This is a genomic window from Stomatohabitans albus (assembly GCF_036336025.1).
GTDB classification, from domain to species: Bacteria; Actinomycetota; Nitriliruptoria; order Euzebyales; family Euzebyaceae; genus Stomatohabitans; species Stomatohabitans albus.
The window spans coordinates 901,710-958,565 of record NZ_JAYKKE010000001.1; the positions used below are offsets into that span (position 1 = coordinate 901,710).

Sequence of the window (56,856 nt, forward strand, 5' to 3'; positions counted from 1 at the left end):
GCTTGATTTATGGGCGACTGATACGAAGGGTGTTGAGGGTCCGCATGTGAAGCCGACGTTTGTGATTGTGGCTGGTAATACCCCAGCCCCGACGCCTACCCCGACGCCGACCCCAACCCCAACTACAAACCCACAGCCAAATCGTGGACCGATTATTGAAGCGGTGAGTGATATCACCATCAATAACCGCCAAGAGAATACGATTCCATTTGAAACGGATGATCCAGAGGATGATGGCATTCGTCGAGTGATCTACACACAGATCGCGGGATTCTCGGTTCGTCACGTTCGTGATGACAACTGGCAGGTTGTCGTTGCTCGTGGTACAGCAGCTGGCACCTACAAATTTGCCATCAGTGCTGTAGACGTAAACGGTAACGAAGGCCCGAAGCACACGATTACTGTTCGAGTGGTCAGTGATTCTGAACCCCAACCGCCAGTGGAACCAGGAGTAAACCATGCTCCTCGCGTCAACATTAAGGGTGGGACCTACGATAACCGTCGGACCAACAAGATTAACTTCACAGTTAATGACCCTGACGGTGATAACTATCGCGTCTGGTGGTACCCAATTGAAGGCTTCCACCTTCGGTTTGTAACTGGTTCCACCTGGGAAATTACCATTGATCCAGGCGTGCGCCCTGGTCGATACAACCTCCGCATCTGGGCCGTTGACGAGCACAACCTCAAGGGTGCTGAAACGAACGCAGAGGTCAACATCGTTGGCAACCCGGTCAATGCCGCACCGTCTATTCGTGGTGCCTATATCACGATGTACCGCGGGTACCCCTACACCTACCGCTTAGAAGCGAGCGACCCTGACAATGACAACCTGACCTTCCGCATTATTCGCGGTGGTGAGCGTTGGATGCGTATGGATGGCCAGAACCTAGTCCTGAGCCCCTCACGCCAAGTGCGTCGCGGGACCTATCGTCTCACGATTGAAGTCAGTGACGGCAACTTGAGGTCGCAAGCGGACTTCGAGGTACGTATCCGCTAACCAAGGGTGGTGGCCAATCAAGGATGATTATGGCCATACATCAACAAACCGCCTCTTCGGGGGCGGTTTGTTTCGTTTTGCTATCGAATAAATGGTCGGCAGTTGGTTTGGAAGGCAGGCCAACGTATAGTCACGTAGAGAAATAAAAATGAGATGAATCTCTAACTCTGGTGAACGATAGGTCACGTACCTCATTATTGGGGCTACGCCAGAAAGGGCTTTGATGGAATATCCGCCTAAAGCTGCGTTGGCGGCATTCGGTGCTGTTGCACTCGGTCTTGTCGCCCATTTCTTATTCCCTGACCCACAGGAACTACCTAATCAGCCACCCGAAGGAGCAACGCCGTCGCTTGGAGCGTACGACCAGATACCAGCTGACTCAAACCAAACGATCACCAATGAATCGATGGCCTCTCCTGAGTCTGCCCGAACGTCACCCCATCCAACGAAGGCAACGCCCACTGCGAGTGCTGAGGAAGAAGATCAGTCACCACGATGCTTGGCACCTGAGATTGAATTTGAGCGGGTTTCTGGAAAAGATCGCTTTGCCACGGCTATTTCCGTTAGTAAAACCCTGTACAAAGCCAGATCTGAGGATCATGTTGTCTTAGTTTCGGCAATGAACTACCCCGATGCCATTGCCGCGCTGAATACATCAAAACCAGGTGATGCAACACCAATTCTGCTGACCCCTAGTGAGGGGCTAACCCCTGAGATTGAGGCTGAACTGCGACGCATCGCCACCAATGACGCAACCGTAACGGTCATAGGTGGCCCCACAGTGATATCAGATTCCCTCATCGCTCAAGTCCAAGGGTTTGGCTACACGGTTGAGCGGATAGCCGGACCAGACCGTGTCACCACATCGATGAGTCTGGCAGACCACTACTCCAAGAATGCCCGAAACCGAACCTACATCATCTCACCGGCAGATGATTATGCCGTCAGCCTTGTAGCTGGTGCACTCGCAGTATCACGTAATGCTACGCATGTGATGAGTCCTACCGGAAGTGGGAGTAACCCTGTCTACGGATGGCTCCATGAACGTAACCCTTACGAATTATGGGTAATTGGGGATGGTTTGAGTACGGCACTTGCTAACCGCTCAAGCCACTTTGTGCATGCTGATATCGCTCCCGCAATCGAACAACAGGTCAGCTATCCAGAAAGTACCTGCGCACCAAGCGCAGACCTGTTGCAACCTGGACCAGGCCAGCAGACGATTGCCGAACGGGTGTTGACAACGGCGTTTAGAGATGCGACAGACATTGTGGTTGTCGATGCGGATAGCCCTGTTGATGGTATTGCCGCAGGACAGATGGCCGCCCAATACAATGCACCAATTCTGCCCTTATATCGAGATATGCATCTGGTTGATCGGTACGTGGGCTTAATTAAAACACTTGGGGCAAAAGAACGGATGATCCATTTTGTTGGTGGTAAGCGTTCGATAAGTGATGGTGTCAAGAACCATTTTGTGGAATACCTATCTCAGTAGTTTCACCAGCTAGGAATGAATGTGCTTGCCTGTAGGTGGGCAGAGTTTGGCAAGTACCTCAATAGAATGCTCCGCCTGCATACGTGAAAAAATCATTCCGGCCGCTAACGCATCCTCGCCGGCATGGTGATGGGTGAACGCCCGGTCAGGATAGTAATAGTTGAATACCTGAGCAAGGTTTTTACGCATGGCATGATCAAGGAGTTTGCGAGCAAGGCGTAGGGTGCAATAGCGCCGGTTCATGATTGGATCGTGGTCATAGAGTGCGGCTAAATCGGAGAGGATATACCCATCAAAAGCCATATTGTGTGCCACAACGGGGATATCGCCGATGAAATCTGCAACCGCAGGAAAGATGTCTTCCCACGTTGGGGCATGTTCAACCTGTTCGGGCAAAATACCATGCACCTGCATATTCCCATACTCAAAGACAGCGTAATCAGGATGGGGTTTAAGCAAGGTGTACAACGAATCTTCTACTTCACCGTTGTGGTCAAACCGTACGAGCCCTATCGCACAAGCAGATGCGCGGACACGGTTAGCCGTTTCGAAATCAAGGGCAACGAATGATTCCATCTTTACCTCCTGCACTACGGACTAGCTTATGCCGTGGTGCAGCGGAGAAATGTTGGGCGTACCTGAGCGAGAGGAGAAGAAAGGTACGCCCAACATCGGTATTGACGACTATGTAGAGAGAACTCCACAAAGAACGATGTCGTCAAACTCTCTCCAAATCACATCGGCTTCGCTGCACCCAGCGGCGCGCATTGCTTCGAGGTGAAATGTTCTTGTGACATAGGCTGCGGCATGGCGTTCAGCCCAACGCTCACGGTGAAGCTCGGCTTCCACGGCCATCTCTGGAACAGCTAAGGCTTCATCCCACCAGGCTTCCCATGTTTGGGCGCCTTCTGATATGGCAATGTCCATGTACCGATCACGCAAGCGTTCGGCAATGCTTCCCAATACCGGCTTCTGTTCGGTACTGTAATACAAGTGATCAGCGTTGAGGAGTACCCCTCCGGGACGGATAAGCTTTGCCGCTTCGGCATATACCGACACGAGTGCGGCGGGAGATAGCCAGTGCAACGCAGTGGCAGACACCATCGCATCAAATTCATCAAAGGGGAGTTTGTCGAGCCAACCGGCTTCACTCAGGTTGGCATCAACGATATGGAATCGTGACGGATCGGGATTTGTTTCGGCTGCGATGCGCAACAGCACGGGGTCTCTATCAACACCAACAATCTGGCAATTGGGGACCTGTTCGAGAATGGTGTGCGAGACGGAGCCTGGCCCACAGCCCAAGTCAAGCACCCTGATAGGGCGACCGTCTACAGGGTCAAGCTCATTAATCACGCTAGCCATGACGTGGACACGATGTTCACGATGCTCCATGAAAATGCGTTGTTGGATATTCCATCGTTCCAACAGTTCATGGAAAATGCTCATTCCGTACCTTTCTTTGGTGAATACACCAAGTGAAAATTGTCCTCGTGCACAATGCGCTCAACGTCAACCTTGTAAATCGATGAAATAATCTCTGGTGACAAGACATCAAATGCTGGGCCTGAAGCGACAACCGCCCCTTGATCCAACAGCACAATGGAATCGCAATAGCGTGCAGCCAGATTCAAGTCGTGAAGGACGACAACAGAAACACATTCCAGTTGCGTTACAAGATCCATCAATGCATAACTGTGGTGAATATCAAGGTGGTTGGTGGGTTCGTCCAACAGCATGTGATCAGCCTGTTGCACGATGGCTCGGGCGATCATCACTCGCTGTTGTTCACCGCCGGATAACTCACTGGTGAGCCGGTCAGCCAAGTGGTCAAGTTCAACCATCTCGAGCGCCTGTTGGGTCAAGACCTTGTCCTCGGCATTGCCATAGGACAACATCGAACGATGCGCGAGACGCCCTAACTGCACACTGTCACGTACCGTCAAGGCCAACGGATCTCGAGGCCGCTGTGATACAACCGCCATCCGCCGTGCAATCTCTTTATGTGAAAGCTCACGCAGTTCACGTTCGTCAACCACAATCTTGCCACTATCACGTTTAAGCACGCCGTAGAGTGCTGCAAGGAGGGATGACTTCCCGGCACCGTTCGGGCCGACAACCCCGATCATGGTTGAACCTTCAGTCGTGAAGTCCACGTGGTCAACGACCACACGGCCACCACGTGAAATGATGAGGTTGTCAGCAGTAATCATTGTGTTATTGACCTAACGTTTCGGCTAATTTCTCAACACCGCGAATGGAGTTTGGTGAAGGAGGATCAGTGAAGCGGAAGGGCATGGTGAACAATTTGTTGTTCTTCACCGCATCCAAGTTGGACGCCCCATTGATACCCATAAAGGTGTTTTTGGCGCCTTCAGCGGTACCAGAGCCATAGAGCAACACGATGGTTTCAGGGTTCTGGTCAAGAACCGATTCCATGGACATGCCTTCAATCAGGCGTTCCTTACGGTCGGCGTAGACATTCTTAAGCCCAACGGCCTCAAACTGTGGTTGAACCATGCTGGCTTTGCCATAGGCCCAGAACTGTTCGTCACCCTCGTCAATGTAGATGGCCATACCTGTGCCACGGTCTTGTGGAGAAGCCTTCTTGACCTCTTCAATTTTGCCGTCCAACTGGGCGATGATTTCTTCGGCCTTATCTTCCATCATGAAGAGCTTGCCGTATTTGCGAGCCTCGGTTTTCACCAGGTCAAAGTTGGCGGTAGGTAACTCAACCGCATCTGATCCTGTTTCATCAGGGCACCAGGCATCAGGGGAGTAGAACAGCACACCGGCTTTGGTAAGGGCTTCACGGTCCGCACCGGTGTCGTAGCCGATAACCAAATCAGGGTTTAAGGCCAAAATCGATTCGGTTGACAATGTGGACCCACCGCCGGGGTTCTTCTGACCTTCAATGATGGGCACATCCTTTAAGGCCTCGAGAACCTCAGGTTCATACACCTCGGTGGCCAGCGCTTTACCCATACCAACCACACGGTCATGGATACCCATTTCCCACAGGAAGGCCATTGCGTCATCACCCATGGTGATCACTCGCTGTGGCGACTTTTCTACCGTCAATTCTTGAGTGCAACTCATGACCTTGCGTGGTTCATTATTCGCAACCGTAGCTTCGCCATGTTCGGATGATTCACTGCCGTTTGCTGCGCTGCTAGCTTCGGCAGTGGTACTTGCACTCGCTGAGGCATCGTCCACAGGTGTGGGCGCAGGGGCAGAACAGGCCGCAAGGCCAGCCGTACCGACGACAGCAGCGAGGATTGATACTAATTTATAAGACACAATGTCCTTTCAGTGTTGGTTAAAGATCTGTCCTGTGGTTATTGCCCAAACAACTCATTGAGTCGTTCAAGGCCATTAACCGTATTCGGTGAAGGTGGATCAACAAACCGGAATGGCATTGCGTATAGCTTGTTGTTTTTCACCGCATCAAGGTTGGATGCGCCCACAATGCTCTTAAAGGTTTCTTTAGACCCTTCACCAGTTCCTGAATTAAACAGCAACACAATATTGTCTGGGTTGCGTTTCAGGATTTCTTCCATGGACATCCCATCGATCCGCCGTTCCTTGCGATCGCCGTAGACGTTCGTCAACCCAACAGCTTCAAAGAGGGGCTGAACCATGCTGGTTTTACCGTAGGCAAAGAACTTGTCTGAACCTTCGTTAATGTAGACGGCCATCGCAGTTCCTCGGCTATCCGGTGATTGCGACTTAATGGCTTCAATCTGATTGTCCAGGTTCTTTACCAATTCTGTGGCTTTATCTTCGATGTGGAAGATTTTGCCGTAGCTGAGTACCTCACGTTCAACTAAATCAAAACTGGCTGGCTCAACATCATCTGGAATATTGGAGCCTTTGGTGATGCACCATGCTTCTGGTGAATAAAAGGGCACACCAGCTTTGTTAAGCCCTTCGCGGTCTGCACCACTGTCATACCCAATCACAAGGTCGGGGTCAAGGGCGAGAATGGACTCGGTAGAGAGCACTGCTCCTCCACCTTCCGTCTTACTACCTTCAATGATGGGTACTTGATTAAGTGCTTCTAACACATCGGGCTTATATACCTCAGGGTTGGGTGCTTTGCCCATACCGACAACCTTGTCGTGTAACCCCAATTCCCACAAGAATGAAATAGAGTCATCAGCCAAGGTAACGATGCGTTCGGGAGCTTTTTCAAAGGTAAGCTCCTGATCGCAACTCATAACCTTCGTTGGTTCATCCTTTGCGACCTTGGCTGGTTCTGAGGTTGCTTGGGTAGCGGTCGTTTCTGACGGCGTATTGCTAACAGCTGCCTCGGATGACCCTCCTACCTCAGTCGGGGCAGGAGCGGTGCATGCACTCAATGCGAGTGCACACATCGTGGCGGCTGCGAATGAGACTAACTTTCCAGACATATCTGTCCCTTCAACACGCAATCAGTAATACGTGTTTATTGGTTAATAAATTCGCTGATCTTCTCGACCCCGCGAATGGAGTTCGGAGAAGGTGGATCTGCAAAACGGTTTTGCAAGGTGAGGATCCTGTTGTTCTTTACCGCGTCAAGTTGGTCGGCACCTGCAATCCCTTTAAAGGTGTTGATAATGCCTTCGGGGGTGCCATGTTGATAGAAAATGACAATCGTTTGGGGATTGTGCTTCAGCACTTCTTCCATCGACATGCCTTCAATTAAGCGGTCCTTGACATCGGCATACACATTCTTGAGGCCTACCGCGTCAAACTGGGGTTGGATCATACTGCCAGCGCCATAACCAAAGAACTTGTCGTTACCTTCATCAAGGTACAGCGCCATGGCGGTGCCTTTGTCTTCGGTTGCGGCCTTCTTCACTGCTTCAATTTGGCCGTCTAGTTTCTTAACGAGTGCCTCGGCCTTGTCTTCCTGATGGAAGATTTCTCCGTATTTACGAGCCTCGGATTTCACGAGATCAAAGCTGGCAGGAATGGCGTCTGTGGTGGTTTCGTCAGAGCCAATTTTGACTTTGCGTTCAGGGCACCAGGCATCGGGGGAGTAGAACCAAACACCCGCCTTCGTGAGGGCTTCACGATCAGCACCGCTATCGAAACCAATCACAATGTCCGGGGTGAGCGCAAGGAGCGACTCTGTAGACAAAAGTGCCCCACCACCTTCGGTTTTGCTGCCCTCAATGATGGGTACATCCTTCAAGGCTTCTAACACCTCTGGGCCGTACACATCCTTGGGTAATGGTTTACCCATCCCTACAACGGTGTCTTGAAGGCCCATCTCCCAGAGGAATGACATCGCATCATCACCCATCGTGATAACCCGTGCTGGCGCCTTATCAATATTCAATTCTTGTGTGCAACTCAAGACAATATTCGTGCCGTCCGCTGCACTGGTGCTCTCGGTATCAGAGGCAGCATCAGTGGATTCACTTGCCGCTGGTTCGCTTGTAGGCGCTGTTGTGGCAGACGGAGTGTCGCTGCCATTTGGAGTTGGTGCAGTACATGCCGCCAAGGTGCCTAAACACAACGCAGCAGTAAGGGCTTTGATAAGAATGGAATGTTTCATACGTTTCTCGCTCTTAATCAAGGGTTAGAACTCAAGAACCGAGCAGTTCGCTGAGTTTTTCAACACCGCGCACCGATACTGGTGAAGGCGGGTCAGTCAAGCGGAACGGCATCGCGAAGACGCGATCGTTTTTCACCGCATCAAGTTGATCTGCCCCAGGCAAGCTAGCAAAAGTCTGCTTCACTGTTTCAGGGGTACCGAGGATGAAGAACAGCACGATGGTGTTCGGGTTCTTTTCCAACACCGTTTCCATCGACATACCTTCAATGAGGCGCTCGGGATTATCGCCGTACACATTGTCGAATCCGACGGCATCAAAGATGGGTTGCACCATTGATGCGTTGCCATAGCCCCAGAACTCTTCGGTGCCTTCATCGATATAGATACCTGCGGCACTAACGCGTTCATCGGGAGCTTTTTCGCGCACAGCTTTAATTTTCTGATCCAGTCGGTCAACAAGCTGCTTGCCAGCCTCAGGATCATTCATAATTTTGGCGAATTTAAGCGATTCCTTCTTCGCATCCTCAAAGGAAGCAGGCTTTCGTTCAAGTTCACTGCAGTACTGGTCGGGCACATACATATTGATGCCTGACTTCTTTAATGCCTCACTATCAGCGGCATTCGTGGTTCCAATAACCAGGTCGGGGTGCACTTCTAAAATCTTTTCCAGTGAGACATTGACCCCACCGCCCTCAGTTTTCGTGCCTTCGAGGAGCGGAATGCGCTCAAGCTGGGCATACACCTCATCGTCATAGATACCTGGTGTGGCTGCTTGGCTCATCGCCACGACGCGATCCATCTTTCCTAGTTCGGAAAGGAACGGAACCCCAATGTCATAGAGCAGCACAATGCGCTCAGGTGCCTTTTCAAAGGTCAACTCCTCCGTACAGCTCATCACGGTGTATGGGCCCGTTTCAGGAGTGAGTCCCGCGTCCCCACCTCCTGCTGCAGAGGTTGATGATTCCGTTGCCGCCGGTGTTGTCGTTTCGGCAGAGGACTCAGCCGTAGGGGCGCTGGACTGAACCGGTTGTGGTGCCGGTGCCGTGCATGCGGCAAGCGCCCCCGCACACAATGCGGCCATGAGGCTATTTTTTACAAAAGTTACGTTCATCACACTCGACCTTCGGTTACGAACCAAGCAGTTCATTCAGTTTTTCGACACCCTCAATCGTGTTCGGTGTGGGTGGGTCGGTGTACACAAAAGGCAGGGCGTACACCTTGTTGTTCTTCACTGCATCTAAATCTTGAGCTCCCGGTAAGGCGACAAACGCTTGTTTCAGTGCTTCCGGGTCATCACGTTGGTAGAGCAACACCACCGTGCCTGGGTTTTCAGTCAAAATGGCTTCAATGGCCGTATCACGGATAATCCGTTCATCGCGATTGGCATACACATTTTCAAGGCCAACCGCTTCAAACATCGGCTGAACCATAGAGCCGTTGCCATAGGCCGTATACGTCGTTTTGCCTTGTGAGGCATATAACGCCATCCCGGTTCCGCGAGGTGTTGCATTCATTGACTTGATCTCAGCTACACGCGCATTCATTCGCTTGATCAATGCTTCGCCCTCATCAGCGACATCAAATATTGCGGCGTACTTGCGCACCTCATCGTTAATATCATGGAAAATCGCGTGGCTGGTCTTAACGTCCGGGCACCAGGCATCGGGTGAGTAGAACGGCACACCAGCTTGAGTTAATGCCGCTCGGTCAGCCCCTGAGTCGTATCCAACAACTAAATCTGGATTGGCCGCCAGTAAGGTTTCGGTGGATACCTGGCTGCCACCCGTAGCGTTCTCTACATGATCAAGCAGAGGAATAGACGAGAGCTTGGCCATGAGCTCATCGCTGTAGATCCCTTCGGGAATCGGTTCCCCTAAGGCAACAACCTTGTCAAGCAAGCCCATCTCATTCATAAACGGGATTGAGTCGTCACCGAGCAATACAACACGTTCAGGTGCACGGTCAAAGGTCAACGTCTGTGTACAACTCATCACCTTGATGGCCGGTTCATTGGCTACTGCTGGTGAACCGGAGGTCCCTGGAGCGGGTGTAGCGGTTGAAGAGGAAACAGAAGCCGGTTGCGTCGTGCTACACGCGGAGAGGCTGACGCACCCAATGAGGGTGAATGCTACAAGTGAATAGCGAGCCAACACGTTCCTTTCCTCCGTCTCTAAAACTTGGCTGTACTGGTTGTTTGGCTTACAACGGGGTCTTACTTTTATGCAACAGCATCAGTAGGAATGGGGCACCTACGGAGCCTGTGATTACGCCGATTGGAAGTTCAACTGGTGATAAGGCAACCCGGGCAATGGAGTCAGCCGCCACAAGGAAGGCAGAGCCCAATAGGACACACCCGAGGGTGACCATGCGTTGGGCGCGGCCAAGGAGACCGCGCACCAAGTGGGGGACAACCAGGCCAACAAACCCGATCCCACCTGAGGCGCTAACCACAATCCCAACGCCGATCGAAACCACAATGAGGAGCCCAATGCGGACAGCATTAGGGTTAATGCCCACCGCCTGGGCTGCCTCATCACCGCCACCAAGCGCGTCAAGCGCTGGCCCGAAATACGCAACTACCAGACACACAAAGAGTGCCGCTAGTGCGCAAATCATGGCATCTTGCCAACTGGCTCGAGCGAGAGAGCCAAGCATCCAAAACAACACAGAACGTGCAGTTTCAGGGTTGTCGGCACTGAATACCAGCATGTTTGTTATCGCGGTAAACCCATACCCCACGGCCAACCCTGAGAGGATGAGCTTGGCGGGTGAGGGTCGGCGCCCCGCGAATAACAAGGTGGCAAGGGTTGCCACCAATGCGCCGAAAAAGGCAAAGACCGGGAGCGTCATGACGCCCAACCATGTTGTGCCCAACACCAACACAACAAAGGCGGCCCCTGTTGACGCCCCCGAGCTAAGCCCCAATGTGTAGGGGTCTGCAAGCGGGTTGCGTACGACGACTTGCAAAACAGCACCACTCACGGCTAACACTGCTCCGGTGAAGAGGCCGGTTATGACTCGCGGCACCCTGGTTTCCCAGATAATTGCTGCAGTCAAATTCGGCCAGTCATACACCTGCTCAGTGCCAATGGTGTGGTTGCTGATAATGTCAAGCACCACCAAGGGGTGAACGGCTGCTGGCCCTACCCCGAATGCTGAGACAAGACTGATGATCAGCACCACCACAAGGGCGATGATGTACCAGAATTTGCTAATCGACGGTACGCGCACGACTCGCTACTTCTTTATTTGCTCGCTGAGCTTTTCAACACCAATCACCGAGGTTGGTGATGGTGGATCGGTAAAGACAAATGGCAAGGGATAAACCTTGTTTTCCTTCACCGCTTTAAGATCAGAAGCTCCTGGGCTCTTTAAGAAGGTGTCAAGTACGGCCTGCTCATCATTATCGTCATGCAACAAAATGATGTGGTCAGGGTTTTCCTCAAGAATCTTCTCAACGGCGATTTCCCCAATCAGACGATTCGGGTCGTTCGCATAGACGTTCTGCAACCCAACCGTTTCCATGATCGGGTGAATCATCGAGCCATTTCCGTAGGTGTAAAACACCGGGTCACCCGCAGTGACGTATAAGGCCATCGCTGACCCTAAATCAGCCGGGGCTGCGGCCTTAATGGCATCCACCTTTGACTGGAACTCATCAATCTTCTGTTTGGCTTCATCTTCTTTCCCGAAGATCTTCCCATACTTTTCATATTCCTTAGCCACAAGGTCAAAGGATGCAGGTACGGGTTTATAATCCGGGCAGAACTGATCGGAGGTGTACATAGGCACACCGGCACTGCGTAAAGCAGCCCGGTCAGCACCCGTGTCATAGGAGATAACCAGATCGGGGTTCTGATCTAGCAGTACTTCCGTTGAAACGGTTGCGCCGCCACCTTCAGGTACCGTGTGTTCAAGCTGAGGGATGGCGTTCAACGCCTTTTCGTCCTCGGCGTTGTACACACCTGGTGGAATATCCTCACCTCGCCCAATGACAGAATCCACAACGCCGAGACCCAGGAGATAGGCCGCCGGATCGTCGCCGACCATCACCACCCGCTTGGGCGGGGTGTCAAAGGTCAGTTCATCAGTGCAACTCATCACCTTGCCAGTCGCACTTGCGGTGGTTGCGTCACTTGAGGCTTCACTTGTTGAAGCTGATGCACTTGTTGGCTCCCCTGTGCTTGATGGCGATGCACTCTGATCCACAGGGGATGGGGTTGTGCACGCAGACAATGCAAGGGCAGCAAACAATGACAAAAGAACAGCAGAACGGTTCATGTATAAGAAAATCCTTATCTTCTTCACGAGAGCCGTTACGCGAGGCTCGAAGTTGTTTCCCGGTAGGTCTTCGGACTTCACATCAACCGGAACCGACGCCTTCCCATCAGATGACAGTGGCTTGTGTCGTTCCGTCCGTGTTACCGCTGCGCGTCAGTTCAGGATTTTCACCTGATTCCCTTGCATTGGAATGCGACCGGATAGACGTACGATACCCGATACCCCTGCGGTTCTGCAAATGCCTTTGGCCTGCATTTGCCCAGGTCTTAAGCAGATAGAGGGCTTGAATCGTAGGTATTTCCTGCAATTCCTTAATTCGAGATGCACAATGGTCGGTCCGCCTCAAACGAGGTGGATTCGTGGTGGGCTGGTATGTCCAGTTCGCCCCCAGCCACTTGGCTGGTCGTCACACGATTCATTAGAGGAGTACCCCGTGGCCAAAAAAGTAAATGGCTATATCAAACTCCAGATTCCCGCCGGTCAGGCAACCCCTGCCCCGCCCGTAGGTTCATCCTTGGGTCAGTACGGCGTGAACATCATGGAGTTCTGCAAAGCGTTCAACGAGAAGACTCAGCCAATGGCTGGGGACACGATTCCCGTTGTTATTACGGTTTATGAAGACCGTTCCTTTGACTTCATCACCAAGACCCCTCCGGCTGCGCAATTACTTATCAAGGCAGCCAAGATTGCAAAGGGCTCGGGTGAACCAAACCGCAACAAAGTTGGTGAAATCAAGCGTGAGCTTGTGCGTGGCATTGCAGAAACAAAAATGCCTGACTTGAATGCCAACGACCTAGATGCGGCCACCAAGATTATTGAAGGCACCGCCCGCTCAATGGGCCTGGTTGTCGTCGACTAATAACTGCGATGTGGGAGGGCGGCTGAGACCCGCCTGAATGCACCACAAGGAGATCATATGCCTAAACGAGGTAAGAAATATTTAGAAGCAGCCAAGAAGGTTGATCGCAACGTGTTGGTTAGCCCGTCAAATGCGGTGCGCCTAGCAAAGGAAACGGTGACGGTTTCCTTCGACCCGACGGTCGAGGTAGCAATCCGCCTGGGTGTTGACCCACGTAAAGCTGATCAGATGGTTCGTGGATCAGTTATTTTGCCGGCTGGCACGGGTAAAACTAACCGTGTTGCGGTATTTGCTGAAGGCCCCAAGGCCACCGAAGCTACTGAGGCTGGCGCCGATGTTGTTGGTGTTGATGAAATCACCGACAAGATTGAATCCGGTGAGCTTGACTTTGACGTGCTCATCGCAACACCAGACCAGATGGGCAAGCTCGGTCGTTACGGTAAGGTCCTCGGCCCGCGTGGGTTGATGCCTAACCCCAAGACCGGCACCGTCACGATGGATGTAGCTAAGGCGGTTTCTGATGCCAAAGGCGGGAAGGTGGACTTCCGTGTTGATCGCCAGGCCAATGTGCACACGATTATCGGGAAAGCATCCTTCTCCGCCCAGGATCTGTGGGCAAACTACAACGCCCTTATCGAAGAGATTGCACGGTTGAAGCCCTCAAGCGCTAAAGGTCGTTACTTCAAAAACATCGCCATGAGTACTGCGATGGGCCCGTCTATTCGTGTGGCTTACGTGGAACGTGACTCCTACTCTGAGGACGACATCTTGGATACAAGCGGAAACACGTCTGAATAGTCGTTTTTCGTAAGTAATAAATGCACCAATGCGGACCCTTGTGGTCCGCATTTGCACGTTTGGAAGGCAATTGGACTCCTATCAGCAAAAGTACTACGTTACGAAGGTCCACCATTTGGACGTTGAGCTGAGGAGAAGGCGTTTCAATGGAAGAAAGTAAGCAACGGGTTATTCAGGAGTTTGTTCCTGGCAAACAGGTAACACTTGCCCACATCGTGGCTAATCCTGATCCGCAGTTGTTTGCAAAACTCGGTCTCGGGAGAGATCTGAATGGGGCGATTGCGATTTTGACCATCACCCCAAGTGAAGCGTCAATTATTGCAGCAGATGCTGCAACAAAAGCCAGCGAAGTCCAGCTTGGGTTCGTTGACCGCTTTAGTGGTTCCCTTTTAATCGTTGGCAATTTGGCTGACGTAGAAGCGGGGCTACGTGCTGTGCTTGACACCTTGGTGGGATTACTTCGATTTACACCCGCACCAATAACACGGTCATAGGAGGCGTCATGGCAGCAGTCTTAATGGTCGGTTCTGTCGGTGTAGGGAAGACGACCCTCACCCAACGGTTAACGGACCGTGATATTGAGTATGTCAAAACACAGGCAACCTACCGTGAAGGTGATGTTTTTGACACGCCGGGTGAATACCTTGATGGGCCATTCCATAAGCAAGCCTTGCAGCTGACCAGTGCTGAAGCAGACGTCATCTTATTCCTGTTGGCCGCTACCGCGTTGGAATGCCGTATACCACCAGGGTTCTCATCGTTCTTCATGAAACCCGTTATCGGGGTAGTGACGAAAAAGGATATGGCCACTGAAGACGAAATTGAGCGATCCATTTCGCTTCTTGAACAAACGGGTGCACATCCCGTACTTGTCGTTTCTGCAATGACGGGAGAAGGAATCGAAGAGCTTTCACAGTTGATCAATAAGGAAGGGGGCACCAGCTAATGGCAGTCAGCTATCATCCCACTGCGGTGCACATGGGCGAAGACGCAATGGACACCCTTACGCAATTTTCCGGTCAACGAGTGCTTATCATCACCGACGCATTCCTGGCTACCACGGATTTGGTCGCAAACGCTAAAGCGCGCTTGGGCCAGCACGTGCATATTTTTGATGGAGTCATCCCTGACCCAACAACTGAAACCGTCGCCGAAATTGTAAGAATGTCGAATCAGGTAAGACCTGAAGTCGTTATTGCCATTGGTGGTGGATCCCCAATCGATGCAGCTAAGGGCGGCTTATTAGCGATAAACCATAACGGCCATAGCCCCACCTTTATCGTCATTCCCACAACCTGTGGGTCTGGTTCCGAGGTCACGCCATTCACGATTATCACCGACCAAAATGGGACCAAAAACGCGCTGGTTACCGATGATGTATTGCCAGAGATTGCGATTTTGACACCCGAGGCGGTGGCGACGCTACCCGCTCATATTGCGGCTGAAACCGGTATGGACGCATTGACGCATTGTTTTGAGGCGTATACGTCTACCGATGCCCAGATTTTCTCTGATATGTGGGCGATGCATGCAATAGAACTCCTGTTCACTCATCTTGTACCCAGTTATCAAGGCAATCAGGAAAGCCGTGAAATACAGCTTTATGCCTCAACGATGGCTGGATTTGCGTTTTCAGAAGCTGGCCTCGGTATCGTGCACTCCATGGCACATGCGACCGGGGCACGACTTCACCTTGTGCACGGACGGATTAACTCCGTCTTGTTGCCGCGCGTTTTAGCGTTTAACGCTGGGCTTCCTAATCCCAGTACCCCAGAAGAACTCCGGGTGGTTCAACGCCTCGCCGCAGTAGCCGATCACATCGGCATTGCTAAGCAGACCCCCGTTGAATCCGCGAATGCGGTTATTAATCGTATCGTTGAGATTCGTCAAACACTCGGTATTGCCGATACGCTGACAGGACTTGGTGCGAGCGAGGCACCCAGCCCAGCATTGTTCGATGACCTGGCATCCCATGCCATCGTCGATCCTTGTACAACTACAAACCCAAAACCGGTCACCCAAGCAGATTTGAGCGGAATTATCCGTGATGCCTGGTAACCGTTCCAAAAACCCAACACCCCAGCTCGTCTGGATTATTGAGAGGAAAGATAAATGCAAGAAGCATTAGGCATGGTTGAAACCAAGGGCCTCGTTGCCAACATCGAAGCCGCTGATGCGATGGTCAAGTCTGCAAACGTGCAACTGATTGGCCAGCGTCAGATTGGGTCCGGTTTGGTTACCGTCATGGTCCGTGGCGACGTTGGGGCTGTAAAGGCTGCTACTGACGCCGGCGCCGTGGCTGCAGGTAATGTGGGCGAAGTTGTTGCTGTCCACGTCATCCCGCGTCCACACACTGACGTTGAGAAGATCCTCCCCACCCTGGACGCTTAATACGCTCTCTAGGTTCAACACGTTAAGGAGAGCTCATGGCAAATGAGGAACTCATTAATAAGGTAATGGGCGAGGTGATGAAGCGAGTGAGTTCATCCGGCGCTCCAGCCTCAGCCCCAGCTCCTACACCTGCGGTAAGCGAATCGGTGCGCCCTGCGCACACTGAGTTTGTCGGGACGAACCCACTCGGTGACACCGTTGGCCTTGTTATCGCCAACGTTGATGCCAAGCTGCACAAGCACATGAAGATGGATAAGCCATACCGTTCAATCGGTATCATCGGCTCTCGCACGGGAGCTGGCCCACAAATCTTTGCGGCTGATGAAGCAGTGAAGGCAACCAACACCGAAGTGGTTACGATTGAACTTCCCCGCGATACCAAGGGTGGTGCAGGGCACGGTTCATTGATCGTCTTTGGTGCCGAAGATGTGTCCGACGCCCGTCGTGCAGTAGAAGTAACGCTGGAAGAAGTTACCCGCACCTTTGGTGATGTATATGCCAACGATGCTGGTCACCTCGAATTCCAGTACACCGCACGCGCCTCAGGTGCCCTTGAAAAGGCATTTGGTGCCCCAGTTGGTAAAGCCTTTGGGATTACCGTTGGCGCCCCGGCTGCAATTGGTGTGGTCATGGCTGATACCGCAGTCAAGGCGGCGATGGTTGATGTCGTGGGATATGCCAGCCCTGGGGAGGGCACAAGTTTCACTAATGAGGTCATTTCATTCCTCAGCGGTGACTCGGGTGCGGTCCGTCAAGCGGTTACTGCAGCACGAGAAATCGGGCTTGATTTACTTGGTGCTCTTGGCGCTAAACCTGAATCATTGGCTACACCGTATATCTAGGGGGCGTGATGGCAAGGTCTAAACGATTCGAAGCCCTTGCTAACCGCCCGGTTAACCAAGACGGCTTCGTAACTGAATGGCCGGAAGTTGGGCTGATCGCCATGGAAAATCCTGGTGATCCGGTGCCCAGTATCCGGATTGAAAACGGTGTCATCGTTGAAATGGACTCGAAGCAGCGTGCTGACTTCGACATGATCGACACCTTTATTGCAAACTACGGCATCAACCTTGAGCGGGCTGAAGAGGTCGCCAAGATGGATTCTGTAGAACTCGCACGAATGATGGTTGATATCAACGTGCCTCGTGATGAGATCGTGTCATTAACCACCAGCATGACCCCAGCCAAGCTGACCGAAGTGGTGAGCCAGTTGACGGTGTTGGAAATGATGATGGCGGTCTCAAAAATGCGGGCGCGCAAACAGCCGTTCAATCAGTGCCACGTGACAAACCTGGCTGACAATCCAGTCCAGATTGCGGCCGATGCGGCCGAAGCTGCCCTGCGCGGATTCGTTGAGCAAGAAACAACGGTCGGTGTGGTGCGTTACGCCCCCTTTAACGCCATGAGTCTGCTGATCGGTGCCCAGTGCGGGCGGCCGGGTGTGCTGACCCAATGTGCGGTTGAAGAAGCAACCGAATTAGACCTCGGGATGCGTGGCTATACGTGCTACGCCGAAACGGTGTCCGTCTATGGAACCGAAGCGGTATTCATGGACGGTGATGACACGCCGTGGTCAAAGGGGTTTTTGGCAAGCTGCTACGCAAGCCGCGGGCTAAAGATGCGCTTTACCTCGGGGACGGGTTCAGAAGTACAGATGGGTGCCGCTGAAGGTAAGTCCATGTTGTATCTCGAAGCGCGTTGCTTGTACGTCACCAAGGCAGCGGGTTCTCAAGGCACCCAAAACGGATCTGTGTCGTGCGTTGGTGTACCAACGGCGGTGCCATCAGGTGTTCGTGCCATTTTGGGTGAAAACCTGATCGGGATGGCCCTCGACTTAGAGTGCGCCTCCTCAAACGACCAGACATTCACCCACTCGGATTTGCGCCGTGTTGCCCGTTCGTTGATGCAGTTTGTGCCTGGCACCGACTTCATCTGTTCTGGTTATTCTGCCGTTCCGAACTACGACAACATGTTTGCCGGCTCCAACTGGGATGCAGAGGACTTTGATGACTGGAATATCATCCAGCGCGACTTAAAGGTTGATGCTGGCCTCTCTCCAGCCAACGAAGATGAAACGGTGGCGGTGCGCAATTTAGCTGCTCGCGTTATTCAAGGCCTATTCCGTGAATTGGGGTTGCCTGAGATTACGGACGAAGAGGTAGAAGCAGCAACGTATGCCCACGGGTCCAAGGATATGCCGAAACGCAATGTTGTTGATGACTTGAAAGCTGCAGATGAGCTGATTAGCCGCGGTATCACCGGTGTGGATATGGTTCGTGCCCTTGATCGCGCGGGTTTCAGTGAGATTGCTGAACGGCTGATGAATGTCCTCAAACAGCGTGTCGCTGGTGACTACTTGCACACCAGCGCAGTTCTGACCAAGGACTTCAAGGTCATCAGTGCGGTTAACCAACCAAATGATTATGGCGGACCAAAAACGGGTTACCAGATCAGTGATGAACGGTGGGATGAAATCAAGACCATCCGTCAGGCCATTAGCCCGGACAGCATTTAGGAGGCATGATGAGTATTGATCGACATGAACTCCTGCGTATTGTCAAAGAGGTTGTGGCCGAGCTGGCAGCTGCGGGAGAACTAGGTAGCCAAACTCGCGAGTCTGAAAGCACCGCACCAGTTGCGACGGCTGTACCTGCAGCACCGGAACCAAAAACGCCTGTGGCGGCTTCGGAGCCAGCTGCAACAGCAGTTGCACCAGAGCCGACACCTGTTGAACCGGTACCAACACCAACAAGCGCCCCAGGTGAGCATGTCGCCCCCGAACCCTTAGCCATTACTGAACTGGGTGATGCTGAACGCGGCACCAACCCTAAGGAAGTGGTTATCGGATTGGCGCCAGCTTTTGGTAGCGCGCAAACGGAGACGATTATTCAGATCCCTCACCGCGATGTGTTGCGTGAAATTTGCGCCGGTATCGAAGAAGAGGGACTGTCCTATCGGTTTGTGCGCATGTACCGAACCTCAGATGTGGGGTTCGTTGCACACGAAGCCGCCAAACTGAGTGGTTCTGGAATCGGTGTGGGTGTGCAGTCCAAAGGTACTGCAGTTATTCACCAGGCTGATTTACCGCCCTTGTCAAACCTGGAACTGTTTTCACAGGCACCCCTGGTGGACCTCGATACGTTCCGTGCTATCGGCAAGAACGCCGCAAAGTACGCGAAAGGTGAGAGTCCAGGCCCGGTACCTGTGCGAAATGACCAGATGGCTCGTCCCAAGTACCAAGCCAAGGCCGCCTTGCTCCACATCAAGGAGACCCAGTTGTGCGACCTGAATAGGCGTGCACAAGAACTGCGTATTGAAGGGATTGGACGATGAACCAAGAGGAACTTGTCCAACAGATTATGGCTGAGATTACAGCCAACTTGGGTGCTGATAGCACAGTGTCGTTTAACAAGGCACCAGCGCCGTCGGCGAATGCCCCGGTATCTGAGAAACCAGCCGCCACGCCAACCCCTGCGCCCGCTGCTTCCAGTGAGTCACAGGGTACGGTGATGACGAGCGCGCAGTATCCACTCAGTGAGAAAGTGCCTGAACGGATCAAGAGTGCATCGGGTAAGTCACTGGCTGATTTCAATTATCAGGCAGTTATTGATGGCACCTTGAATACTGAGGACTTTCGTATCAGTCCAGAAACATTGGAGATGCAAGCACAGGTTGCAGAAAGTGTGGGGCGCACTGCCTTTGCCCGTAACTTACGCCGTGCAGCCGAGTTGATTGCCATTCCCGATGCGCGATTACTGGAGATATACAACGCCTTGCGGCCGTATCGATCCACCAAACAAGAGCTGTTGGACATCGCTGATGAGCTGGACAACAAATACTCAGCAGCGGTAAATGCCGCCTGGGTTCGTGAAGCTGCTGACGTGTACGAACAGCGTGACCGGTTGCGCAAGGACTGAATGTGATTATTGCTGGGGTTGATATCGGCAATGCCACCACAGAGGTGGCTATTGCGCGAGTGGCACCAGGGGTGGCACCCGATTTTCTAGGGTCCGGCCTGGTGCCAACCAGCGGCATGAAAGGAACACCAGCCAATCTTGCCGGGGTGGTCCAATCATTGACCGAGGGGTTAACCCAAGCTGGGCTTACCCTTGGCGATGTCGATCTCATCCGCATCAATGAAGCAGCCCCAGTGATTGGTGATGTGGCTATGGAGACCATCACCGAAACCATTATCACTGAGTCCACGATGATTGGGCACAACCCGTCAACCCCTGGTGGGGAAGGTATCGGTGTGGGCACGACCATTGCCTTGGCCGACCTGCCCCATGCTCAAGGGGCCGGACCATGGGTTGTTGTTGCGTCAAAGGCGTACTCATTTGACGATATTGCTGCCACGATTAATGGGGCCACCCACGCTGATGTGCGAGGGGTTGTCCTTCAACGTGATGACGGAGTCTTGGTCCATAACCGTCTGAACAAGAAGGTACCTATTGTTGATGAGGTTCTCCTCATTGACCATGTGCCTTTGGGGATGACGAGTGCCATCGAGGTTGCCCGCCAAGGCGGTGTTATTGAAACATTGGCTAACCCCTTTGGTATCGCTACCTTGTTTGGGCTAAGCCCTGATGACACCAAGATGGTGGTGCCCATCGCTCGCTCACTTGTGGGTAATCGGTCAGCGGTAGTGATCAAAACGCCTGCCGGTGATGTTCAAGAGCGTCGTATCCCAGCCGGTCAACTGACATTTGTTGGACAAGTCCAATCAGTCAGTGTGGATGTGGACCGTGGCGCTGAAGCGATCATGGAAACGGCAGCACGTGTTGGGACGCTTAGTGATGTGACTGGTGAAGCCGGTACCAATGTGGGCGGGATGATGGAAAATATCCGCGTCACCATGGGGAACCTGACGAACCAACCGAGCCAGCAAATTCAAATCACTGACATCTTGGCGGTAGACACAAGTGTTCCAGTCAAAGTGGTAGGTGGTATCGCAGAAGAAACGGCGATGGAAGCTGCGGTTGGGTTGGCTGCTATGGTGAAAGCCGATCGGCTTCAGATGCAACAAATCGCCCAAGACTTAGCCAAACAGGTCAATTGCAAGGTAGAAGTTGGTGGGGTCGAAGCAGACATGGCGATAACCGGTGCATTAACTACACCGGGAACCGCACCACCTATCGCTATTTTGGATATGGGTGCTGGTTCCACCGATGCATCTGTGCGTCGTGCCGATGGGTCTCAAACCTCTATCCACCTTGCTGGTGCGGGCAACATGGTCACGCTGTTGATCGGGTCTGAGCTTGGCATAGATGACCTTGAAGTCGCCGAAGACATCAAGCGCTATCCACTTGCCAAGGTTGAAACGTTATTCAGTATTCGCCATGAAGACGGTACTGTGCAGTTCTTTGACGAACCACTGTCACCACAGCTTTTTGCAAGGGTTGTGGTACTCAAACCTGAAGGACCAGTGGCGTTACCGCTCAATGCTCCTGTTGAACACATCCGTCGTATCCGTGTGACTGCTAAAGAGCGGGTATTTGTTACGAACGCATTGCGAGCTCTCGCTCAGGTAAGCCCAACCAAGAATGTGCGGGATATTGACTTTGTGGTCTTAGTGGGTGGCAGTGCCCTCGACTTTGAAGTGCCCCAACTTGTTACAAGGGCACTCGCAGATTTCCGTGTTGTGGCGGGTCAGGCTAATATTCGTGGCCACCTTGGCCCACGCAATGCGGTGGCAACCGGATTGGCGCTCACCGGAGGGACGGTGTAATGGATCGTCGGATTCCTACCGAACGCCCGTCAATTGCGCTACTCGTTCAACACGGTATCACTGAGGACGCTTTGAACCCTGTGCTCTACGGTGCAGAAGAAGAAGGTGTACCAATCACACTTGGACGCATAGACAGTCAGGACACGTTTGCAATTGCCCATCAGGCGGCCACGCAAGCACAGCTTGATATTGGGGTTGGGATTAGTGGCCATATGGCGATTATTACGACCCGTCGACTTCCCCAGAACCGGCCCTATTTGATCACAGGCTTTGGGGTGGATCCAGAAGCTGATCGTGCCATTGGCGCGAATGCGGCTCGACTTGTTAAACGCACCCCCTTAGTTATGAAACATTTTATTTCCATCCACGATTTACTGCGGTCTGCTCAGACCGCGCTGGAGAACAAGGTATGAACGCATTAGGCATCATTGAAACGACAGGCCTTACCGCTGCGGTTGAAGCAGCAGATGTCGCCGTTAAAAGCGCCAATGTCGAACTGATCGGCTACGAATTGAGCCGAGGTCTGGGGATGGTTTCGGTCAAGATCACCGGGGACGTGGGTGCGGTAAATGCAGCTATGGCTGCCGCACAAGCAGCGGTTCCGCACGTCACCCGTGTGGTCGCCCATGTCACGATTCCAAGGCCCTCAACGGGTGTGGAACCAATGGTGTTCTCCAAAGCCACAGTTGGCTATGAGAAGCCGGCGCCGAAAAAGACATCGACTTCAAAGACGAAGGCGCCTGAAAAGGCTCCTGCGAAGACCCCCGCCAAAGCTCCAGCAAAGGCACAAGCCCCCGCCGAAAAGAAGAGTGAACCGGCAGCGAGTGAGCCGACTAAGGCTGCGACCAAGACGGCAACACCTACAACAAGTCAAAAGGTCGAATCATCTCCTTCAGCGCCTGCCAAGACTGAATCCAAACCTGAACCTACTAAGGCTGAGTCCACCAAGGCAACGCCGACAAAAGCGAGTGATGCAAAAGCAAGTCCGGCAAAAACACCGGCCAAACCAGCAGCGAAGAAACCTGCGGCACGCAAACCAATTGCACGTAAAAAGCCAGGTTCACGCTAGTTCAGACCTCTTACAATTCAACACTAATCCAAAGGAATCCAAATGAGTCAAGCACTAGGGATGATTGAAACGATCGGTTTTACTGCTGCAGTTGAAGCCGGTGACGCGATGACAAAGTCTGCCAATGTGGAATTGGTTGGCTACACGAAGATTGGTGCAGGGCACGTCACGGTATTTGTTCGTGGTGATGTGGGCGCAGTGAAAGCTGCGGTGGACGCTGGCCATGTTGCCGCAGCAGCCGTTGGCGAGTTGAAGAGCTGCCATGTCATTCCACGTCCGCACGCTGATGTTGACGCACTCATAGATCAGATCGCCTAATCCAATGGGTAAACAGCCGCGCAGTGACCTCCTCGGAGGCAAATTTGCTGCCCTCATCAAGTCTGGAGATGTCGCTGACCACAATGGTGAGTTGAGTCTCGGAATTGATCTAGGGACGGCCAATATTGTGCTGGCGGTTGTGGATGAACACGGTAAACCAGTTGCCGGCGCTCACCAACACTCAACCGTTGTAAGAGATGGGATTGTTGTGGACTGGCTTGGGGCTGTGCGTGCAGTGCAGACATTGAAAGCCGACTTAGAACAACGTATTAAGACCACGTTCAAGAAAGCCAATGTGGCTATTCCCCCTGGTGTTATTGAGGGAACAGTCAAGGTATTTGAGAATGTTGCAGAGGCTGCTGATCTGCAGGTTAATGCGATTGTCGATGAACCAGTTGCGGCTGCCGCGTTATTGGGTGTCTCTCAGGGGTGTGTGATTGATATCGGTCACGGCACTACAGGTGTGTCAGTGTTAAAAGACAACAAGGTTGTGTTGTCTGTTGACCAAGCAACTGGCGGTCACCATGTCACCTTGGTACTTGCCGGTGCGATGGGAATCGACTACGACCGCGCCGAACAATTAAAGAAGTCACCTTCAAAAGCGGCTGAAGTTGGTGCGGTTGTTCGTCCGACGCTTGAAAAAATGGCCACCATTGCTCGTGATGCCATTGGGACAGAAGATGTTGGACCGGTGTATCTGGTTGGCGGTTCGGCCATGTTACCGGTTGCCCCATCAGTCTTTGAAAAGGTACTGGGGCGCGAAGTTATTCGACCAAAACATCCCCTATGGGTAACTCCACTGGGATTGGCAATGAGCACCTTGGATCTTGGAGGTGATGATGGACAACAAGATTGATGAACAAGCCTTAAAAATCATCATCCGTGAAGTGATCCTCGAAGTCCTCAGAGAACGTCGCGTACTTGTTCTTTTCACTGGTGCGCTTGTCGGCAGTGAAGACAGTATGAATAGCTTGCGCACCCTTGCAAATGCTGGTGTTCACTTGGACGCTGTATTTACACCGAGTGCCAAGCGAGTTATTCCTGAGCATTTTTATGCAGATATACCACTCACAGATGTAACCGAGAACTTGGTGAGTGATCACCGCGTGTTGGTGGTGCCAACGATGACAACTAATACGGTTGCCAAACTTGCACACGGCATCACGGATTCTCTGGCTACAAACGTGATCAGCGAGTTCATTATGTTGAACCGGCCAATCGTGGCAGCACGTGATGCGGCCGACCCAGATATGCCTGAAAAACAGGCTTGGTTTCCTTCGATGCCTCCAGCATGGGCAACGATGTTACGCACGAATCTCCAAACGGTCGCCTCCTTTGGTGTTGCATTCTGTGATGCCCAAGACCTTGCCACCCAGACACTGGCGATTCTTGACGGACCAGAAACCGGTGTGATGAGCAATGGGTTCGGCCTTCCAGCCGGAGTGGTCCCTGTTGTGATTGATAGTGCCGTACTTGGCCGCAAAGATCTTGCGGTATTACCGCGTGGTTCACGGGTACATATCCGGCCCAACACGATTGTTACAGCCTTGGCTCGTGACTATGCCAAGGCTAACCAAATTGCCCTCGAAGTTCGGAAAGGAAGCTGACATGTACTTAGCTACGGTGATCGGCACGGTGGTTTCAACAAGTAAAGACGAACGTCTTGTGGGCTTTAAATTGCTGCTTACCCAGCAACTCAATCCTGACGGTACCCCCGCGGAAGAACCCGTAAAAATTAGTGTTGACACGGTGGGTGCCGGGGTCGGTGAACAGGTCATTGTGGCCGGTGGGTCATCAGCTCGCGCTGCCGCCGGATACCCAGACGCACCCATTGATTCTGCAGTTGTGGGGATTGTTGACACGGTGGAAGTAGAGGTTTAGCGATGCCAGCCGTGTACACCCGAACCGGTGACAAGGGCACGACGGCGCTCTTTGGCGGTTCTCGTGTGCCCAAACAGAGCATTCGTGTTTCTGCCTATGGCAGTGTTGACGAAGCGAACGCCTTTATCGGTGCTGCAAAAGTACAAATGGCAGACGATGAACTCCGTGACTTCGTTCACCACGTTGGTCACCGGCTTTTTGTGCTTGGTTCCGAACTTGCTTCAGATAGTGAAGGTAGGGCCATGCTTATCGGTATGGTCAATGATGAGGACATCACCGAGATGGAAGCCCTCATTGATAAGTGCATGGCTTTTTGCGGCCCACAACGGGCGTTTGTGGTACCTGGAACTGAGGCTACGAGTGCGGCACTCCATATTGCACGGACTGCGGTGCGCCGAGCTGAACGGATGGTGCTCACCTTATCCGAACATGAAGAAGTCCGGCCCGAAGCCATCAAATACCTCAATCGGCTTTCTGACGCCTTGTATGCGATTGCTCGTGTGTACGAAGTTCGCTTTGAATTAAAGCAAATTGAGGCTCAAGTACGCGCGAAGGTTGCGGCAGGCAGCACTGAATTATCAGACAGTACTCCAACCGGTTCAAGTGAGGAGGAAGGAATGACAACAGATAACAAGGTTCCTTCCGGGCCGCCTTGGGCTGTATGTCCGCCTCCCAATTGGATTCATGAATATACGCCGTCCACTACGGTTGGATCAGTGGAGTCCGGTCAAAAACTAGTGGCAAAACAACCCGAATCTCCGGTATCGTCTGCCACCAAACGGTACTTAGTGCCAACCCTCGACCTCGTGCGTTGCCGGTTGGCAGGTGACACGGCATTGCGCTTGGCTAGAGCAAAAGGGGTTCGTATCACCTTCGCGGCCGTTGATCAGTCAGGGGTACCTATTATGGTGCAGCGTGATGATGATGCGCCGTTTGTGAGTGTTCAAATGGCACAAGATAAGGCGTACACCGCAGCGAGTATGCGTATGCCCACACGAGATTTAGGCCCCTTGTTAGCTGACGGCGGTCATTTCCAAGGATTACACACATCACATGGTGGCCGGATTACGGCGATTGGTGGGGGTATGCCAGTCTTTATCCAAGGCACCTTTGTTGGTGCGATGGCGGTAAGTGGCGGTGCCCTCGACGAAGACCTTGAACTTGTAACCAAGGCTCTGGAAGCGATTGGAGCGACGAGCTCATGAGTGATTCTCCCATTACCGACATCGACCGGATTGTTTCGGCTATTGTCCGTGCGGTGAAGGAGGAGCCAGCACTTGGCAAGCAGGTAGCTACCGTCACCTCGGCACGTTCAACGTGTAATCCCAATTTCCCATCTTGTGCCGGCTATACGCCCTATAGCAACGTCTTTGCAAATGTAAATCAGGCGGTGGTTGCGGCTCGTGGCGCATTCACAACGTACCGTGCCATGACGATGGCTGACCGAGATCGGTTTATTGACGCGATTCGGACCTATGCCACTAAATCATCGGTACTTGATGAGCTTGCTTTTGATACCGTTTCAGAAACGGGTATGGGCATTGTCAGCCATAAGCGGTGGAAGACAGAGGTAGCTGCAACACGTACACCGGGTATCGAAGATCTCACCGCTGAAGCATTTTCGGGGGATAACGGGTTGACAACGGTTGAATACAGCCCGTACGGGGTTATTGCAGCGATTACACCGACAACAAACCCAAGTGCCACCATTATCAACAATGCTATTTCGATGCTGGCAGCAGGAAATACTGTTGTGTTTAGCCCGCATCCTCGGGCTAAGGAGGTGTCAACCCGCCTGGTTGGTGAGTTAAATACGGTGCTAGTCGAGGCGGGGGCACCCGAGGATCTGATTGTTACCTTTGTGAATCCTGGGCGTGACAATACCCAAGAACTACTTGCCCATCCTGAGGTGAATTTGGTTGTGGCTACAGGCGGCAAGGGGATTGTTGATTTGGCCCTTCGGAGCGGTAAAAAGGTTATTGGTGCCGGTGCCGGGAACCCGCCAGTGGTGGTTGACCACACGGCTGACATTCCGTACGCAGCGAAGTGCATTGTTGACGGGGCCAGCTTTGATAACAACTTGCCGTGTATCGCTGAAAAAGCGATTGTGGCGGTTGATTCAGTGGCTGACCTGCTGGTTTACAATATGGAAAAGCACGGTGCGTACCGGATTGGGAGTCCGGCAGAGCTTGAACGGCTTGAACGTGTTGTGCTTGACGAACGTGGCAATCCTAAGCCTGAATGGATTGGCCAAAACGCAGTCGATGTGTTGCGGGCTATGGGGGTGGACCCGCCGGTAGGCACACGGCTGCTGACGGTTGAAGTAGGTCCGTCTCACCCCTTCATCACGCATGAGTTAATGATGCCGGTGTTGGGACTTGTGCGGGTGCGCTCTGTTGCGGCTGCCATTGACCTTGCGGTGCAAATTGAGGGCGGCAACCGGCATACGGCGGTGATGCACAGCCGTGATGTGACGGCCCTCACCGCGATGGGCAGGGCGGTTGGAACGACGATTTTTGTGAAGAACGGGCCTAGCTTCGCTGGCCTGGGTATGGGTGGTGAAGGCTTTGCTACCTTCACCATTGCCGGACCCACTGGTGAAGGTCTGACCAGCGCACGTTCCTTCTCTCGTAAGCGCCGGTGTGTGCTTGTAGGTGATCTTCACATCGGGTAGGAGCTTTAATACGCAGATGGTTCTTATCCTCAGATGAACGGTTGGCCTCTAAATAACGAGAAGTCTCTGCCGTTATGCAGGTGTGGATCTTCTCAGTATTACCATTGCGGCAACTCTCATTGGGGGGTGCCTCATGTTGTTCTACCTTCTGAAAGAACCCACCACTGCACCGTCACATCGTGCACGGCATCCGCAATCGTTAGCAACGTCGAAACATTCAAAAACAGGTCGGCGTGTGCTCGTTGACACGACTGAAACGGGCAATGTGATGCGTATCCATGCGGCGGCTTCGCCTGAACACGTTTTTGAACTGATCGAGATGAAACTCGGAAAAGTTTCACGAACTCCGGGTGACATCCCTACCCTCTATGTCCGCTACTTCGGTGAAACAGCGATGCGCGTTATTTTTGCGTCAACAACCGAAGAGGTATTTACCTACCGAATCGACTGGGTCGCCGAACGGGTAGGTATTCACGAGTACACAGCCAGTATGAATGTGCAAGACCAGCAGAATCTGGTGCGCTATCAAGACGTGGCAAAGCGCACTCGTGAAGCAGTTTCTGGAACCTTGCGGAGTTTAGACCAACCGGCAAGCCGCTAGGCCCTTGCACCCTTAGACGGGTACAACGTCTTCGTCAGTGTTGTGACCTTCAATCTCACCGGTGGTGTGGTGCTCTTTGAGCCACACGAAGAAGCCCCAGGTCACAAAGCAACCGTACACAATGTAGAGGATCGCTGACGGGTAATAGTGGCTGTTGAGTAGTAATGGCACACCAACGATGTCCACGCCAATCCATATAAGCCAGAACTCTGTCCAGCCGCGTGCCATCCCGTAGGTCGCCAAGATAGAGCCGGTGAAAATCCAGGCGTCAGGTAGTGGGCCCCACGCATTTAGTAGGGTGAAGACCCACCAGAAGAACAGGGTCATCGCAACTGCAGCAACAATCAGGCCGATACGTTCGTTTCTGGTAGCCCACCGCGGTTGTACGGCGGCTACTTCTTCGTGCGGTTCGGTGACGATTGAACGGCAGGGGTCAACCTCGGAGGGTTCCTGGCGTTTGCTTTGGCTCCACCGGTACCAGCCGTAGATGCTCACCATAATGAACATCACCTGACGGCCAGCCTGACCGTACAAATCAACGGCTTGGGGGGTGTGAAACACACTGCCTAAGAACACCGTGAACAAAATCACGTTGCCGATAATGCCGATTGGCCATGCCCATACGGCACGTTTCATGCCACCGTAGGCACTTAGCAGCCCAAAAATATTGCCAATGACTTCACGCCAGAGAATGAATTGATCGCCGAATTGAATCTTGGCATCAAGGAGATAGACGAGAAAGTCCATAGTTTGTACCTCATTAGTGGTTGCGCCAGACCAGAAGGGTTATCGGATCGTTTGGCCACTGCCTATCGGCTCAACAAATCGGGCCAACGCACAGAATTGTCAGAGTTTAATTGCTCTGTCCAGAGAAGGCTATGTCGAGTTGTCCGCTGTCGAGCAGGAAAGTTAACTTGCGTAACTCGCAGCGGTCGTTGAATTAGGTAATAGTGAATATCGTTTGTTATGGTTAAGTACGCCACGGGAGCTCGTAACTGAGCTGAGAGGAGACGTTGTCTCGACCGTCGAACCTGATCCGGTTAGTACCGGTGCAGGAAGGCCTCACCCGTGTGCCCTAGAACATTGTCGAACGGGTTAGGAGCACACCGATGCAAACGAATAGGTTGAAATGGCGCGTTGTTGATTGGGTTGTCGCCAGCGTGCTTGCTGTTGCCACTGGCGGGATTTTCCTTATCTGGAACCAGATTGGTGGCCAATGGTGGCAAGTGATGGATGCGGTTACACCCGGTTGGGGTGGTATCGCTCTCGGGCCGTGGCTGCTTGGTGGGGTATTAGGTGGGTTGATTATCCGAAAACCAGGTGCCGCACTCTATGTAGAAACATTGGCCGCGATCGTGAGCGCCCTCATGGGCTCTCAATGGGGAATCGGCACGGTGTATTCTGGGTTAGCTCAAGGGCTGGGTGCTGAGCTGATTTTTATTGCCTTAATGTACAAACGGTTCAACTTGCCTGTCGCATTGCTCAGTGGCGTAGGTGCTGCGGTGGGTGCCTGGATTTTAGAAGGGTTTCAAGGTAACTTCGCAAAAGGCGCCGCATTTTTATTGAACTATGCAATCGCGGGTTTGATTAGTGGCGCCATCCTTGCGGGCCTGTTGGGCTGGGCTATTACACGGGCGTTAGCCGCTAGCGGGGCATTGGATCGGTTCGCCGTTGGCCGTGAAGCAGCCCCTACGGTGAATACCGGGCCTGCTGCGTGACCAGGGTTGTATTTGCCAACTGGGGTTGGCAACATGCCGCACGGAACCATCCAACTATCCAAGGGTTTAACCTCACCCTTGAACCGGGTGAGCGGGTGGCCATCTTGGGGCCTTCGGGGGCAGGTAAAAGCACGATTCTACAAGGACTTGCTGGGGTGCTTGGTGGGGGAGAAGACGGTACTGAGCTTGGTTCGTTAACCCTCAACGGAGTTTCCCGTGGTGAGGTTCTTGGTGCGGTTGGTCTTGTCCTTCAAGACCCTGAAGCCCAGGTGATGCTGGCTCGGGTTGGCGATGATGTTGCCTTTGGGGCAGAGAACTTGGGTGTCGAACGCAACGAGATATGGTCACGTGTGGCGCAGGCCCTTGATGCGGTAGGCCTTGATGTAGGGTTGGCACACAACACCTCGCATTTAAGCGGCGGGCAACAACAACGCATGGCGTTGGCCGGGGTGCTTGCGATGCGTCCTGGTGTGTTGGCTTTGGATGAACCGACCGCAAATCTCGACCCGGTTGGTGCGAAAGCGCTAGTGCAGGCCATTGAACACCATCTATCTACTCACAACACGAGTTTGGTTCTTGTTGACCATAACATCGCCCAGTGGGTGCCACTCCTTACACAGGTGATTGTCTTAGATACCAAAGGCAATGTGGTTGCACATGGTCAGCCTGATGAGGTGTTTCGCGACCATCGTCCTGCGTTGAGTGAGTCAGGGGTGTGGATTCCTGGTGACCCGGCACCGGCGAAACGAGGGATCGGCCAGGCGCATGTCATTGAGGAGTCAGCGCACCTTTCACCTTCTCATTCAACTGCTAGGCCGGTACTGCTTGAAGCACGCGATGTGCAAGTTGGATACCCCGAGAACGCTGTGGTATCGGGGGTTTCCTTTGGTATTCGTGCCGGTCAAGTCACGGCGATTACAGGGCCAAACGGGGTTGGGAAAACAACGTTGGCGCTGGCCTTGGCGGGGTTGTTGCCGGTGCTTGGTGGACAGGTGGTTGCCAGTGATGAGCTGTGTGAGGGCTTAGAAACGCCGAACCCGTTGGAGTGGAAGAGCGCAGAGCTAGCGGTTCGGATTTCTATGGTGTTTCAACAGCCTGAATATCAGTTTGTGGCACGCACGGTGCGTGAAGAACTCCGTACCGGCCCGCGCGCCCACGCCGCGCCAGACCCCGATGCGGTGCTTGAGCAGTTAGGTATTGCGGCATTGGCGAATGCCCATCCGATGAGTTTGTCCGGTGGGGAAAAGCGGCGGTTGAGTGTGGCAACGGCCATTGTGACCGGTGCGCCGGTAGTCATTCTCGATGAACCAACGTTTGGCCAGGACGCAAAGAGCTGGTTGGGGCTGGTTGATTTGATTGAGGCAACGGCACAGGCCGGTAGGGCGGTTGTCACCATTACCCATGATCAGTATTTAGTGAATGCCCTAGCTGCCACCGAGATTCATTTAGACGCTACCGGCTATGTGGTGCGATGAGGTGTGGTGATGACAAGTACGAACAACAACGTGGTAGTGGCTGTTGAAAGGAATCGCCTCGGTCTTTTGATGAGTGCCAACCCGGTTGCAAAGTTATTGGCGGTAATGGTGATGACGACGCCGCTGATTGTGACGATTGACTGGTTGAGCGCCACCGTAGCGTTGGTCTTGGAGTTCCCTGTTCTAGTGTTGTGTGGGTTCGGGCTTAAACGGGTCCTGAGTCGTATTTGGCCAATCTTGTTGGCGGCGCCACTCAGTGCGACCAGCATGTTGCTCTATGGGCAGCCCTCGGGTGAAACCTTTTGGCAGTGGGGTTATATCCATATCACTGAAGGTTCTGTTGGGTTGGCTATCGGTATTTTCCTCCGTATTTTTGCCATCGGCGTTCCAGCTGTGGTGCTCTTTATTGATGTTGACCCAACCGAAATGGCTGACGGGTTAGCCCAAGTTCTCAAAATGCCTGCGGTGCCGGTGCTTGCGGCTCTTGCTGGTTTTAGGACGGCGGGGCTGATGATTCGTGATTGGGAGAGCCTGGCGCGTGCGCGGCGTGCGCGTGGGCTAGGGGACCGTTCACGTTTGGCAGATATTGCCAGCCGGTCGTTCGCCATGCTGGTGTTGGCCTTGCGTCGTGGTGGGAAATTGGCCACCACGATGGAGGCACGTGGCATGGGTGCCCGCGACGCAAACGGCCAGTTGCTTCGCACCTGGGCGAGACCGTCTTATCTCAAACGAATTGACTGGATGTTGCTCACCTGGTCAGTCATCGTGCCTACCATCGCCCTAGGACTTGCTGCCTACATGGGCACGTTCCGCTGGATTGTTTCCACCTCTGCGGCCTAACCAGCCACAACATTCAACCTGTTTGTCATAAGCCCAGCCCTGACCTTCTTAGGTGTGGTTGGGGTTGGTGTGGTTGGGTCAGGAGTGTGGGTGTTGTGTGTCGGGGTGGTTGGGGTGTGTTTGGTGGGCTAAGGGCGGGGGCATTGCGTGCCAGGGTGATATGAGCCCAGGATGGGCGAGTTCAGTGAGCCGGGTTGCCGCCATGGATGGCGGCAGGCGAACGTGCCCAGGCAGGCAATGTCCGCGACCGTGCCTAGGGTGTGTTCATGCGTGTGCCCAGGTAGGTAATGCCCATGAACGTGCCCAGGCGGGCAATGCCCATGCACGTGCCTAGGGTGTAGTGCCGGGGGGTGCTCAGGGTGTGCCCAAGTAGGTAATGCCCGTGCGTGTGGGTTAGGGGATCGTTCGTGTTTGGCAGATATTGCCAGTCGGTCGTTCGCCATGCTTGTGTTGGCCTTGCGTCGTGGTGGGAAATTGGCCACCACGATGGAGGCACGTGGCATGGGTGCCCGCGACGCAAACGGCCAGTTGCTTCGCACCTGGGCGAGACCGTCTTATCTCAAACGAATTGACTGGATGTTGCTCACCTGGTCAGTCATCGTGCCTACCATCGCCCTAGGACTTGCTGCCTACATGGGCACGTTCCGCTGGATTGTTTCCACCTCTGCGGCCTAACCAGCCACAACATTCAACCTGTTTGTCATAAGCCCAGCCCTGACCTTCTTAGGTGTGGTTGGGGTTGGTGTGGTTGGGTCAGGAGTGTGGGTGTTGTGTGTCGGGGTGGTTGGGGTGTGTTTGGTGGGCTAAGGGCGGGGGCATTGCGTGCCAGGGTGATATGAGCCCAGGATGGGCGAGTTCAGTGAGCCGGGTTGCCGCCATGGATGGCGGCAGGCGAACGTGCCCAGGCAGGCAATGTCCGCGACCGTGCCTAGGGTGTGTTCATGCGTGTGCCCAGGTAGGTAATGCCCATGAACGTGCCCAGGCGGGCAATGCCCATGCACGTGCCTAGGGTGTAGCGCCGGGGGGTGCTCAGGGTGTGCCCAAGTAGGTAATGCCCGTGCGCGTGGGCTAGGGGATCGTTCGTGTTTGGCAGATATTGCCAGTCGGTCGTTCGCCATGCTTGTGTTGGCTTTGCCGTCTACATGGGTACATTCCGATGGATTGTCTCCACCTCCGCCACCTAAGCGTTGGTTACCAAAAAGAAAACACGTTTCACTGAAGAGATAAGTCTAAAAATTAAGATAGTTATGGCATATCTCTATAGAGTGTTTTTTGATCTACAGCTCATGCTGAGCGCGAGGCTTTGTTGTGGCTAGGGCCATTAACGGGTTGGCAAATATATGTATTCCATACGTATAGCATTGGCAAGATTATAAGAAATGAGAATAGCGATCTAAAGGTCTGATTCTCTGGCAAGAGGCTGTGGCCAAAATTAACAATAGCCAGTATAAAGGGCGCATAGGTTATAGAAACCGCAAGGGCTGACTTGTCGGTAGGAGACACACGATAGCGGCGATAACTGATGCCAAATAAACAAGAAGTAATCACCAGGAGCACAGCCGTTGCCCATATCGGGTAATGCTGACCACTTACACTGAATAGAAGTAGTGTGGACACCGCATAGATAACAGCTGAAGCAAAAAATACCTTATTATTCATTGCAAAACCTCCCGAGAACAATTTGACTCAAAGAGTTCGTCTCGGTATCAATAGGAAAAATTGTAGAAGTATTCGCTTGTTCAGCCTCTGTTTGTTGAGCCTCAACTTGAGTGGGGATGGCTGTTAAAAATATACAGATGACAAGAGTCCAGCAAGTGATTAATTTAAGATTCATGGTGACCATCTCCTTTCCTGAAAGTGAGTTTTTGTGGGGTAGTTTAATAGGGTAGTCAGTTAGGACTATAACTTAGAATCTCATGGATTTTGCATTTGCTACCTGTACTTGGGGCAATAAGACAGTAGCGGAGATGTCGATATTTGAGGCATGGGTTGCTCACATGACTGATAAACATGAATCTGATCGGGATTGATTGTTGAGAGTGCAGGACTGTATTCAACGCCTGTTACGTGGGATAAGGAAGTTAGTCATGTGATTGACTCCACCCAATCGGATGTCATGTTCTCAGCTGTCAAATGGTTGACTTGTTGCGAGGCAAAACTGAGGGGCTATTATGTGCCATTCGCCCGAGACCGTTGGCGTGCCCACGTATGTGGGAACGTAATGTCCAACGCAGGCCCGTATCCCTACAGGGGTGTGGTGTTGTGCCACGGATTTGATAATCCGATGGTTGACGGCTAACCAAACAACCCGTTTGGTTGTACCTATCCGAGGAGCACCACATGGCAACTGCACAAAAAACCGCCGTCGTGGCGCAGGTTCGTAAGGACGTCCAGGCCGCTACCGCAGTCGTAATGACTGAATACCGTGGCCTTACCGTGCAGCAGATCGGTGAATTGCGTAACAAGTTACGTGACGCCGGTGCTCGGTACGTCGTGGCTAAGAACACCTTGATTCGCATTGCGATGAAAGAAGAAGGCCACGAAGTTCCCGACGAGACGCTGAGCGGTCCGACTGCTCTGGCTTACATTGGCGAGGACATCGCCAGTGCCGCTAAAGCCCTCCGGGCCTTTGCCAAGACAAACGACAATCTGGTTATCAAGGGCGCATTGCTCGATGGCCAGTTCATGGGTGCTGAAGACGCCGAGAAATTGGCTGATCTTGAAAGCGCCGAGGAGCTGCTTGCCAGCTTCGCAGGCATGTTCGAATCCATGTTGGGTTACGCCCCGCACATGGCAGACGACTTGCTCACCGAAACCGCTGGGCTTATGGAAGCCCTGGAGGCCAAGAAGCCGGCCTAAACAGGCCATGCCTTCGAGGTTTCACCCCAAAAGTTTCAACCCCCTGTATAGATAAAGGACCATTCTCATGGCAAAGATTTCTGTTGACGATTTGATCGCCGCATTCGAAGAAATGACCCTCCTTGAACTCAAGGACTTCCGCGACCGCTTCAAGGAACACTTCGACGTGCAGGCTGCTGCCGCCGTTGCAGTTGCTGCTCCTGGTGCTGCTGGTGGTGACGCCGGTGCCGCTGAAGAAAAGACTGAGTTTGACGTGATCCTTGTTTCCGCTGGTGACAAGAAGATCGGTGTCATTAAGGAAGTTCGTGGCATCACGAACCTGGGCCTCAAGGAAGCCAAGGAACTCGTGGACGGTGCTCCCAAGCCTGTTCTCGAAGGTGCTTCCAAGGAAGACGCCGAAGCTGCCAAGGCCAAGCTCGAAGAAGCTGGCGCCACCATCGAACTCAAGTAGTTCTGGTGTAGCGCGGTCGCCTTGGGTGACCGTGGCTTCAAATCAAAAGGACCTCCCTGTATCGGGGAGGTCCTTTTTAATAAGGTGTTGAGCTAGAAGCGTTTTAGCGCGTCTAACTCAACACCTTAAATGCATTCACCACTGGTCTGCTCATGAGCTGGACTCAAAAGCCCTTGACGTTGGATGCAGGGAGCTACTTGGTGGGTGGGTCGGTCTTTTTTCTCATCATGGTGACGGCCACAAATGAAATAAGGGTCAGTACCGCAAAGACTGTTCCCAACATTGAGGCAATTCCACCCGACGCCCCTTGTGAGCTTTGGTACAAGCTGTATCCACTGGTCAAGATCGTCAATACGGCAAATACTTTAACTGCTATGCGTGCTATGGCCACAAGGTCACCTCTCGTAGTCGAATACGTGCAAGGGGGCATAATAGACCTTTAGGTGCTGCAAAACCCTGGGCCAGATGGGCAGGATTAACTATTTGACCAGCACTTTTTGCCTTCATGCAGTCAATCGATGGTCAGGTGCTAGGCACCGGACAACTTGGTTCACACTGGTGATGTGGCATGCCTGGAATCAGTCGAGCGAGTTGGGCGGCGGTGGCACAGGGATGGTGTATGACATCGGCGTACCCAAAATGTATCGGGGTGTAGCCGTGAGCGAGTGCAGCCCTGTCTTTGGCACTATCTCTCGTTATTGCGTTAATACCCGAGTGATAGGCCTTGCCGTCCAGTTCAAGTGTGGTCTTAAAAGCGGACCAGATTCCATCCCAGACGTATTCCTTGGGGCCACGCCACTGGCGTTGGGCATTGGGTATGCCGTGTGGTGTTTCTACCTGTGTTACCCACTGGTATTCAAGAACGCTGTCGTATGCGGGTTGGCAGGTGAGTAGCTCGTAGGCAAGGCTTCTATGTCGCTGCCGTGATCGTGTTTGTACGGTGTTTACTATCTGGCCCGTTGTGTTGATAAACGTTCGTCGGGTTGCGATAACAAACGCAGCGGCTTCTGCCCGTACCCGGGTGAAGTTAAGTACGTCAGCGAGCGCATCGCCGGGGGAGGTGGCATTGGTGCGCGGGTTAATGCGGCTGAGCCGGTCGAGTTTGTCGCGTCGTGGGAGGAGCCGACTTTCTGTGACCCGACCTACGGATCGGTGGGGTGGTAGCCATATGTCGATGTGCTGTGGTTCTCGTAGGTTGACTCCGCTTAGGCAGAGGCCTGCGGCCCCACCAATTCCGATGTGTTCCCCGTAATACAGCTTGGCGGCATGAACCCAGTCCATAAAGGTTGCTGGTCCAGGAGCGGTTAGCCATATGCACGGCATCAACCGAGTCCATCCCGCCCGCTTACCTCGTTGCAAAAGCAGCTTTGTTGACGGAGAAGGAAGAAACCGAGTAACCCGATTGAACGTCATAGCAAGATATTACATGCTATAGCAAATGTAAATAGGATTTAAGATGTTGGGGTGGAAGCGTAAAAACACTTCCACCCCAACACTTAGAGGAGCATGTGCATGTGCCGTTCGCGGATGGTGAATCCGAGTGATTCGTACATCGGGAGTGCCTCGGGTGTGTACTCCAGAGTTATTCGACCTACGTCTTGTTGGCGCAGCTCATTAATCAAAAGCTCTATGAGCCGTTTAGCATGGCCTCGTTTTCGGTATGCCGGCTCGGTATAAACGGAGGAGAGCCTGGCTTCTTTCCCTGAGAAGTACAGCGGGTGCGGTGAGGTTAAAAACACATAGGCAAGGGAAATTGAAAATGCTTGACCGTTCTCAGTGGCGATAGCCGCCAAGAGAGCATCAGTCCCGAGTGTTGTTTCAAAATAGGTACGCATTAGATGGGTGTAATGCGCGTAGTCCGGAACCTGTTGAGCTATCCAGGCGTCGCCCTTAATGTCACGCTGAAAGTCCAACCGCATACGTACAAGTGCATCAATGTCATCGGGAGTGGCGATACGGTATTCGATGGTCATCGGCCAACTATAAATGCTGTATGGGGTGCTTGCGGGTGGGTCTATCAATCCCGCAAACGAGCAGGGCTGGAATGTATGTAGTCCGGTTTTGTATCCGGCCTAACCAGCAACATGATTCACCCCCAAGCCGGATGGCAAGGGGGTGAATCGAAGGTGCGTGAAGACTAGACGATCTTCAGCAGGCCTTGGCCTGGCTTCACGGCGTCACCAACCGACACGTGAATCTTCTCCACGGTGCCGTCTTGGTCGGCCAGTACTTCTGTCTCCATCTTCATGGCTTCAAGCACCATAACAACGTCGCCTTCTTTGACCTCGTCCCCTTCAGAGACAGGGATCTTAACGACGTTACCGGCCAAGCTTGCAGGGATGCCATCAGCATCACCCACAGGGGCTGCCGCCGGGGCAGCGGCCAGGGTAACCCCGCCGCCACCAGAGCCAATAATCACGTGTTCGACGCTGGGGGTCGGTTCTTCTTGAACCTCAACGTCTACTTCGTATTCCTTACCGTCTACGGTCACCTTCAGTTTCATGGGTACCTCCTAGGCAAACTCACGGCCAGACATAATCGCCCGGCGCCCCTGGTCGGCCCACTGGTGGCCGCGCTTGAATCGGATCTGCTTGACGACGGCACGTTCACCCAAGTAGCCAGCAACAGCAGCACTAATCACGCTGAGCAGCTCGGTGTCCGGGCCTTCGATCTGTTCCTGAAGCGCAGCAATCTGCGCTTTCAGGTCCTCAATGGTTGCAGCGTCAGACATGTCAGCCTCCTAGAACGGCAGTACGCCGTGCTTCTTGGCCGGGGTTGCCTTGCTCTTGTTGGCCAATACCTCAAGGGCATTCGCTACAGCGGCGCGAGTTTCACCAGGTTCAATGACCCGGTCAACGAGGCCACGGGCACCTGCAACATACGGGGTGTTGAATGCTTGCTGGTAGGCGTCAACCATTTCAGCACGCTTGGCTTCTGGGTTTTCAGCAGCCTCAATTTCACGGCGGAACACCACGTTTGCAGCACCTTCAGCACCCATCACCGCAATTTCAGCGGTTGGCCAGGCCAACACACGGTCAGCCCCAAGGTCCTTGGCTGCCATGGCCAGGTAGGCACCGCCGTAGGCCTTACGCAGCACAACCGTTACCAATGGGACGGTCGCTTCCGAATAGGCGTAGAGCATCTTGGCTCCGTGGCGGATAATGCCACCGTATTCTTGCTCGGTACCAGGCATGAACCCAGGCACGTCTACCAGGGTGACGATTGGGATATTGAATGCGTCACAGAACTGCACAAAATATGCCGCTTTGTCTGATGAGTTGATGTCGAGCACACCACTCATCACCTTGGCCTGATTGGCAACGATGCCAACGGTGCGGCCGGTGATACGAGCCAACCCGATCACGATCGTGGGTGCGAAGCCCGACTGAATCTCAAGGAAGTCACCATTATCAACAAGACGGGCAATCACATCGCGCACGTCGTAGGCCTTCTTGGCATCGGTGGGCACAATATCGGCCATTTCGTTGTCGTAGGCGACATCGTCGAAGCCTTCAAGGCGTTCTGGTTCTTCAAGGTTGTTATTGGGCAGGAAGCTCAGCAGCTTCTTAGCGATCAATACAGCTTGTTCGTCATCATCGGCAATGAAGTGGATATTGCCAGAACGCTGCATGTGGGCGTCTGGGCCACCAAGTTCTTCACCGGTGACATCTTCACCCGTTACGGACTTAATCACGTTCGGACCCGTAATAAACATTTGGGCTTTGCGGGTCTGAATGATGAAGTCGGTCAGTGCGGGTGAGTAGGCGGCACCACCAGCACAAGGCCCAGCAATAATAGAAATCTGGGGCACTGCACCGGAGAGGCGAACGTTTTGGTAGAACACCTTGCCGTACCCCGACAAGGAGTCGATACCTTCTTGGACGCGGGCTCCACCAGAGTCATTAATGAAAATGAATGGGGTGCCAGCCGTCAACGCGGCACTCAAGGTGTTGGCCACCTTTGTCGAGTGCATTTCACCAGCGGAACCACCCGCAACGGTGAAGTCCTGGCTCGCAATGTGCACAGGACGTCCAAGCACACTGCCGGTACCGGTTACAACACCATCGGCTGGCATGTCTGCTTCAGCCATTCCAAAGAGGGTTGTACGGTTTTCAGCAAAGAGACCGATTTCTTCAAAGGTTTCGCCGTCTACCAAGTCGGCGATGCGTTCACGGGCGGTTTTCTTACCAGAAGCACGTTGCTTTTCGAGGCGCTTCTCACCACCGCCAGCTTCGTTGTGGGCCTTACGCTTGCGGAGCTCTTCGATCCGCTCGGCCATACTGCGTGTATCTGCCATGATTTCTCAGTCTCCTACTTCTCGGCGGGCTTCACGCTGACGGTGTGCGTCTTGTCACCAATGGTTACGTCGTAGGTGATCGGGATGCGTACCGTGCCAGATCCGCTATCACCGGCAGCCAACAGGCGTTCGGCTTCGAGTTCTTCGACGCTCTGGCTGACGTTCTGCGGGCCGTTCTTGCGGTTCTTGAAGAAGACCGGAGCCACGGTTGGGAACAAGGCGTAGGTCAGTACGTCTTCATCGGTGCCATCAAAACCTTCAAGCTTTTCGGCTTCTGCACGCAGGTTGTCCCATTCGTTCGGAATCAAGTCGGCTGGGCGGACGTCAATCTTTTCCTTGCCGGTCTGCTTGGCGGCCTTTTCAATCACCATCGGGTCGGTTTCGCCTTCGGTCTTGCCATAGTAGCCAAGCACCATATCGGCAAATTCACCGGTCATGGTCTTCCATTCACCCATAAGGACGTTGAACACGGCCTGAGTACCGACGATCTGGCTGGTGGGGGTCACCAATGGTGGGTAGCCAGAGGCGGCACGCACCTTGGGGACTTCCTTTAACACCTCAACAACCTTGTCACCGGCACCTTGGGCTACCAACTGGCTTTCAAGGTTGGACAACATGCCGCCAGGAATCTGTGATTCAAAGATATCCGTATCCACGGTGAACTTGGACTCAAACTTGGCATAGCGCGGGCGCACTTCAGCAAAGTGGTCACGGATTTCGTGAAGGGCTTCTTTGTCGAGGTCTGCTTTGTAGCCGGTGCCTTCGAGGACTTCCTGGAAGCTTTCGGTTGGGTTGTGGCCTGGCCCAAGTGACATGGAAGAAATAGCCGTGTCAATCAGGTCAGCACCGCTTTCCACCGCACGCCACAAGCTGACCAACGTTACCCCGGTTGTGGAGTGGCAGTGTACGGCCACGGTCATATCTGGCATCTCTTGCTTAATAGCGGCAACGATGTCGGCTGCTGGCTGTGGCTTCAACAGTGCCGCCATGTCCTTCAATGCGATGGAGTCAACACCCATATCGCGGAGCTGGCGCGCAAGACGTACATAGTTGTCAATATCGTGTACAGGGCTGATCGTGTAGCAAATCGTGCCCTGAGCATGCTTGCCAGACTTTTGAACGGCCTTGATGGCACGCTCCAAGTTGCGTGGGTCATTTAGGGCGTCGAATACGCGGAACACATCCATACCGTTGATGGCGGCTTTCTCTACGAAGCGGTCCACAACGTCGTCAGCGTAGTGACGATAACCCAAGAGGTTCTGCCCGCGGAGCAACATCTGCGTGCGGGTATTTGGAAGGAGTTTCTTAAAGGTCCGCAGGCGTTCCCACGGATCTTCGTTCAAGAAGCGGATGCAGCTATCAAAGGTTGCGCCGCCCCAACATTCAGCCGACCAGTAGCCGGCACGGTCGATGGCCGCGCAAGCGCCGACCATATCTTCGGTAGCCATTCGTGTTGCCATCAGGGACTGATGGGCGTCACGAAGGGCAAGTTCAGTTACGCCAATGGTTCGCTCAGTCATGGCAAGGAACATAGTGGGCCAAACAGTCCTTGTGCGAACCCTAGGCCTAGCCAATAGTCCCGAAATTTAAAATGATTTGTTTTAGCCCACTGTGCAGGGAAGATTACGCCGTATGAACTTGAGGGATAGGGTCTGAAAGCGGGTGAGTGGAATAGATCCCAACAAGCTCGGTTTTGGTAACCAACAGGTGTCGAAGATTGAGGGACTTACCAGTCTTTAGAGGGTTTGAAATACGATTGACAGTGGTTTGTTTGACTGCCGATTCGGCCATCAGTTTAAGCGACAAGGTTAGACACCATTCATCTACCACACCGGCATCGGACATTTGTGCATTTAAGGACGGACCGCCTTCACATAGGACCGTCTTGGCATGTTGTTCATCTCGCAGCCAAGGAATCAACCAATCTGCACGAACCCGAGGTTCATTAATCTGGTGAACCTGTGCGCCAGCCTCGCGCCATGCACCAATACGTGAGGCGCTCACCTGGGACCCAGCAACGATGAGGACGCGTTCAACGCCAGGTCCGAAGAGAGGGAGGTCAGTGGTTAATCGATCGCTGCCGGTAAGTACAACATGGCGGGCTTGGCGTGCCGGGCGTAGGCGTTCTTGAGCCACTGTGAATGCTGTGTTAACAACAACATCGGTATTTGAACGCAAGGCCACGATGGCGGCATGGTCAGCTTCACCACCGATGCCGCGACTGGACCCGTTAAGGGCGATATATCCGTCAAGTGTGGTGACCATGCCTACACGAACGTGAATGCCGGGCGTGTGGCGGGGTAAATCGTCGGTCACTTCCCACGCTGAAAAATCAAAGTCGCTCATGTGAAAAACTATAAGTGGGCGCACACCTGGCTATCTGGTGTAGGGCTTGTCTTGACGCTGGAGGGGCCAATGGTGGTACACGTTTAAGTGTTGATAGGGCACACTGGTTCGATGCCCACTGCTGCTCCCGCCTTGGACAATAGTCAAATCGTTTCCTTGCTCTTGAATTGGTTTGACCCGAAGAAACGCCCGCTGGCGTTTAGAGAGCGTAATGGTCTTTCTCCCTGGGCGATTTTGTTGAGTGAAGTGATGGCCCAACAAACTCAAGCTGATCGGGCAGCTCAAAAGTGGAGTGAGTTTTTAGAGTGTTGGCCAACCCCTCACGAGATGGCAGCGGCCCCAAGGGCAGACATTATTGCTGCGTGGAGTGGGCTTGGGTACAACCGCCGTGCCGTTAACCTGCATCGGTGTGCCGAAGCGGTTGTTATCGAATACGACGGCAACCTACCTGACAGTACAGCAGCATTGGAAGGTCTACCCGGTATTGGGCCGTACACGGCGAGGGCGGTGATGGCCTTTGCATTTAATGCCCCCACGATGCCGGTGGACACGAATATCGCCCGAGTGATTTCACGACTATTGAATCGTGTGCTCGATCGCAAAGAAGCTCAGGCACTTGCCGACGAATTAGTTACTCAGACAGGCGCGCCGAGTGCAACGTTGACAGATGCCATCATGGACTTGGGTGCCACCATTTGTACCGCTAAGGCCGCAAATTGTGGGGTGTGCCCACTTGCTCAGCCGTGTGCCTACCGTGCCCAGGTTGAATTGAATCCCTTTGAAGCCCAAGACCCGGCGGCTAAGGGAGCGCATCGACCAATGAAGCAAGCTGCCTTTAACGGTTCTGACCGGCAGGTTCGGGGGGCAATTATCCGTAGCCTCACCACGTTAAGCCCGATGAGTGAAGGTGAACTTACGCAACTTCACGGAGATAAAACGCCGCAACTACTCACGGCACTAGCTAAAGACGGGTTGATTGTTTCATTGGATAACAACCTTTGGGCGCTTCCATAACCGCGATTTTCCGTGACGGTTGGAAAAAGAAACCGGTAATTCTTGGCTTTTTTGTGCGGAGACTCCTGTTCTTGGAGGAGTGGAGCAGGAACCACGGGTAAGCTCTGAAACTCATTCACATTCCCTATAAAGCGCTATTTGCCCTTGGCTTCGGGGTTTTTGTGCCGATAGCGTTCTGGCCTCTGCATTTAGGCACCTAGTAAACGGGAGAACTATGACGAACCAAGATGAGTCCCCCCAGGAGGGTGACATGACCAACGCAGAATCAAATGAGACACCACACACTAAGGGTGTCCGACTTGAGATTCACGAATCGCGGCCAGAACACCCAGAGGAGATGCTCCAGCCGCTCTACCGAGAGTCTGACCGCCCCTTGGCACGGGCATTGATTCAACCAGCTCGCCGCTTTGCACACACCGAGACAAGTGGCGGGTTTGTGCTCCTCGCCGCTGCGATTTTGGCGTTGATCCTGGCTAATTCACCACTCCATGAGGCCTATGAACATTTCATCCATATGCCTATTTTGATTGGCGACCCGAACGGGTTCCATATTGAGTTGGGGTTCACTCACTGGATTAACGACCTCGCCATGGCTGTGTTCTTCTTTGTGGCGGGCATGGAAATCAAACGCGAACTTGTTCACGGTGATCTCCGTGACCCCCGTCGTGCCATGTTGCCGATCCTCGCCGCTGTGGGTGGTATGGCGGTACCGGCGCTGATTTACTATTTCTTCAACATGAATAACCCCGAAACGGCGCACGGATGGGGTATCCCGATGGCTACCGACATTGCCTTCGCTGTTGGGGTGTTGGCCCTCGTTGGTAAACGTGCACCTGCTGGTCTGCGGACATTCCTACTTACGCTGGCCATTGTCGACGACATCGGCGGCATCTTGGTTATCGCATTTGTGTATACCTCAAGTTTGAACCTGCCTGCCTTGGGCTTGGCTGCTTTGATAATTGTGGTGATTCTTGGCGCCAAACAGGCCAAGATTCAGTGGTTCCCGCTGTATTTCATTCTTGCGGCGTGCTTGTGGGTTGCGGTATTTGAGAGTGGTGTTCACGCCACAATTGCTGGGGTTATCCTCGGTCTATTGACTCCGGCCTGGCCATTCCAACCGCCTGAAGCGGTGACCGGTGTTATCTCTCAGCGCTTAAAGTCATTACTTAGCCGCGCTCCGAACGGTCAAGCCGATGAAGAAGAACAGACTGAGCTGTATGACATTCATGAGCTTTCCCTGCACGGGGTCAGTCCGTTGCATCGCCTAGAGAACGTGTTGCACGGGTGGAGTGCGTTTGTGGTGTTACCACTCTTCGCTCTCGTCAACGCTGGCATTGAGCTCTCCGGTGACGCCCTTGGCCGCATTTTCCACGACTCAGTAGGAATCGGTATTTTCCTTGGCCTGGTTCTCGGTAAGCCACTTGGGGTGATGCTCTTTAGCTTTATTGCTACAAAGTTCTTGGGCGCGAGCCTCCCTCGTGGATGTGGTTGGCTTGAAATGTCTGGTGTTGGGCTGTTGGCAGGTGTTGGCTTTACCGTTGCGATCTTTATCGCTGGTCTTGGCCTTGAGAATCCGGCTGATATTGATGCCGCCAAGCTGTCTATCTTGTTGGCCTCGCTTACGGCAGGCATTATCGGCTACGCCTTCTTGGTGTTCCGAGATGGTTCGCATACGTACCGCAGAGGTGCAAAAAGTGACAATGGTGATGAGCCTCAATTAGAGGGCGAAGCCGTTGTAACCCATCACTGATGAGTCGATATGCGCCGTTCAATTTTGAATGGCGCATATCTTTTCTAGTTTTTAAACGTCCTTACCAATTAAGCCCTCGCCACAAGATTGGAGAACCCATGGAGTTTTTGAATCCATCTTTGTTAAGCCTGCTCGCTCCTGGGCAGGTGTTGCGTGAAGGGATTGAGCGAATTATCAAGGCTGGCAAGGGCGCATTGATTGTGGTCGGCAATGATGAAGAGGTAGACGACATTCGTTCGGGTGGGTTCAGGCTCCGTACAAAGTTGACCGCTCAAAACTTATCTGAGGTCGCCAAAATGGATGGGGCGATCATTATCAGTGATAACGCTGAACAGATTATTTGGGCGAATGTGCACCTCGTTCCCAACGCCTCGTTAGAAACGCCGGAAACAGGAACCCGACACCGAACCGCAGACCGAGTAGCCCAACAAACAGGTCGTGTTGTTATCACTGTTAGTGAATCAATGCAGATTGTGTCGGTATTCCAGGCAGGCGAAAAGTATGTATTAGAGAGTGTTAGCCAGGTTCTCTTTAGAGGGAATCAAGCAATTAGTGCATTAGACCGTTATCGCAGTCGATTAGATGAAGTATCAACTATTCTTAACCTTTTAGAATTGGATACTGTAGCAACATTATTTAATGTTACGAATGTTATGAGGAGAGCTGAATGGGTGAACCGTTTAAGTCTCCAAATTGAAGATGCAATTTTATTGTTAGGCGATCAGGGCAATCTGTTACGTATTCAATTAGATGAATTACTGCATGGCGTAGATACGTTGCTCGATGACATTATCCGTGACTATGCTGCCTGTGATTCGGCATGTGCAACGGCGCGAGATGAATTAGCCAGTTTGAGTGATAACGAATTACTGGATGATGTGGCGATCGCAGGGATTCTTGGTATCGCAGCGAAAGAAGCAAACGAAGATCGGCATGTCACGCCGCGTGGCTATCGGCTGGTCCATCAGATTCAGCGCCTACCAAATGAGATCGGAGACAAGGCGGTGGAGGCTTTCCAAGATCTTGACCGTTTGCGTGAAGCAACCGCAGAGGAATTGCATCAGGTTGAAGGAATCTCGATGAGCCGTGCGCGGTTGATTCGTGACGGCCTTGAGCGCGTGGCGGTTTTGGCCCGTCAAGAGGTTGGTCTGTAGCGCAATCAGTTCGCTTTTTCCCTGGGTGCGTGGTACCTTCGTTTCCGTTGCTTGGTTTTGTTTCGACGTTTTTATAACGATTTCATTACCAGCTAGCGTGCAACGTAAGACCTATAACACATCGTTTCCAAGGGGAAGATCGCATGTCCTACGCAGTCGGCGATACTGTTGTTTATCCGCACCATGGAGCTGCCGTCATCGAAGCACAAGAGACGCGCACACTAAAGGGGATCGAACGCCAGTATTTGGTATTGCGGCTGACGCACGGTGATATGACGATCAAGGTTCCAGCCGACCAAACCGAAGAAGTCGGCATTCGTAATGTCTGCAACGATGAGCAGATTGCCGCAGTCATTGATGTGTTGAAGGTTCGTGACGCTAAGACGCAAACAAACTGGAGCCGCCGGTTTAAGTCTAATAATGAAAAACTTCGTTCAGGCGATATTCACAAAGTTGCCGAGGTGGTTCGTGATTTAACCCTTCGTGAGGGAGATAAAGGTCTTAGCGCCGGGGAGAAGCGTATGTTAGGTAAAGCCCGACAGGTTCTTGTGAGTGAACTTGCGGCTTCTCTGTGTAAAACAGATGAAGAGTCAGAACTGTATCTTGATGAAGTTCTTGCCGAATAAGTTTTTTCTTTGATAACTATCCCCTAAGCGGCATATCCGTATGTGGAAAGTATTCGGCCCATACTTTGTTGAAGCGGTACGTCTGTCTGTCGTGCTGATTGGCGCCGCGGTTGCGTTGCGTATACCTGAGTACTCTCTGCCCCGTGGCATCGTGGTTATTCTCGGTGCTGGTGTCGGGTATGTAGTTGGTGGTCTTCTAGGGCGCTGGTTCATCCGGAGAACCGATGTGGTTGAGCGCCAAATCAATCGGCTTTCAACCACACAGCTCATTGCGGGCACCATCGGTTTAATTGTTGGTGGCGTTGTCAGCCTCGTGATGATTCTGCCTATTTTGATTCTCGGGGCTACCGACCTTGCCGCAGCTTTTGCATTCTTTCTCATCGTGCTTGGGGCCTATTTCGGGGCGCGGATTGGTGATGAACGCGCCGACGACATGATGCGGTTCCTCGGTGCCGGTGGGCGTCGTGTTGGAGTTGGAGCTATCTCTGGCGCCGGATTCAAACTTGTGGATACAAGTGCGCTGATAGACGGTCGCATTGTTCAGCTCTGTGCGACGAGTTTCATTGAAGGCGACTTGGTTGTTCCAAACTTTGTACTTGAAGAGCTTCAAGCGCTGGCAGATTCGTCTAATCCCGAAAAACGCCGCCGCGGGCAGCGCGGACTTGATGTACTTGGTGAGATTCAACAACTCAACACGGTTGGCGTAATCGTTATTCACGAAAACCCCCCAGTGGACGGCGTAGATGCCAAACTGTTGAACTTGGCTGAGGAGTCAGGAACAGCGATTTTGACGACAGACGGCAATCTCGTTCGTGTCGCTGAGGTGCGTTCCATTCCGGCGCGTAATATCAACCGGCTTGCTGAGGTGGTTCGTCCGCCGGTGTCCGTTGGCGATGCACTCGACTTGAGAATCGTCCGTATCGGTCGTGATCCTCACCAGGGGGTGGGGTTTTTGGCTGATGGATCAATGGTGGTTGTATCCAACGCCTCTGATTGTGTGGGCAAAGACCTTGAGGTGAAGGTCACGAGCTTGACTCAAACGTCCAATGGACGCATGATCTTTGCCACTATTGCCTAGGGATATGTTTGTCTAGGGACATGTTTCAAACTGGTCGGTTTTGCGGCACCTTGCAGTCTTGTGGTACCTCGATGTAACTGAACCCCTGGTTGGGTTATGGGCATAAGCTGAGGTCATGCGTATTGGTAATGGTGTAGATGTTCATGCTTTTTCGGATGACCCTAACCGCCTATTGGTCTTGGGTGGTGTCCAGATACCTGGGGCACAGGGTTTAGACGGGCATTCTGATGCAGACGTTGTTTTACATGCGATCGTTGACGCGCTCCTCGGTGCGGCTGCCCTTGGTGATTTAGGTTCCCTTGTTGGCATAGACCGCCCGGAAACTCATGGAGCATCAAGTGCGAGCTTTGTGCGAGCCGCTCTAGATGAACTTGCTGCTGCTGGATTTACTATCGGCAATGTAGACGCCACCGTCGTCGCCCAAACCCCTCGATTAAGTGGCGTTATTGCACAGATGCGTGATTCTGTAGCTCATCTTTTACGTGTTCCTACTACCCAAGTAAGTATTAAAGCAACAACGACGGACCGGCTTGGTGCTATCGGCAATAACGAAGGTATTGCTTGTTTGGCTGTTGTGCTGATCGTTTAGCGATGCACACCTGGTTCAAATGAAGGTATTGCCTGATGTTTTCAAAAAGCGCTGGTTTTGGTGATTAAATGAATACCTTATTTGTAGAATGAACAAAATGCGCCTATTTAACACGCTTACACGCCAAGTAGAACCACTTATTCCTGAAGCGGTACAAAACGGGGAGCGTCCATTTGGCATGTATAGCTGTGGGCCTACCGTTCAGGGGCCCGCGCACTTTGGGCATGCGCGTGCGGCGTTAATTCCCGATGTCATTCGCCGTGTGTTGGAGCACCGCGGTATCCCTGTGCTCCACCTGCGCAATATCACCGATGTAGATGACAAAATTATTGCTGTCGGTCAAGAAGAAGGGATTGACCCTGCCCAGGTGGCAGAGCATTTTTCACGCATTTTCCATCGTGAACTCAAACGGTTAAATACCTTAGAGCCTCATATCGAACCGCGGGCGACGGGCCATCTCATTCAAATGATTGACATGATTCGTACCCTCATCGATAAGGGCCATGCCTATGCAGTAGATGGTGATGTGTTCTTTCGGGTCCGTACCAAGGCTGACTACGGCAAGCTCAGCGGTCGTAATGTTGACGATATGGTTGCGGGTGCCCGTATTGCGCCTGACGAGCGTAAGGAAGATCCGGCGGACTTCGCCCTTTGGAAAAGTGCTAAACCGGGTGAACCAGCGTGGCAGAGTCCGTGGGGATTAGGTCGACCGGGCTGGCACATTGAGTGCTCAGCAATGGCCACGCACTATTTGGGGCGAGGCTTAGATTTACATACGGGTGGGAATGACTTGATTTTCCCGCACCATGAAAATGAAATTGCCCAAGCTGAGGCGGCTACTGGACACGAACCGTTTTCTCGGCATTGGTTGCACAACGGCATGTTGAATATAGACGGTGAAAAAATGAGCAAGAGCCTGGGGAACTTCATTACCTTGGCTGAGGCGCTTGATCAGTATTCGGGACCGGTGCTTCGGTTGTACTACTTGCAGCACCACTACCGTTCACCAGTTAATTTTGCGGGTGAGCGGTTGGGGGAAACGATTCAGGCGTGGAACCGAGTACAAACCTTTGTTCGCAATGCCAGAGGCGTTGTCCTCGAAGGGGTGGAACCGGATCCGGCGTTGATGAAGGCTGCCGATGATGCCTTTGACGATGACTTGAATACACCTCAGGTCGTCAGTGTCATGTTTGACGCGGTTCGTGAGGGGAATAAAGCCCTTGCTAACGAAGATGTTTCCCTTGTTGCGACCTATCTAGCCACCGTTGATGGGTTGGCGTTCCAACTGGGGCTTGACCTTAGTGCTGGCCAGGACCGTGTTGATGATGACACGCACCTGGCTGACCTCGTTGAAGGGTTATTGGCTATGCGCGCTGCGGCCAAGGCCGAAAAGAACTTTGGGTTGGCAGACCAGATCCGCAACCTCCTCGATGGGGCAAATATTCATATTGAGGATCGCCGTGATGGCACCTCTTGGAAGGCTCGCTAATGGCTCGTTCATCGCAACCTAAACGCGCTAAGAATAATGAAAGTGGCCACCGCCGTGGACATGTACAGCGGCCAGGAGGCCAGCAACATGGCTCCCCTGGGCAACGTACAACGAAGGGGTCATCGGAGGATCGCGGTGGGAAACGCTCAGGTCACGCCCAGTCGCAAACGGTAGGGCAGAAGCCGGCCAAGAAGCCAGATACCCGCTCGGGGAATAAGCCGAACCGTAAGCCTCATCATCCGAAGGTCAAACGCCAGGGCCAACGAGAGCAATTACCTAGACCCGCAGCGCTTGATATTCCTGAAGGCGCCCATCTCATTCCGGGCCGTCAACCTGTTACTGAATGGTTACGTGCGAAACACTCAATTAGCGCCATTTTCTGTGAACGGAATATCGACCTTTCACCAATCCCTGAGCTTGCCCAGGCTGCTGGTATCACGTTGGCGTACGCCGGTCGAGATCAGATGGACGAGGCTACGGGTGGGGTGATGCATCAAGGTGTGCTCGCGGTTGCACGACCATTGCCAGAACCGGCGCTTAGTGATCATCTCGGTCATGACCTTGTGGTGATTGCTGATGGCATCACGGACGCCCGAAACCTTGGCGCCATTGCGCGAAGTGCTGAACAGGCTGGTGCCGGTTGCTTAATTGTGCGTGCACGGCGTGCCGCGTCCACAAGCCCTGCCGCCGAGAAAGCGTCAGCGGGTGCCTTTGCTTGGCTGCCGGTGATTACGGTGAGCAATATTTCTCATGCTGTAAATACGTTGAAAGATGCTGGCATGTGGGCAGTCGCTCTTGATAGTGGTGATGATGCCCAGAACCTGCATACGCTCGGACTTATGGATGAGCGGGTGGCCTTAATTGTGGGAGAAGAAGGGTCGGGCATAAGCCGTGTCGTGCGTGAAAAGGCAGATGCTGTGGCCGAGATACCTATGGTTGGTCACCTAGATAGCCTAAATGCCAGTGTCGCGGCAGGAATTGCGCTATTTGAATGGGTGCGAAGGCACAATATGTAACTTCATTCATACGCAGGGTAATAAGTTGGTGCTAAACCTTCCCCTCAAGCTATTTTGCTTGGTATGGCAAAACGCGCACTTCACCCGCAGCTCACACGGCTCTCAGCAGTAGATGCGCGTATTGTCGCCATCACTGAACTATCTAACCAGTCGTCCATTAACAAGACAGAACTATCGGACTTGTTGTGGGAAGCCACTGATTTATGCCTAGAGATTTCCTCTAAGCTGTGCTTCATTGAACGGGTTTGGGCTGACTTGGATTTGCTCGCCTTTGTGTGGCGCAGGATGCCTGAACTAGTCAAACTGTGTCGTAGCGCTGGGGTTGTTGAACTTGGAGTGGCCGATATTGTGCGCGCCATCAACGCTGATACGCAGCGGCTCTTTGCTGCAAGTGAACTCGTTGATGATTGTCAGCTTGATTTATTAGCCAAACCTGACGACGTGGCCACCCGTGAGGCCTTATTAGATGCGGTTGACAAGCTTTCCCAAGCGGGTGACCGTTGGTTTGTACACGCGTTTTCTTCTCGCTTCGATAAGTATTTTGATACTGGATATGCCGTGTTATCTGCGACCGAACAGCGTTGCATCAAAGAGCGTGACGCACTGATTGCCGGCTAGTGAGCCGATAGTCCACTGGTACGTCGAGCAGGATATGCCCTTCCCCTGCCCAAAGGGCTGAGCGGAGTACCACCCGTATGAATAGGTAATGAAATTATGCGTTTGGTGCCCCACAACGGGTAGGAGATGTCTACTCTGAACGCATGGATATTTTGACGCGCTCTGACGCTACCGCTCGTGCTCAACAGGTCTCAAACGTTCGTATCGCTACAACAGTGGATGTGTCTGACCAATCACAAAAGGATGATTTTGGGGTCTCATCAACGTTGACCTTTGACGCCACCGGTAACGACGTATTTGTGGATGCCCACGCTACGTTGATTACACGGGTTGTACTGAATGGGCGTGAAGTCAGCAATGATGAACTATCCAAGATGGTGGCTGATCATCGTGTCTATTTAACTGGCCTGGTCAACGGTGAAAATGTAGTTGAGATTGAGGGTCGATTCCCGTACTCAAACGCAGGGGTCGGTCTCCACCGCTTTGAAGATCCGACTGATGGGCAGGTTTTTTTGTACACCCAGTTTGAGCCGTTTGAAGCTCACCGGATGTACCCGTGTTTTGACCAACCAGATCTAAAGATTCGATGGGATTTAACGGTAAACGCACCGGCAGGTTGGGAAGTCATTTCCAATAGTGAACACATCGCCCGTCCAGATCAAGATTCGGCCACCCAAATGCCGGGGGCGGGGGAGTGGCGTTTTGCCCAAACCCCTCCAATCAGCCCCTATATCACAGCACTGATTGCTGGCCCCTATGTGAAGGTAACGGACAAGCACGGTGATATTGACTTAGGCATTTACTGCCGCCCGAGTTTGGCTAAACATCTTGACGCTGACGAGATTTTTGAGATTACCAAGGCGGGTCTCGACTGGTTCGCCAAGGCCTTTGCGCAACCGTATCCCTTTGGGAAGTACGACCAACTGTTTTGCCCGCAATTCAACTTCGGGGCGATGGAGAACCCTGGAGCGGTCACGTTCACCGAGCGCTATATCTTCCGGAATGCGGTAACTGACGCAATGCGCGCCCAGCGCGCAAACACCATTTTGCATGAGATGGCGCATATGTGGTTCGGAGACTTAGTTACGATGCAGTGGTGGGATGACTTGTGGTTAAACGAGAGTTTTGCCACCTTTATCGCATCTACGGCCTTGGCTGAAGCCACCCGCTTCGGTGCGTTGAGTTGGAGTGAGTTTGCCCTTGGCGAAAAGGCATGGGCGTATGCCGAGGACCAGTTACCGACCACTCACCCGATCTCCACGGATGCATCAGATACGCATATCGTGATGGCGAACTTCGATGGGATCACCTATGCCAAGGGTTCGAGTGTTGTAAAGCAGCTCTTTAGTTGGGTAGGCCGTGAGGCCTTCTTTAGTGGGCTGGCCACCTACTTTGAGACCTACGCCTGGCAGAACGCAAACTTAAAACAGTTTTTGGCCGAACTCGAAAAAACTAGTGGCCGTGACCTACAAACCTGGGCAGATGCCTGGTTGTTGACCACCGGACCTGACCTCTTAGAGGTTAAGGAAGGCGGTCGTGTGATTGCGCGTACTCAAGGACTTGCTGAGCGTGAGCACCAGATCTTGATTGGGCTGTTTGACCAGGCTGATGACGGTCAGCTAATCGCACGTGAACCGGTGAGTGTGGAGATTACTGGTGAGGGGTTTACGTTCGATGAGGCTTATTGGGATGCCCACCCCACGCCTGCGCTGGTGGTACCCAACGATCAAGACTTAACCTATGCACGTGTGTACTTGGATACGGCTGGTGTAGCTGCGGTGACCGAGCACTTGCACACGATTGAGGATCAGGTTACCCGTGCCGTGGTGTGGGGTTCATTGTGGCAGATGACTCGTGACGGGGTGTTGCCGGTACACACTTTTATCAAGATCATTGAGCATAATCTGCCCTTCGAGGCTGATGTGAATACGCAAAATCGGGTGATGGCCCAGGCTATTACAGCGGCAGAACGCTTCTTAGATGGGGATGTATCAAGCGAAGCACGCCGCCAGCTTTGCCGCTTGGCTACGGTTCAAATGGAAAAGGCCGAGCCAGGTAGCGATCAGATGTTGAACTGGGCGACGTTACGCATTGATGCACGGCGAGATGTGCCCTGGCTAACGGGCATAGTGCAAGGTGACGAACAGATTCCCGGTATTGAACTAACCGGTGATTTGCGCTGGCGTGCAGTGAAAGCCCTTGCCGCAATGGGGTTGATTGATGCCGATGGCCTTCGTGCGGAACGTGACCGTGACCCGAACGATGCAGGCAAGATTGCGTTTGAAGGGGCATTGGCCTTACTGCCCACCGCGAAGGCAAAGGAAGCCGCGTTTACCCGCGGTATGGACACGTCGTTACCGTTGCACTATCGCCGCGAGATTCTAAATAATTTCTGGGATGTCTTACCTGAGGTTGCTGATGGGTTGGTAGACCCGTGGCTAGATCAATGGACCACCCTATTACCTGAGATTTGGAAGGATTCGAGCGCCGAGGCAAGTTTGCAGCTGACCGAGGCGGTTTACCCAGGGCCGGTTGTGGATCAGCGTGTGGTAGACCGCGCTGCTGCGGCCCTTGACGCGCTTGAACTGCCGGCGAGTGCCCAGCGTGCCCTTAAAGAAGGAATTGATAACACGACGCGCGCATTAGGTGTACGCGCTGCACAGCCAAAGGCCTAACTAATGCCGTTTAATGGTGACTGGCTGAGTGCCGGTGAAAATGGTGAGCGCTCAGACATTGCGGTGAGTCATGTTGACACACCACGTGTCAAGGCAACTGGGGTGAGCCTGCGTGGTTATGGGCATTTACGGAATGGGAAACCACTCCAAGATGCCCACGCGGTGGGGGTAGTGCCCGATTCTTCTCTACTCGTTGCCCTAGTTGCTGATGGGTCAGGACGGTATCCGCATAGCCACTGGCTGAGTGAAGTCGTTGTTCGTTCCGGGTGGCGTTGCGTCGCCGAAACGTTACATGGTGCCCAACAATTGCCGCATGACGTTAATGGTCTTGTGGCCGAACTCCATGAGCTGGCTATGACACAAGGGCGGCGGCTGTGTCACTATTTGGGTGTTGGGCAAGATGGCCACGATCACGATAGTCCAGCGCCGCTATCTGCCGAAGAAATCGCACAGCAAATGGCATGTACATTGCAGTTTGTTCTCCTCGACACCGAGACACTTGAATATCTCTGGGTTGATGTGGCTGGTGATGGGTCCGCGTACTGGCGTGATCGAAAGGCCCGTTTGCATGTTATCCAACAAGGTACAGACGAGCTTGGGGAGAATAGTTGGACACCGCCGTTGCCGCTGTATCGGGGTGATCCTCTGGTTCACGCCGGGCGTTTGAAGGCTGGTGACATGTTGATGATGGTGACTGACGGTATCGGAGAAGCCCTCCTCAACGGCAAAACACCTGAGAGCATTTCGTTTAGTAGTCGTCTACAAACCCGGCCATCTGTGTTCAATATCGCATCCTTCGTGTCAACAATTGGGTTGCACGACAAAGATGACAAAACGTTGGTTTTGATGACCACCTAGTCGGTGTTATCCGAACATCTAGTCGAGGGTCAGCGGTGGAATAAGGTTGCGCTGACCCTCTGAACGGGGGTGTTAGGATCGTCGGATTTGAGATGCCAGGTGACTGACAACATAAGAAACCGGACCAATGGTCCGGTTTCTTATGGCGGGCTTCCGTGCCCGATGGCGGCGGATGTGCTAGCTGCTACTTGCTGAAGGGGCCGGGTTGACAACGGTGGTGCCGGTGCCACCCGTATTGGTTGTACTTCCGGTGCTGTTCACCGTCGAGGTATTGGCGGCTGCTCCAGCAAAGTTAGGAACGGTGTTACTGGCTGCGGCACCTTGGGCGCCAGCAGGCAAGGCGGCTGAGGTGCTTGGATCGTAGCTCGGTGTTGTGCCGCTCGTTGATGATTCACTTGATGAACCGCTGGTGCTAGAGCTGCTCGTTCCTTCAGAAGAGCTTGAACTGGATGATTCACTCGCGCTTGAACCAGAACCTGATCCAGAGGACCAGTCAGAACCGACCGCAATATGAATGTCGTCATCAGCGGTAATGCTCTCGGGCTTTGGCTTTTGCTCTTTGAAACGTGGGTCAGCTGCAGAGAGGTTGTCGGCTTCGGTTTCTTTGCCTTTTACAACAAACACGGTTGTCGTGTCATAGTCGCTTGCGGCTCTACCGCCGATTTTCACGGTGTAGCCCAGTTGCTTTAACACCGATACTGCGGAGTCCAGGGCTGACTTTGAGGTGCTTGCACCTTGAAGAACCTGAACCTTAACGCCTACACCGGGCTTGTCACCAACGGGAGCATTTGAGGCGCTGCCTATTGTGGTGCCATCGGTTGCGCTGGGATTGACAAGTGCACCAGTACTGGGATCTACGGAAACGGTGCCTGCAGCACCGGTGGTGCCAGGGGCCGTTGGAGCTGTAGAAATGCCAGGAGATGCATTATCAGAGGCGGTGGAGGAGGTTGTACCCGAGCCACCACCAAAGAACGCGGCGTAAATGATAAAGACAACGATCGCCGCCGTTAACCCACGAAAGAGTGGTGCGGTAAAGGCGCGAAGCGAAGCCATTGATTGTTCTGAAGAAACGTCGTGGTCTGCCATCACCTATTACAATACCCTATCTGGGCCAGTCGTAGTATCATCGTCACCCTTGCCGGGATAGCTCAGTCGGCCAGAGCAGCGCTCTTGTAAAGCGAAGGTCGCGGGTTCGAATCCCGCTCCCGGCTCCAATTCCAAGGCTTTTCAACGGTTTGGCGGTCGTTGTTTCCGCCCAAAATGCCACCCTGACCAAAAGGGCAACTTGTACTTACGAGGCCAAACCTTTGCGTGCGGGCTACCCTTTTCCGTATGGACCGGGTCTTTTTAAATATGGCGC

General features: G+C 53.1%; 59 protein-coding genes, 1 tRNA gene, 1 pseudogene and 2 riboswitches (1 of these 63 cut by a window edge). Of the genes and pseudogenes, 41 read left to right on the top strand and 20 right to left on the bottom strand.

Translation table 11 applies throughout. The features are described 5' to 3' along the window. Positions 1-1,000, top strand: a pseudogene (locus tag VCU37_RS04085) (hypothetical protein); the annotation flags it as partial. Between the two features lie 223 nt (positions 1,001-1,223). Continuing rightward, on the top strand, positions 1,224-2,498 hold the full coding sequence (locus tag VCU37_RS04090) for a cell wall-binding repeat-containing protein (RefSeq protein ID WP_336249338.1): 1,275 nt from the start codon (positions 1,224-1,226) through the stop codon (positions 2,496-2,498). A 9-nt stretch (positions 2,499-2,507) separates the two neighbouring features. On the opposite strand, the gene VCU37_RS04095 is transcribed toward VCU37_RS04090, so the two are convergent. The 10 genes from VCU37_RS04095 to VCU37_RS04140 form a co-directional block, all read right to left on the bottom strand. Then, positions 2,508-3,074, bottom strand: a complete 567-nt coding sequence (locus VCU37_RS04095) for an exonuclease domain-containing protein (protein ID WP_336249339.1) — start codon at positions 3,072-3,074, stop codon at positions 2,508-2,510. 108 nt (positions 3,075-3,182) lie between these two features. After that, positions 3,183-3,947 (bottom strand): class I SAM-dependent methyltransferase, encoded by a 765-nt coding sequence (locus VCU37_RS04100; RefSeq protein ID WP_336249340.1) that lies wholly within the window; start codon positions 3,945-3,947, stop codon positions 3,183-3,185. Next, positions 3,944-4,711 (bottom strand): ABC transporter ATP-binding protein, encoded by a 768-nt coding sequence (locus VCU37_RS04105; RefSeq protein ID WP_336249341.1) that lies wholly within the window; start codon positions 4,709-4,711, stop codon positions 3,944-3,946. The genes VCU37_RS04100 and VCU37_RS04105 overlap by 4 nt, the downstream gene beginning before the upstream one ends. 4 nt (positions 4,712-4,715) lie before the next feature. Continuing rightward, on the bottom strand, positions 4,716-5,798 hold the full coding sequence (locus VCU37_RS04110; RefSeq protein WP_336249342.1) for an ABC transporter substrate-binding protein: 1,083 nt from the start codon (positions 5,796-5,798) through the stop codon (positions 4,716-4,718). A 38-nt stretch (positions 5,799-5,836) separates the two neighbouring features. Further along, on the bottom strand, positions 5,837-6,910 hold the full coding sequence (locus VCU37_RS04115) for an ABC transporter substrate-binding protein (protein ID WP_336249343.1): 1,074 nt from the start codon (positions 6,908-6,910) through the stop codon (positions 5,837-5,839). Positions 6,911-6,945: 35 nt separating this feature from the next. After that, complete coding sequence (locus VCU37_RS04120; RefSeq protein ID WP_336249344.1) at positions 6,946-8,043, bottom strand: ABC transporter substrate-binding protein; 1,098 nt, start codon at positions 8,041-8,043, stop codon at positions 6,946-6,948. 31 nt (positions 8,044-8,074) lie between these two features. Continuing rightward, a complete protein-coding gene (locus VCU37_RS04125; RefSeq protein ID WP_336249345.1) occupies positions 8,075-9,154 on the bottom strand; it encodes an ABC transporter substrate-binding protein in 1,080 nt (359 codons plus the stop codon). 16 nt (positions 9,155-9,170) lie between these two features. Next, positions 9,171-10,193, bottom strand: coding sequence for an ABC transporter substrate-binding protein (locus VCU37_RS04130; RefSeq protein ID WP_336249346.1), 1,023 nt, complete (start codon positions 10,191-10,193; stop codon positions 9,171-9,173). A 49-nt stretch (positions 10,194-10,242) separates the two neighbouring features. Continuing rightward, entirely contained in the window at positions 10,243-11,274 is a 1,032-nt protein-coding gene (locus VCU37_RS04135; protein WP_336249347.1) for a FecCD family ABC transporter permease, read from the bottom strand. A 6-nt stretch (positions 11,275-11,280) separates the two neighbouring features. Then, entirely contained in the window at positions 11,281-12,324 is a 1,044-nt protein-coding gene (locus VCU37_RS04140; protein ID WP_336249348.1) for an ABC transporter substrate-binding protein, read from the bottom strand. Positions 12,325-12,368: 44 nt separating this feature from the next. Further along, a riboswitch (cobalamin riboswitch) is annotated at positions 12,369-12,538 on the bottom strand. A 219-nt stretch (positions 12,539-12,757) separates the two neighbouring features. Between VCU37_RS04140 and rplK the strand changes: the two genes are divergently transcribed. The 20 genes from rplK (at position 12,758) to VCU37_RS04240 (ending at position 28,643) form a co-directional block, all read left to right on the top strand. After that, on the top strand, positions 12,758-13,183 hold the full coding sequence (rplK, locus tag VCU37_RS04145) for a 50S ribosomal protein L11 (protein ID WP_336249349.1): 426 nt from the start codon (positions 12,758-12,760) through the stop codon (positions 13,181-13,183). Between the two features lie 57 nt (positions 13,184-13,240). Then, complete coding sequence (gene rplA, locus VCU37_RS04150) at positions 13,241-13,981, top strand: 50S ribosomal protein L1 (protein WP_336249350.1); 741 nt, start codon at positions 13,241-13,243, stop codon at positions 13,979-13,981. A 146-nt stretch (positions 13,982-14,127) separates the two neighbouring features. Beyond that, positions 14,128-14,475, top strand: a complete 348-nt coding sequence (locus VCU37_RS04155; protein ID WP_336249351.1) for a BMC domain-containing protein — start codon at positions 14,128-14,130, stop codon at positions 14,473-14,475. An 8-nt stretch (positions 14,476-14,483) separates the two neighbouring features. Next, positions 14,484-14,927 (top strand): EutP/PduV family microcompartment system protein, encoded by a 444-nt coding sequence (locus VCU37_RS04160; protein WP_336249352.1) that lies wholly within the window; start codon positions 14,484-14,486, stop codon positions 14,925-14,927. Beyond that, a complete protein-coding gene (locus VCU37_RS04165) occupies positions 14,927-16,039 on the top strand; it encodes an iron-containing alcohol dehydrogenase family protein (protein ID WP_336249353.1) in 1,113 nt (370 codons plus the stop codon). The genes VCU37_RS04160 and VCU37_RS04165 overlap by 1 nt, the downstream gene beginning before the upstream one ends. A gap of 54 nt (positions 16,040-16,093) precedes the next feature. Continuing rightward, positions 16,094-16,372 (top strand): propanediol utilization microcompartment protein PduA, encoded by a 279-nt coding sequence (pduA, locus tag VCU37_RS04170; protein ID WP_336249354.1) that lies wholly within the window; start codon positions 16,094-16,096, stop codon positions 16,370-16,372. Between the two features lie 35 nt (positions 16,373-16,407). Continuing rightward, positions 16,408-17,214 carry a propanediol utilization microcompartment protein PduB gene (gene pduB, locus VCU37_RS04175; protein ID WP_336249355.1) on the top strand — a complete coding sequence of 269 codons (807 nt, stop codon included), beginning with the start codon at positions 16,408-16,410 and terminating at the stop codon, positions 17,212-17,214. 8 nt (positions 17,215-17,222) lie between these two features. After that, positions 17,223-18,887, top strand: a complete 1,665-nt coding sequence (locus VCU37_RS04180) for a propanediol/glycerol family dehydratase large subunit (RefSeq protein WP_336249356.1) — start codon at positions 17,223-17,225, stop codon at positions 18,885-18,887. Between the two features lie 8 nt (positions 18,888-18,895). Then, a complete protein-coding gene (locus VCU37_RS04185) occupies positions 18,896-19,705 on the top strand; it encodes a propanediol/glycerol family dehydratase medium subunit (protein WP_336249357.1) in 810 nt (269 codons plus the stop codon). Continuing rightward, complete coding sequence (locus tag VCU37_RS04190; RefSeq protein ID WP_336249358.1) at positions 19,702-20,289, top strand: diol dehydratase small subunit; 588 nt, start codon at positions 19,702-19,704, stop codon at positions 20,287-20,289. The genes VCU37_RS04185 and VCU37_RS04190 overlap by 4 nt, the downstream gene beginning before the upstream one ends. Positions 20,290-20,291: 2 nt before the next feature. Then, positions 20,292-22,100 carry a diol dehydratase reactivase subunit alpha gene (locus VCU37_RS04195; RefSeq protein ID WP_336249359.1) on the top strand — a complete coding sequence of 603 codons (1,809 nt, stop codon included), beginning with the start codon at positions 20,292-20,294 and terminating at the stop codon, positions 22,098-22,100. Then, positions 22,100-22,513: a glycerol dehydratase reactivase beta/small subunit family protein gene (locus VCU37_RS04200; RefSeq protein ID WP_336249360.1), complete on the top strand. Its 414-nt coding sequence runs from the start codon at positions 22,100-22,102 to the stop codon at positions 22,511-22,513. The genes VCU37_RS04195 and VCU37_RS04200 overlap by 1 nt, the downstream gene beginning before the upstream one ends. Beyond that, on the top strand, positions 22,510-23,169 hold the full coding sequence (locus tag VCU37_RS04205) for a BMC domain-containing protein (RefSeq protein WP_336249361.1): 660 nt from the start codon (positions 22,510-22,512) through the stop codon (positions 23,167-23,169). The genes VCU37_RS04200 and VCU37_RS04205 overlap by 4 nt, the downstream gene beginning before the upstream one ends. A gap of 42 nt (positions 23,170-23,211) precedes the next feature. Further along, on the top strand, positions 23,212-23,487 hold the full coding sequence (locus VCU37_RS04210) for a BMC domain-containing protein (RefSeq protein ID WP_336249362.1): 276 nt from the start codon (positions 23,212-23,214) through the stop codon (positions 23,485-23,487). A 4-nt stretch (positions 23,488-23,491) separates the two neighbouring features. Continuing rightward, complete coding sequence (gene eutJ / locus VCU37_RS04215) at positions 23,492-24,343, top strand: ethanolamine utilization protein EutJ (protein ID WP_336249363.1); 852 nt, start codon at positions 23,492-23,494, stop codon at positions 24,341-24,343. Continuing rightward, positions 24,324-25,094 (top strand): flavoprotein, encoded by a 771-nt coding sequence (locus VCU37_RS04220; protein WP_336249364.1) that lies wholly within the window; start codon positions 24,324-24,326, stop codon positions 25,092-25,094. The genes eutJ and VCU37_RS04220 overlap by 20 nt, the downstream gene beginning before the upstream one ends. Position 25,095: 1 nt before the next feature. Beyond that, on the top strand, positions 25,096-25,368 hold the full coding sequence (locus tag VCU37_RS04225) for a EutN/CcmL family microcompartment protein (RefSeq protein WP_336249365.1): 273 nt from the start codon (positions 25,096-25,098) through the stop codon (positions 25,366-25,368). A gap of 2 nt (positions 25,369-25,370) precedes the next feature. Beyond that, positions 25,371-26,573, top strand: a complete 1,203-nt coding sequence (locus VCU37_RS04230) for a cob(I)yrinic acid a,c-diamide adenosyltransferase (protein ID WP_336249366.1) — start codon at positions 25,371-25,373, stop codon at positions 26,571-26,573. Continuing rightward, on the top strand, positions 26,570-28,042 hold the full coding sequence (locus tag VCU37_RS04235) for an aldehyde dehydrogenase family protein (protein WP_336249367.1): 1,473 nt from the start codon (positions 26,570-26,572) through the stop codon (positions 28,040-28,042). The genes VCU37_RS04230 and VCU37_RS04235 overlap by 4 nt, the downstream gene beginning before the upstream one ends. A 133-nt stretch (positions 28,043-28,175) precedes the next feature. Next, complete coding sequence (locus tag VCU37_RS04240; RefSeq protein ID WP_336249368.1) at positions 28,176-28,643, top strand: hypothetical protein; 468 nt, start codon at positions 28,176-28,178, stop codon at positions 28,641-28,643. Between the two features lie 12 nt (positions 28,644-28,655). Here the strand turns inward: VCU37_RS04240 and VCU37_RS04245 are convergent, their stop codons facing one another. Next, complete coding sequence (locus VCU37_RS04245) at positions 28,656-29,390, bottom strand: nicotinamide mononucleotide transporter family protein (protein ID WP_336249369.1); 735 nt, start codon at positions 29,388-29,390, stop codon at positions 28,656-28,658. Positions 29,391-29,614: 224 nt separating this feature from the next. After that, positions 29,615-29,718: riboswitch (TPP riboswitch) on the top strand. 34 nt (positions 29,719-29,752) lie between these two features. Between VCU37_RS04245 and VCU37_RS04250 the strand changes: the two genes are divergently transcribed. The 6 genes from VCU37_RS04250 (at position 29,753) to rplL (ending at position 35,986) form a co-directional block, all read left to right on the top strand. Further along, positions 29,753-30,361, top strand: coding sequence for an ECF transporter S component (locus tag VCU37_RS04250; RefSeq protein ID WP_336249370.1), 609 nt, complete (start codon positions 29,753-29,755; stop codon positions 30,359-30,361). After that, the gene (locus tag VCU37_RS04255) at positions 30,358-31,836 is read left to right on the top strand and encodes an ABC transporter ATP-binding protein (RefSeq protein ID WP_336249371.1); all 1,479 of its coding nucleotides are present in this window, start codon (positions 30,358-30,360) and stop codon (positions 31,834-31,836) included. The genes VCU37_RS04250 and VCU37_RS04255 overlap by 4 nt, the downstream gene beginning before the upstream one ends. Before the next feature lie 9 nt (positions 31,837-31,845). Beyond that, complete coding sequence (locus tag VCU37_RS04260) at positions 31,846-32,676, top strand: energy-coupling factor transporter transmembrane component T family protein (RefSeq protein ID WP_336249372.1); 831 nt, start codon at positions 31,846-31,848, stop codon at positions 32,674-32,676. Positions 32,677-33,087: 411 nt separating this feature from the next. Beyond that, on the top strand, positions 33,088-33,351 hold the full coding sequence (locus VCU37_RS04265; protein ID WP_336249373.1) for an energy-coupling factor transporter transmembrane component T family protein: 264 nt from the start codon (positions 33,088-33,090) through the stop codon (positions 33,349-33,351). 1,665 nt (positions 33,352-35,016) lie between these two features. Next, positions 35,017-35,535, top strand: coding sequence for a 50S ribosomal protein L10 (rplJ, locus tag VCU37_RS04270; RefSeq protein WP_336249374.1), 519 nt, complete (start codon positions 35,017-35,019; stop codon positions 35,533-35,535). A gap of 67 nt (positions 35,536-35,602) precedes the next feature. Continuing rightward, positions 35,603-35,986: a 50S ribosomal protein L7/L12 gene (rplL, locus tag VCU37_RS04275; RefSeq protein WP_336249375.1), complete on the top strand. Its 384-nt coding sequence runs from the start codon at positions 35,603-35,605 to the stop codon at positions 35,984-35,986. A gap of 193 nt (positions 35,987-36,179) precedes the next feature. Here the strand turns inward: rplL and VCU37_RS04280 are convergent, their stop codons facing one another. From VCU37_RS04280 to VCU37_RS04315, 8 genes are all read right to left on the bottom strand, one after another. Continuing rightward, complete coding sequence (locus VCU37_RS04280) at positions 36,180-36,377, bottom strand: hypothetical protein (protein WP_336249376.1); 198 nt, start codon at positions 36,375-36,377, stop codon at positions 36,180-36,182. Between the two features lie 131 nt (positions 36,378-36,508). Then, positions 36,509-37,399 carry a hypothetical protein gene (locus VCU37_RS04285; protein ID WP_336249377.1) on the bottom strand — a complete coding sequence of 297 codons (891 nt, stop codon included), beginning with the start codon at positions 37,397-37,399 and terminating at the stop codon, positions 36,509-36,511. Positions 37,400-37,482: 83 nt separating this feature from the next. Next, positions 37,483-37,959 carry a GNAT family N-acetyltransferase gene (locus VCU37_RS04290; RefSeq protein ID WP_336249378.1) on the bottom strand — a complete coding sequence of 159 codons (477 nt, stop codon included), beginning with the start codon at positions 37,957-37,959 and terminating at the stop codon, positions 37,483-37,485. Between the two features lie 164 nt (positions 37,960-38,123). After that, positions 38,124-38,489, bottom strand: a complete 366-nt coding sequence (locus VCU37_RS04295; RefSeq protein WP_336249379.1) for a biotin/lipoyl-containing protein — start codon at positions 38,487-38,489, stop codon at positions 38,124-38,126. A gap of 9 nt (positions 38,490-38,498) precedes the next feature. Continuing rightward, positions 38,499-38,717, bottom strand: a complete 219-nt coding sequence (locus VCU37_RS04300) for a hypothetical protein (protein WP_336249380.1) — start codon at positions 38,715-38,717, stop codon at positions 38,499-38,501. A 9-nt stretch (positions 38,718-38,726) separates the two neighbouring features. After that, positions 38,727-40,283, bottom strand: coding sequence for an acyl-CoA carboxylase subunit beta (locus VCU37_RS04305; protein WP_336249381.1), 1,557 nt, complete (start codon positions 40,281-40,283; stop codon positions 38,727-38,729). Positions 40,284-40,297: 14 nt separating this feature from the next. Then, the gene (locus VCU37_RS04310) at positions 40,298-41,803 is read right to left on the bottom strand and encodes a methylmalonyl-CoA carboxytransferase subunit 5S (RefSeq protein ID WP_336249382.1); all 1,506 of its coding nucleotides are present in this window, start codon (positions 41,801-41,803) and stop codon (positions 40,298-40,300) included. Positions 41,804-41,906: 103 nt separating this feature from the next. Next, entirely contained in the window at positions 41,907-42,629 is a 723-nt protein-coding gene (locus VCU37_RS04315; protein WP_336249383.1) for a dihydrofolate reductase family protein, read from the bottom strand. A gap of 111 nt (positions 42,630-42,740) precedes the next feature. On the opposite strand from VCU37_RS04315, the gene VCU37_RS04320 reads away from it, so the two are divergent. The 11 genes from VCU37_RS04320 (at position 42,741) to VCU37_RS04370 (ending at position 55,496) form a co-directional block, all read left to right on the top strand. After that, positions 42,741-43,643, top strand: coding sequence for an HhH-GPD family protein (locus tag VCU37_RS04320; RefSeq protein WP_336249384.1), 903 nt, complete (start codon positions 42,741-42,743; stop codon positions 43,641-43,643). A 250-nt stretch (positions 43,644-43,893) separates the two neighbouring features. Continuing rightward, positions 43,894-45,393, top strand: coding sequence for a Na+/H+ antiporter NhaA (nhaA, locus tag VCU37_RS04325; protein ID WP_336249385.1), 1,500 nt, complete (start codon positions 43,894-43,896; stop codon positions 45,391-45,393). A gap of 98 nt (positions 45,394-45,491) precedes the next feature. Continuing rightward, positions 45,492-46,547 (top strand): DNA integrity scanning diadenylate cyclase DisA, encoded by a 1,056-nt coding sequence (gene disA, locus VCU37_RS04330; RefSeq protein WP_336249386.1) that lies wholly within the window; start codon positions 45,492-45,494, stop codon positions 46,545-46,547. 143 nt (positions 46,548-46,690) lie between these two features. Continuing rightward, a complete protein-coding gene (locus tag VCU37_RS04335) occupies positions 46,691-47,173 on the top strand; it encodes a CarD family transcriptional regulator (RefSeq protein WP_336249387.1) in 483 nt (160 codons plus the stop codon). A 40-nt stretch (positions 47,174-47,213) separates the two neighbouring features. Beyond that, the gene (locus tag VCU37_RS04340) at positions 47,214-48,251 is read left to right on the top strand and encodes a PIN/TRAM domain-containing protein (RefSeq protein WP_336249388.1); all 1,038 of its coding nucleotides are present in this window, start codon (positions 47,214-47,216) and stop codon (positions 48,249-48,251) included. Positions 48,252-48,366: 115 nt separating this feature from the next. Continuing rightward, positions 48,367-48,840 carry a 2-C-methyl-D-erythritol 2,4-cyclodiphosphate synthase gene (ispF, locus tag VCU37_RS04345; RefSeq protein ID WP_336249389.1) on the top strand — a complete coding sequence of 158 codons (474 nt, stop codon included), beginning with the start codon at positions 48,367-48,369 and terminating at the stop codon, positions 48,838-48,840. 97 nt (positions 48,841-48,937) lie between these two features. Beyond that, positions 48,938-50,329: a cysteine--tRNA ligase gene (gene cysS, locus VCU37_RS04350; protein ID WP_336249390.1), complete on the top strand. Its 1,392-nt coding sequence runs from the start codon at positions 48,938-48,940 to the stop codon at positions 50,327-50,329. After that, positions 50,329-51,345, top strand: a complete 1,017-nt coding sequence (gene rlmB, locus VCU37_RS04355; RefSeq protein WP_336249391.1) for a 23S rRNA (guanosine(2251)-2'-O)-methyltransferase RlmB — start codon at positions 50,329-50,331, stop codon at positions 51,343-51,345. Before cysS ends, rlmB begins: the two co-directional genes overlap by 1 nt. A 63-nt stretch (positions 51,346-51,408) precedes the next feature. Next, a complete protein-coding gene (locus VCU37_RS04360) occupies positions 51,409-51,963 on the top strand; it encodes a hypothetical protein (RefSeq protein WP_336249392.1) in 555 nt (184 codons plus the stop codon). 143 nt (positions 51,964-52,106) lie between these two features. Continuing rightward, entirely contained in the window at positions 52,107-54,638 is a 2,532-nt protein-coding gene (pepN, locus tag VCU37_RS04365; RefSeq protein ID WP_336249393.1) for an aminopeptidase N, read from the top strand. Between the two features lie 3 nt (positions 54,639-54,641). Beyond that, entirely contained in the window at positions 54,642-55,496 is an 855-nt protein-coding gene (locus tag VCU37_RS04370) for a protein phosphatase 2C domain-containing protein (protein WP_336249394.1), read from the top strand. A gap of 177 nt (positions 55,497-55,673) precedes the next feature. On the opposite strand, the gene VCU37_RS04375 is transcribed toward VCU37_RS04370, so the two are convergent. After that, complete coding sequence (locus tag VCU37_RS04375) at positions 55,674-56,582, bottom strand: LytR C-terminal domain-containing protein (RefSeq protein ID WP_336249395.1); 909 nt, start codon at positions 56,580-56,582, stop codon at positions 55,674-55,676. 51 nt (positions 56,583-56,633) lie between these two features. Between VCU37_RS04375 and VCU37_RS04380 the strand changes: the two genes are divergently transcribed. Then, positions 56,634-56,710 (top strand) — tRNA-Thr (locus tag VCU37_RS04380). Between the two features lie 118 nt (positions 56,711-56,828). Beyond that, positions 56,829-56,856: the start of a LytR C-terminal domain-containing protein gene (locus VCU37_RS04385; protein ID WP_336249396.1), read on the top strand. Its footprint extends 500 nt past the window's final position; only the first 28 of its 528 coding nucleotides appear in the window; its start codon is at positions 56,829-56,831; its stop codon lies off the right edge, out of view.

Bases quoted from the DNA above. Each gene is read 5' to 3' on its own strand.
- VCU37_RS04090 (WP_336249338.1), top strand. From the start codon at position 1,224: ATGGAATATCCGCCTAAAGCTGCGTTGGCGGCATTCGGTGCTGTTGCA.
- VCU37_RS04095 (WP_336249339.1), bottom strand. From the start codon at position 3,074: ATGGAATCATTCGTTGCCCTTGATTTCGAAACGGCTAACCGTGTCCGC.
- VCU37_RS04100 (WP_336249340.1), bottom strand. From the start codon at position 3,947: ATGAGCATTTTCCATGAACTGTTGGAACGATGGAATATCCAACAACGC.
- VCU37_RS04105 (WP_336249341.1), bottom strand. From the start codon at position 4,711: ATGATTACTGCTGACAACCTCATCATTTCACGTGGTGGCCGTGTGGTC.
- VCU37_RS04115 (WP_336249343.1), bottom strand. From the start codon at position 6,910: ATGTCTGGAAAGTTAGTCTCATTCGCAGCCGCCACGATGTGTGCACTC.
- VCU37_RS04120 (WP_336249344.1), bottom strand. From the start codon at position 8,043: ATGAAACATTCCATTCTTATCAAAGCCCTTACTGCTGCGTTGTGTTTA.
- VCU37_RS04125 (WP_336249345.1), bottom strand. From the start codon at position 9,154: ATGAACGTAACTTTTGTAAAAAATAGCCTCATGGCCGCATTGTGTGCG.
- VCU37_RS04140 (WP_336249348.1), bottom strand. From the start codon at position 12,324: ATGAACCGTTCTGCTGTTCTTTTGTCATTGTTTGCTGCCCTTGCATTG.
- rplA (WP_336249350.1), top strand. From the start codon at position 13,241: ATGCCTAAACGAGGTAAGAAATATTTAGAAGCAGCCAAGAAGGTTGAT.
- VCU37_RS04155 (WP_336249351.1), top strand. From the start codon at position 14,128: ATGGAAGAAAGTAAGCAACGGGTTATTCAGGAGTTTGTTCCTGGCAAA.
- VCU37_RS04160 (WP_336249352.1), top strand. From the start codon at position 14,484: ATGGCAGCAGTCTTAATGGTCGGTTCTGTCGGTGTAGGGAAGACGACC.
- VCU37_RS04165 (WP_336249353.1), top strand. From the start codon at position 14,927: ATGGCAGTCAGCTATCATCCCACTGCGGTGCACATGGGCGAAGACGCA.
- pduA (WP_336249354.1), top strand. From the start codon at position 16,094: ATGCAAGAAGCATTAGGCATGGTTGAAACCAAGGGCCTCGTTGCCAAC.
- pduB (WP_336249355.1), top strand. From the start codon at position 16,408: ATGGCAAATGAGGAACTCATTAATAAGGTAATGGGCGAGGTGATGAAG.
- VCU37_RS04180 (WP_336249356.1), top strand. From the start codon at position 17,223: ATGGCAAGGTCTAAACGATTCGAAGCCCTTGCTAACCGCCCGGTTAAC.
- VCU37_RS04185 (WP_336249357.1), top strand. From the start codon at position 18,896: ATGAGTATTGATCGACATGAACTCCTGCGTATTGTCAAAGAGGTTGTG.
- VCU37_RS04190 (WP_336249358.1), top strand. From the start codon at position 19,702: ATGAACCAAGAGGAACTTGTCCAACAGATTATGGCTGAGATTACAGCC.
- VCU37_RS04200 (WP_336249360.1), top strand. From the start codon at position 22,100: ATGGATCGTCGGATTCCTACCGAACGCCCGTCAATTGCGCTACTCGTT.
- VCU37_RS04205 (WP_336249361.1), top strand. From the start codon at position 22,510: ATGAACGCATTAGGCATCATTGAAACGACAGGCCTTACCGCTGCGGTT.
- VCU37_RS04210 (WP_336249362.1), top strand. From the start codon at position 23,212: ATGAGTCAAGCACTAGGGATGATTGAAACGATCGGTTTTACTGCTGCA.
- eutJ (WP_336249363.1), top strand. From the start codon at position 23,492: ATGGGTAAACAGCCGCGCAGTGACCTCCTCGGAGGCAAATTTGCTGCC.
- VCU37_RS04220 (WP_336249364.1), top strand. From the start codon at position 24,324: ATGATGGACAACAAGATTGATGAACAAGCCTTAAAAATCATCATCCGT.
- VCU37_RS04225 (WP_336249365.1), top strand. From the start codon at position 25,096: ATGTACTTAGCTACGGTGATCGGCACGGTGGTTTCAACAAGTAAAGAC.
- VCU37_RS04230 (WP_336249366.1), top strand. From the start codon at position 25,371: ATGCCAGCCGTGTACACCCGAACCGGTGACAAGGGCACGACGGCGCTC.
- VCU37_RS04235 (WP_336249367.1), top strand. From the start codon at position 26,570: ATGAGTGATTCTCCCATTACCGACATCGACCGGATTGTTTCGGCTATT.
- VCU37_RS04240 (WP_336249368.1), top strand. From the start codon at position 28,176: ATGTTGTTCTACCTTCTGAAAGAACCCACCACTGCACCGTCACATCGT.
- VCU37_RS04245 (WP_336249369.1), bottom strand. From the start codon at position 29,390: ATGGACTTTCTCGTCTATCTCCTTGATGCCAAGATTCAATTCGGCGAT.
- VCU37_RS04250 (WP_336249370.1), top strand. From the start codon at position 29,753: ATGCAAACGAATAGGTTGAAATGGCGCGTTGTTGATTGGGTTGTCGCC.
- VCU37_RS04260 (WP_336249372.1), top strand. From the start codon at position 31,846: ATGACAAGTACGAACAACAACGTGGTAGTGGCTGTTGAAAGGAATCGC.
- rplJ (WP_336249374.1), top strand. From the start codon at position 35,017: ATGGCAACTGCACAAAAAACCGCCGTCGTGGCGCAGGTTCGTAAGGAC.
- rplL (WP_336249375.1), top strand. From the start codon at position 35,603: ATGGCAAAGATTTCTGTTGACGATTTGATCGCCGCATTCGAAGAAATG.
- VCU37_RS04285 (WP_336249377.1), bottom strand. From the start codon at position 37,399: ATGACGTTCAATCGGGTTACTCGGTTTCTTCCTTCTCCGTCAACAAAG.
- VCU37_RS04290 (WP_336249378.1), bottom strand. From the start codon at position 37,959: ATGACCATCGAATACCGTATCGCCACTCCCGATGACATTGATGCACTT.
- VCU37_RS04295 (WP_336249379.1), bottom strand. From the start codon at position 38,489: ATGAAACTGAAGGTGACCGTAGACGGTAAGGAATACGAAGTAGACGTT.
- VCU37_RS04300 (WP_336249380.1), bottom strand. From the start codon at position 38,717: ATGTCTGACGCTGCAACCATTGAGGACCTGAAAGCGCAGATTGCTGCG.
- VCU37_RS04305 (WP_336249381.1), bottom strand. From the start codon at position 40,283: ATGGCAGATACACGCAGTATGGCCGAGCGGATCGAAGAGCTCCGCAAG.
- VCU37_RS04310 (WP_336249382.1), bottom strand. From the start codon at position 41,803: ATGACTGAGCGAACCATTGGCGTAACTGAACTTGCCCTTCGTGACGCC.
- VCU37_RS04315 (WP_336249383.1), bottom strand. From the start codon at position 42,629: ATGAGCGACTTTGATTTTTCAGCGTGGGAAGTGACCGACGATTTACCC.
- VCU37_RS04320 (WP_336249384.1), top strand. From the start codon at position 42,741: ATGCCCACTGCTGCTCCCGCCTTGGACAATAGTCAAATCGTTTCCTTG.
- nhaA (WP_336249385.1), top strand. From the start codon at position 43,894: ATGACCAACGCAGAATCAAATGAGACACCACACACTAAGGGTGTCCGA.
- disA (WP_336249386.1), top strand. From the start codon at position 45,492: ATGGAGTTTTTGAATCCATCTTTGTTAAGCCTGCTCGCTCCTGGGCAG.
- VCU37_RS04335 (WP_336249387.1), top strand. From the start codon at position 46,691: ATGTCCTACGCAGTCGGCGATACTGTTGTTTATCCGCACCATGGAGCT.
- VCU37_RS04340 (WP_336249388.1), top strand. From the start codon at position 47,214: ATGTGGAAAGTATTCGGCCCATACTTTGTTGAAGCGGTACGTCTGTCT.
- ispF (WP_336249389.1), top strand. From the start codon at position 48,367: ATGCGTATTGGTAATGGTGTAGATGTTCATGCTTTTTCGGATGACCCT.
- cysS (WP_336249390.1), top strand. From the start codon at position 48,938: ATGCGCCTATTTAACACGCTTACACGCCAAGTAGAACCACTTATTCCT.
- rlmB (WP_336249391.1), top strand. From the start codon at position 50,329: ATGGCTCGTTCATCGCAACCTAAACGCGCTAAGAATAATGAAAGTGGC.
- VCU37_RS04360 (WP_336249392.1), top strand. From the start codon at position 51,409: ATGGCAAAACGCGCACTTCACCCGCAGCTCACACGGCTCTCAGCAGTA.
- pepN (WP_336249393.1), top strand. From the start codon at position 52,107: ATGGATATTTTGACGCGCTCTGACGCTACCGCTCGTGCTCAACAGGTC.
- VCU37_RS04370 (WP_336249394.1), top strand. From the start codon at position 54,642: ATGCCGTTTAATGGTGACTGGCTGAGTGCCGGTGAAAATGGTGAGCGC.
- VCU37_RS04375 (WP_336249395.1), bottom strand. From the start codon at position 56,582: ATGGCAGACCACGACGTTTCTTCAGAACAATCAATGGCTTCGCTTCGC.